Genomic DNA, 57,671 nt, shown 5'->3' with positions numbered 1-57,671 from the left:
ATTTCATTAACATCTAATGGTATTGCCATTTAGTCCATCAAGGCATTATAAGGCTCAATAGTGACGATTTCACCCGCTTCAACATTACCGCGATCCTGCTCCAGTACAATAAAACAATTTGATTGACTCATTGAACTAAAAACACCTGACCCCTGGCTGCCAGTTGACTGCACAACTAACTGCCCGTTTTCATTAACTGAATAGGTCGCACGTTGAAAATCGGTTCGACCGGGGCCTTTTTTAAGTTTTTCTGTTGCAATCGCGTTTAAACGCATTACAGGCTGAGGATTTAAACCGCTTAGGGTTGCCATCGCGGGTACTGCAAGCTGGTAAAGGGTCACCATAGCGGAAACCGGATTACCTGGCAAGCCGAAAAACACACTGTTTGACAGTTTTCCAAAAGCAAAGGGTTTACCGGGTTTAATGGCTAGTTTCCAAAATCCGATCGTGCCTAATTCAGATAAAATATCCTTGATAAAGTCCGCTTCACCCACTGACACACCACCACTGCTAATCACTACATCAGCCTGCTGATCAGCAGCTATGAATGCTTCGCGTATTTTATTTTTATCGTCTTTAACAATACCAAAATCAATCACCTCAACATTCATGCGGGATAACAGTGCAATAATGCTGTAACGGTTACTGTCATAAATATCGCCCGGTGAAAGTGTTTCACCCAAACTTTTAAGCTCATCACCCGATGAGATAACCGCGACTTTTAATTTTCTGAACACCTGAATATTCGCTAGACCCAACGAGGCAATTAAAGGGATATCACGTGGAGTTAATTTATGTCCTTTACCCAGCACCTTTTGACCAAGTTGAAGATCTTCTCCTGCTAAACGAACATTAGCGCCCGGTTTAGGGCATTGGGTAAAGCTAATTAGACCTTCTTTAGCCGTTGTCTGCTCCTGCATCACCACGGTATCTGCACAATCCGGCATCACCGCACCGGTCATTATCCGGATACACTCTCCACTTTGTAATTGCCCCTGATAAGGCGCACCGGCAAAGGACTTGCCCACTTGCTTCAGGGTGATAGGATTATCCGGAGAACAGTTAATTAAATCCGCACGATTAAGCGCATAACCGTCCATTGCCGAATTATTAAAGGGCGGTACATTTAAAGGGGATTTAATATCTTCGGCCAATGCATAACCCAGTGCCTGCGATAATGGCAGAGAAACCGCCTGGCAAACATTCTCTAATGCGCTCTGCATTTTATCCAAAGCTTGTTTCAGGGGCATTAACCCCGGTGTATCGCAACATCCCATTTATACTCTCCATTATACCTATACCGACTTATAATCTGCGGTGTATTGATTCAACTTGTAAATTAACTTGCCAGGCTTTTTATTTTTCAAACAAAAATACTTCAGAACTGGCCACTTTAATCCCTTTTAACTCTTTAAAACAGCAGTCTATTGCTGTTTTAATAAAATCCTGTAAATAAGCCATTGATTGTTGCTCTTCACGCACAGCGGCATACAAGGTATTCCACACGCCCTCTTTACCTAAGCGCCGTGCTACCACATAATCTTTTTGCAGATACTCAAATAAAGCCCAGTTGGGTAAACCTGCAACCCCTCTTCCGCTTGCCACTAACTGCAGGATCATTAAGGTCAGATCCGCATGGCGGATTCTGGCCGGTGATACTCCCTCCGGTATTAAAAACCGGTTAAAAATATCCAAACGCTCTTTCTCAACCGGGTAGGTAATTAAGGTTTCCTGGCTGAGATCTTCCGCGTCAATATAGACTTTATGCGCCAGACGATGATGACGGCTTAAAGCCAGCAGAGACTGATAGCTGAAAAGGGGGATATAAACAATACCCTCAATAGGTTGCGGATCTGAAGTTACAACCAGATCTAAATTTCCACGTTTTAATGCGGGTAAAGGCAGAAAACTAAAACCACTGGAAAAATCCAACTCAACTTCAGGCCAGCTATCACGAAATTTATCAATAGCGGGCATCAACCATTGAAAACAGGAGTGACACTCGATGGCCATGTGCAGACGTCCGGCATCTCCCGAACAAAAACGTGAAATATCTCTTTCTGCGTTGTCCATTTGCGGCAATACCTGCTCAGCCAGTTCCAATAAACGCAAACCTGAAACAGTGAAACGCAGCGGTCTGGATTTACGGATAAATAAAGAGCAGTTAAGCCGCCCTTCCAGCTCTTTTAGCTGATGAGATAATGCAGATTGAGTAAGGTGTAACTGCCGTGCGGCCTCGACCAGGCTCCCTGTCGAGTTCAATGTAGCCAGGGTTTTTAAGTGTTTGATTTCAATCACAGCGAAAGCCCATTTAAAAAAATTACGATTATTAGGGCCTGTTAATCTTTCGTAGCCTAACCTGTAGTCGCCGAAAAATCACTCAATCAAGACGCGAAAAGTGTGGTTTAGTTATTCTAAATGAACTTTGAGCAACACAGAGTGAGTGATTTTTCGACACTACCCGAAGGGCTGGGGCTATTTTTCAATCTGACTGCGTTGTCAAATGTTAACTATAGATGGCTATTAATTAAATTTTCCGCCTTGCCAGAGCAAAAAATAGCCTCCAGCAGGAACGGCAACGAAAAATAAACAGGCCCTAGAACAATACTTGAATAAAATTAATAATAACAGCAGGAATTACGTATTGGATCTTTTATTTACTTCACAGTTTCTTTAATATCAGGTACTTTTGTCAGTTAATAATTATTTGCCTTCATTTACTAAAATTTGCGCATTAAGAGGTGCCCATGTATACCATTGAAAAGTCCAATAAGTTAGATAATGTCTGTTATGACATTCGTGGGCCCGTCCTTAAACAAGCGCATAAACTGGAGGATGAAGGGAAACGTATTTTAAAACTTAATATTGGCAACCCGGCTCAATTTGGTTTTGATGCTCCCGAAGAAGTATTGATGGATGTGATTAAAAACCTCCCTCAAAGTCAGGGCTATTGTGATAGTAAAGGTCTTTTTTCAGCCCGCAAAGCAGTTATGCAGCACTATCAGGCAAAAGGTTTATTGTCTCTGGACACTGACGATATTTATATCGGTAATGGCGTTAGCGAATTAATCGTGATGGCCATGCAGGGATTGTTAAATAATGGTGATGAGCTACTGGTTCCTGCACCGGATTACCCGCTATGGACAGCTGCGGCAAATTTATCCGGCGGTAAAGCGGTACATTACATTTGCGATGAGCAATCTGACTGGTTCCCTGATATCGAAGATATTAAATCCAAAATCACTTCAAAAACCAAAGGTATTGTTATTATCAATCCGAATAACCCTACCGGTGCTGTTTACAGCAAAGAGTTATTAGAGCAGATTGTCGAGCTCGCCCGTGCGCATAATTTAATTGTCTTTTCTGACGAAATCTATTCAAAGATTATCTACGATGATGCCGTGCACATCCCACTGGCAACTCTGGCGGACGATATTTTAATTATTACCTTCGATGGACTTTCCAAATCCTATCGTGTCTGCGGGTTCCGTGTCGGTTGGATGATGATCAGCGGCGCCAAGAAAAAAGCACGTGATTATATTAGTGGCCTGGAAATTCTCGCAAGTATGCGTTTATGCGCCAATGTGCCTATGCAGCACGCAATTCAAACCGCTTTGGGCGGATATCAAAGTATTAACGAGCTGATTGTACCGGGTGGGCGTTTATACGATCAAACCCAAAGCGCGTGGCAGTTAATCAATGAAATTCCAGGGTTAAGTTGTACTAAACCTAAAGGCGCTTTATACCTTTTCCCCAAGCTGGATCAAAAGAAATTTAATATTAAAGATGATCAGCGTTTTGCACTGGACTTATTGACAGAAGAAAAGATATTAATCGTACAGGGAACCGGCTTTAACTGGCATTCGCCGGATCATTTCCGCATTGTCTGTCTGCCGCGCGTTGACGAACTGAAAACAGCAATCACCAAAATAGGCCGTTTTTTACAGAGCTATCGCCAGTAGTCCCACGACCACTGAAAATATCCGCAATGGAGACTTACTCTCTCCATTGTCATAATAAAACAGCACTTTCAATCGCCAGCCCTTCTGCCATCCCCCAAAAACAAAACTCAGCATCCGGATAAAGTTATCTGAAGAGCCTGCCGCCAGCGAGAGGCAAACAGGCTTCCATTTTCAATATCTGTTATTTTGTATGGAATTCATTACAGGCAAACAAGGTATTTTCGATCAGTGTCGCAACCGTCATCGGCCCCACGCCGCCGGGTACAGGAGAGATCCACGCTGCACGCTCTTTAGCTGCAGCAAACTCCACGTCACCCGTAATAGTGCCATCTTGCAGACGGTTAATACCAACATCTAAGACAATTGCACCTTTTTTAATCCACTCACCCGGAATAAAGTTTGCCTTACCTCGTGCTACGACTAGGATATCCGCCTGTTTAACATGGCTTTCTAAATCTGTAGTGAAACGATGGCAGGTCGTTGTTGTACAACCCGCTAATAATAATTCTAATGTCATAGGACGGCCTACAATATTAGATGCCCCAATGACAACGGCATGTTTACCGTGAAGCTTCTCGCCGGTATATTCCAACATACTGATCATGCCGCGGGGGGTGCAGGCACGCAGCAGGGGAATACGCTGAGCTAAGCGACCGACATTATAAGGGTGAAAACCATCAACGTCTTTATCCGTTCTGATACGTTCAATCACAGTCGTTTCATCAAGACCGTCAGGTAATGGAAACTGCACCAGAATCCCATCAATGGTCGGATCTTCATTAAGCTTATCAACCAGCGCTAATAATTCATCCTGCGTGGTTGTTTCAGGTAAATCAAAGGCTTTCGAGTGAATCCCCACCTGTTCACAAGTACGGCGCTTGCTGCCCACGTATATTTGTGAAGCAGGATCCCCCCCCACCAGAACCACGGCGAGGCCCGGAGCACGCAAACCTTGAGCGATTCGCGCAGCAACTCCCTCTGCGACTTTGTTTGTGATTGTGGCTGCAAGCGCTTTACCATCTATGATTTGTGCCGTCATGAAAATTCTCTACCTATAAAATGTAATATCGGTGTATTGTCGCAAAACAATGCCATGATGTCACATGAATCATGATCACTTTACCTAAGGAATTTTTATTTAATATAATCTCTTTGCTATTGTAACTCTTCTGGTTAAGATCCTCTTTCCCGTCGCCTTATTTATTATTAGACATTTATGCCAATATCAAATTCAACATTCAATTATAACAGCTTGTTACGTAAACTGATTTCAGACTCAAACGTACATTCAGGATTACGTGTATTGATTGCCATGAGCATGACATTTATTCCGGCCATTACGTTTAATCTCCTGCCTTTTTTTGATCAGGACAGTTTTCATGTTTCCATCACTCTTTGCCTTGGTGTGATGGCCTGCGGTATTGTTGAAACAGACGATAATAACCGTAACAGACGAAAATTTATTTTCACTATCGTTTTCTGCTTTATTATCGCAGCCTCCAGCGTGGAGTTGTTAATGCCTTACCCCGTCGCTTTTGCGATCGGTTTATTGCTGTCAAGTTTTGCTTTTATGATGCTCAGTGCGTTAGGCAACCATTATAATAGAATTGGATTTGGCAGTATCTTAATCGCAATTTATACCATGATAGGTTATCAGGAGGGTATCGACTGGTATGAACAGCCTATTCTATTAACTCTGGGGGCATTATGGTATGGCCTGTTTTCCCTGGTTTGGAATTATTATAGTCCCTACCGCTCATTGAGAGAGCAACTGGCGCAGTTATACTTCTCTCTGAGCCGTTATCAGGAACAAAAATCGGCTTTATTCAACGAAAAAGAAGGCACAAGCAAAGCGGGAATATTTGCTGTACGCCAGCAGCTTGCCATTCGCAACATTGCTATCACCGCACGTTTAGATCAATGTAAACGAATCATTCAATCACGTTTTCAATTCAACAAAAAACAACCAAAACTGGATCAGCTTAATTATTATTATTTTGTCGCTGAGCAGATTCACGAACGCATCAGCGCCAGCCAGTATTTGTACAGTCAATTAGAAAAATCTTTTAAAGAAAGTCAAATATTGGAAGGTTTCCACCAGCTGTTATTACAATTAAGTGAAGAGTATTATCAAATTGGCTCTGCAATCACTGATAAAAAACCTTATTTGCACAGTCGCCGCACAAAATGGACCATTAACGCCCTGGCAGATCAATTGTACCTGCTCAAACAAAAGCCTCAGTTTATTAATAATAAAAAAGCATTGCAGGGATTAGAGGGGATTTATGAAAACCTCAATGGCATTGATCTCTTACTGCTGAGTCTTATCCCGGCTGAACAAAACAATGAAAATCAACCACCCGTGGTTGCTATCGAAGCGCTAACGCCCCCCACTGAACCGGCTTACAAACTACTGCTTGCGGCAATTACCCCAACCAACCCGACTTTTAAACATGCTGCAAGGATCAGTATCGGTTTATTTGTCGCGTACATCTTCCAGCAAACCTTACAACTAACCCACGGATTCTGGATTTTACAGACCGTTTTTTTTGTTTGTCAGCCGAGTTTCAGCGAAACACGAAAACGCCTGGTATTACGTAGTTTAGGGACATTATTCGGCATTTTATTAGGTTACCCGATCATTATGTTTGTCGATGGCAATATTGCCCAAGTCATCTTTACGGTATTAACAGCTTGCCTATTTTTTACCTATCTACGCACAAACTACGGCTTAGCCGTGGTATTCCTTACCCTGTTCGTGATGTTCATATTCAATCTTCTAAACGGTACCGGGATGGAGATTCTGCCCTACCGCATAGGAGAGACCTTAATAGGCTGTTTATTAAGCGCACTGGTAATAACCTTTATATTCCCCGACTGGCAGTTCCTGCGTTTTCCGGCACTGGTCAACCAATTATTAATTTTAAGCGGCCGCTATTTTAAACAGGTAAGTGATCAGTACCAGTACGGCAGAAGTGAAAATCTGAATTATCGCATGACACGCTTTCAGACATTCCAGAGCGACGCGCTGTTAGCGACTGCATGGCAAAATATGTTGTTTGAGCCCCGTTCTAAACAACAGTTACATCAGGAAATTTACGCATTGGTCAATCGCTGTGATGCCTTAGTTTCTTATATTGCGGCGTTGGCCTCCCACCGCCATAAAATTGATGGTTTTGAAAATAATATTGAAGTGCAAAATTTAATCGAAAAAACCAGCCGGCAAATTTTTCTGGCATATCAGCCGCAGCTGGTTGATAAACAGGAGCTTATCAACGCCATGGAAGAGCTGGAAAATATGGAATACGATTTTAGCGGTGAAATCTTATTGATTGTGGAGCAGTTACGCTTAATTGCATCCACCGCCATAGATATCCAGCTGATTTTACAACAGATTAATATTAACCCTGCAAATCAGCACAAATAAGCTGTACTGCATATACCGGCAGCGGATATCCAGCTGATTTTACAGCAGATTAATGTTAACCCTGCAAATCAGCACTAAACATTATGCATAACGTTTAACAACGAGGATATACAACGGCTATGACAACAGGTAAACTCCGTTTTTTATCAGATTAGCTATCAAAGGATTAAAGTTTTGTTGTTCAACGGGCAAGAGTACCCAACAGACCCACAAGGTTATTTACTTGATTCAACCTTATGGACCCGGCAGTTAGCGGAATATATTGCGCAGTTAGAATCAGTGGAGATGACTGATGAGCACTGGCAGGTAGTTTTTTTTGTACGTGACTTTTATCTTGAGTACAACACCTCTCCGGCGATCCGCGCACTGGTTAAAGCAATGGAAAAAAAATACGGTAAAGAGAAAATCAGCAGCCGTTATTTATATCGCCTCTTTCCCAAAGGGCCAGCCAAACAAGCAACCAAAATTGCAGGATTACCCAAACCTGCCCGTTGCATTTAATATTGGATTTTTTTATTTAAAGTACCTTTAAAACCCTAAATAAGGATTTACCCATGCCAAAGGCAAGTGAAGTTAAAAAAAATACCGCAATCGAATATAACAACAGTGTTTATATTATTAGAGACATTGAACGCTCTGTTCCACAGGGACGCGCCGGTGGTAGTTTATACCGTATGCGCATGTACGATGTCGTTTCCGGCTCAAAGATTGATGAAACATTCAAAGATAGCGATATGCTTACATTAGCCGATTTAATCCGTCGCAATGTGATGTTTTCTTATCTTGATGGTGACGAGATGGTATTCATGGACAACGAAGATTTCACCTTGTTTAACCTGCATAAAGACAGTATCTCTGAAGAGATGTTATTTATTGATGAAAATACACAAGGTGTTCAAGTTGTTTTGGTAGACGGTGCGCCTGTTGCACTGGAGCTGCCTTCGAGTGTTGAACTTGAGATAATAGAAACTGCGCCGTCAATCAAAGGTGGCTCGGCAACTGCACGTACTAAACCTGCAACACTCTCTACCGGCTTAACGGTACAGGTACCGGAACATATCTCTACGGGCGATAGAATTAAAGTAAATACAGCTGAGCATAAATTTATGGGCCGTGCCGATAAATAATCTGCCGCCTCTACCTGCTTTTAAGCAGTAAACAAAAAGGGCGACTAGTGATAGTCGCCCTTTTTTATTGGCTAAATATATAATTTTTTATTCAGCAGGATAGCTAATCTCAGCTTTCGCCATTAACTGCATCAATAATGCCTGATAGGTAGATTCTGAAGATAGCCTTTCTAAGGTCTGTTCAATCTGCAGCTTATTTTCAGCCTTAGCATTTGCAGGATCAAGTTCATTGACGGCATTAAGAGCTATCAGTGCAAAATCACCTTGCGTATTTTCCACCCAGTCATAAGTCGGTTGCTGTGCAACGGGTTTTGCCAGTTTGAAAACTGACTGCATCACTCTATAATCAAGCTCATTGTTATCACGGGTAAAGATTAAGTCTTCGCTGAATGCCATACTTTTCTCAGCTAACAACGTATCAATCGACTCTTTCGCTTTTAACTTCGCCACTAGCGTTTTGACAAAATCTTGCGCATTTTTACGCGTTTTTTCTGCCTGAAGCTGCTCAGTTATCTCTTCAGAAACCTCTGAAAGGGGTCTTAGCGCCGCGGCCTGGTATTGATTTACGCGTACCACAATGGCTTTATTTTCCGACAGTTCAATCACATCGGAGTTCAGCCCATCGTCACGGAATGCCTGATCGAAGACAATTTTTAAAATCGCATTATCCGCAAGAGTCTCAGGTGCCTCTGCCGCTGAAAAAAGCGCCGTGTGCTGAACCTCACCACCAATAACATTTGCCGCTTCATCCAAATTATCCGGCATTTCAAATGCAACTTCACTCAATCGCTGCTGCAATTCGTAATAAAGCTCATTCATTTTTTCGTCTGTTAACGCGATCTTAACTTGCTGGCGTACCTCAGATAAAGGTAATGTTTTACTTTCCTGAATATCGATTAACTTGATAATGTGGTAGCCGAATTGTGATTTAACAACACCCGATAGCGGGGCCTCCCGGGTCAGTTCAAATGCGGTATCATCAAAAGCCGGATCCATCACCCCACGTTCAAACCAGTCCAATTCACCATTGTTTTGCGCTGAATAGGTATCTTCAGATTTTTCAGCAGCTAGTTGTTCAAAATCCGCACCATTTTCAAGTTCAGATAAAATAGCCAACGCTTTTTCTTTGGCTGCATTGCCATCACCCTGCAGTAGAATATGGGCCACTTTACGGCGTTCAATGCGCTGGTAATCTGACTGATGAATATCGTAATAGTTTTCTATCTCTTCTGCAGATACCGTCACCTGTTCATTTAGTGACTCTCCATCTAACAACACATAATCCACACTGACTTTTTCATCAGTTTGGAATAACGGGCTGTTGTTATCGTAATAGGTTGCTATTTCTTGCTCGTCGATTGGGTCATTATTGGCAAAATCACTTACTTTAACAGTCAGCACGTTAGCGACACGTTGTTGTGCCTGTAACTGATTGACCTGCTCGACCTCCATCGGCAAGCTAAATTCACTGCCGATAACCATGGTTAGCAATTGACGACGGGCTAAATCCTGTTTTAAGCTTTCACTGAATTGTGACGGTGTGTAACCCGCCCTTCTTAATAATGACAAGTATTGCTCGTTGTTGAACTTTCCATCAACTGCAAACTCAGGCATTTGACGAATTTCTTGTTTAACTTGTTCATCACCAATACGCAGCCCCATCTCGTTTATCGCCTGGGTGATTAAACGCTCTGAGATAACCGTTTGTCTTGCCTGCTGTCTAATCTGCTGGTTGAAGTTAGGTGTTGATGCAAGCAGGTCAAACTGCTCACCATACTGTTGCTGTAAACGAGAGCGTTCATTTTGATAAGCTTGTTCAACAGCATCTGTACTTATTTCCTCACCATTAACGATTACCGCAACAGGTGTACTATTACCACCTAAATAACTGCTGATACCTGCAAGGGCAAACGATAGGATGATAACAACTATAATTATTTTAGCTGTCGCACCTTGTGCGCCTTCGCGCATTTTATCTAACATAACTTTTCTTCTCTTAAAAACTTACACCAATTTTTATAATACCAACTTCATTGATAACATTCTGTCAATACGCACTGTATGACCAACTAAAGCGGTTCAAATTTTTACACTAAAAAGATATTTTTATAGCATCGATATAATAGCAAAAGAATTAATGAAGTGATCAAGTGCTGCACAGTAAAAATTAACACTAACAAGGCGGGAGCTGCAGGAGATAGTTATTCTCACTGCAAAACTCAGAACGCAGTTAGAGTTGATTTTAACAAGCTAAACTAATCACCTTTTTTGTTCTGTTGCTATAACTCCGTCTGTGCAAATATCTGCTGACATACAAAAAAGCGCATCATTTGATGCGCCTAATGTATAGTCGTTATATGCTTCTTAAACAGACGGACTATCGTCTTTAGCAAACAACTAATTAAGCGTTGATTGCATCTTTTAATGATTTACCTGCTTTAAATGCAGGTACTTTCGCTGCTGCAATTTGTATAGGCTCGTTAGTTTGCGGATTACGACCTGTACGTGCAGCACGCTCTTTAACTGAAAAAGCACCAAAACCGATAAGTGAAACGTTATCACCTTCAACTAATGCTTTTGTAACGCTTTCAATAAAAGCATCAAGTGCACGGCCAGCCGCTGCTTTAGAAATATCTGCACTTTCTGCAATATTATCGATCAGTTGTCCTTTATTCATTTTAAATCTCCATCTTTATTTTGTAATGTCTGCCATTAAATAGTCAATCAACGCCAGAGCCTGTTAATCTTTCGTGGTCAATTTTTGTTCAAGATAAAAATATTTTAATCGCAGTGCGAGGTGTGCAGCTTAGTCATTCTAAGTAAATATCTCGCAACAAAGAGTAAAACGCTTTTAGCAGCCCCTTCAGGCAGCGTTTGTAACTCCTTTCTACTGCGTTATCGGCTGCTAATGTAAAACAACTACACCGCACAGCCTCTGTCTTGTATAAAGAACCTACAAACTGCCGCAAAAACAATCTCGAAAGATAAACAAGCCCTAGGTTAAATCAATGTTTGTAAGGCTACGTTGCTATTTAATTCGGTGCAAGTAAATTTATAAAAAACTCTACCGAAGCCCCTATTTTCTGCGGTTTATCACCAATTTTGTCTATTTTTCTGGCGAAAACCCTTTCAGACTATCTTGTAATGCAATTTCCAGCACTTCATCAATCCAACGAACCGGTTTAATTTCCAGTTCCTGTTTAATATTATCAGGAATATCTTCCAGATCGCGAGTGTTTTCAAAAGGAATAATAACCGTTTTTATTCCTCCTCTGCGGGCCGCCAGTAACTTCTCTTTCAAACCGCCGATAGGCAACACTTCACCACGCAGTGTAATTTCGCCGGTCATAGCAACATCCGCACGTACCGGGATCCCGGTCAGACTGGAAATTAATCCTGTACACATAGCGGCACCTGCACTCGGGCCATCTTTAGGCGTAGCACCCTCCGGCACATGCACATGAATATCACGTTTTTCATAAAAATCAGCATTGATCCGCCACTCTTCCGCTCGTGAACGCACGACCGTCATCGCAGCCTGGATAGATTCCTTCATAACATCACCCAGCGATCCGGTATAGGTCAATTTACCTTTCCCGGGCATAGAAGTTGCCTCAATGGTTAATAGCTCTCCACCCACTTGAGTCCATGCAAGCCCGGTTACCTGACCGACTTGATTGGCTGAATCGGCTTTGCCGAAATCAAAGCGTCGCACGCCCAGATAATCTTTTAAATTTTCCAGGGTCACTTCCACTTTTTTGATTTTTTTGTCTAAAAGAATTTGTTTGACTACCTTACGACATATTTTTGAAATTTCCCGCTCTAATGAACGTACCCCGGCTTCGCGGGTATAATAACGCACAATACCGATGATCGCGCTGTCATCAATACTGATTTCGCTTTCTTTCAAACCGTTACGCTTGATTTGCTTGCTGGTGAGATGCTGCTGCGCGATATTGAGTTTTTCATCTTCGGTATAACCCGATAAACGAATCACTTCCATACGGTCCAGTAACGGCCCTGGAATGTTCATGGAATTTGACGTCGCGACAAACATTACATCAGACAAATCATAATCAACCTCTAAATAATGATCGTTAAAGGTATTGTTTTGTTCCGGATCTAAGACTTCCAGTAAAGCAGAAGCTGGATCACCACGCATATCCGAAGCCATCTTATCTATTTCATCCAATAGGAAAAGTGGATTTTTCACCCCTACTTTACTCATTTTTTGAATGATTTTCCCCGGCAATGAACCGATATAGGTACGACGATGTCCGCGAATCTCAGCCTCATCACGAACACCACCTAGTGCCATACGTATATATTTACGTCCGGTGGAACGGGCGATTGATTGGCCTAATGAGGTTTTACCAACACCTGGAGGACCTACTAAACATAAAATAGGGCCTTTTAATTTATTAATCCGCGATTGTACTGCCAGATACTCTAAAATACGCTCTTTTACTTTTTCCAAGCCATAATGATCCGCATCTAAAACCTCCTGCGCTTTAGCAAGATTCTTTTTAACCGGCGAACGTTTTTTCCAGGGCACATTCACTAGGCTTTCAATGTAGGTGCGGATAACACTGGCCTCTGATGACATGGGCGACATCATTTTTAACTTTTTAAGCTCTGACGTTGCTTTTTCAAAAGCTTCTTCAGACATGCCTGCCTGCTTAATTTTTTCCGCAAGCTGATCATGGTCATTAGGTCCGTCTTCTGATTCGCCCAACTCTTTCTGAATCGCTTTCATCTGTTCGTTAAGATAATACTCTCGTTGACTGCGCTCCATCTGCTTTTTGACGCGCGAACGGATGCGTTTTTCAACTTTTAGAATATCTTCTTCATTTTCCATCATCGCCATCAGATATTCTAAACGCTCAGTCACCGAGTTTAACTCTAGCGCGGCTTGTTTATCTTCTAGGTTTAAAGGCATATGTGCGGCAATGGTGTCTGCTAAACGTTCAGCGTCATCAATACCGTTAACCGACGCTAACACTTCCGGCGGAATTTTTTTATTTAGTTTGATATAGGACTCAAATTGGCCCAGTACACTGCGTAATAAGGCTTCTTCTTCTTCCTCTTCAATTGCTTCACTTTCAAGTAACTCAACCTCAGCAAAAAAATACTCGTTATTGTCGACATTGTTAACCAATTGTGCACGTTGTACGCCTTCAACCAGTACCTTAACCGTGCCATCGGGTAATTTTAATAATTGCAGAATATTTGCCACCGTACCGACAGTATACAAATCCTCTAATTTCGGCTCATCTAATGAAGCTTCAGTTTGTGCTACTAATAATACTTTTTTTCCCTGCTCCATGGCAGCTTCTAAACAGTTGATAGATTTTTTTCTACCAACAAAAAGTGGAATAACCATATGCGGGTATACCACTACATCACGTAGGGGTAATACCGGCAGGGTTAATTTTTGCTCTGATTCAGTTTTCATAATATCCCCAGAAAAATACTCATTTGTTTCTTTTAATATCGACAACAAATAAATTTAGAAAGCGTAATGAAATATACTGGGGCTTAGAGTTTTTTTTTCAAGGCAGGAAATGAAAAAAGAGAGCATAACGCTCTCTTTTTTAATAATAATTGGATTAATTGCTTATTTATCAGACGAAACTAATTGGGTTTCATCTTCCGAATAAATCATCAGCGGTTTTGCATCGCCGTTAATGACATTTTCATCAACCACAACTTTGCTGACATTTTCAACTGACGGTAAGTCATACATGGTATCCAATAAGACCGCCTCAACAATTGAACGCAGTCCACGCGCACCGGTTTTACGGGTCATCGCTTTTTTCGCCATCGCAATTAATGCTTTTTCTCTAAACTCAAGCTCGACATTTTCCAGCGCAAATAATGCAGCATACTGTTTAGTAATTGCATTTTTAGGTGCCGTTAATATTTCCACTAAAGCTTTTTCATCTAACTCAGTTAATGTGGCAACCACAGGTAAACGACCGATAAACTCAGGAATAAGGCCATATTTAGCTAAATCCTGAGGTTCCACTTTCTGGAAAGTTTCACTTAGCGATGCTTTTGCGTCTTTATCTCTTACCGTTGCACCAAAGCCAATACCCGTGCCTGTATGGATACGCTGTTCAATAATGCTGTCCAAACCGGAAAAAGCACCACCGCAGATAAACAATATTTTCGACGTATCAACCTGGATAAACTCCTGATTAGGATGTTTACGCCCACCTTGCGGGGGAATAGAAGCAACCGTGCCCTCAATCAGTTTCAATAAAGCCTGCTGTACACCTTCACCTGAAACATCGCGCGTAATAGACGGATTTTCTGATTTACGGGTGATCTTATCGATTTCATCAATGTAAATAATACCCCGCTCTGCTTTTTGCGGGTCGTAATCACATTTCTGCAACAGTTTTTGGATGATGTTTTCAACATCTTCACCCACATAACCCGCTTCAGTTAATGTAGTGGCATCGGCCATAGTAAATGGTACGTCTAATAAACGCGCCATTGTTTCTGCTAATAATGTTTTACCGCTGCCCGTTGGCCCGATCAGAAGAATATTACTTTTGCTTAATTCAACACCATCGGAAACATCACCATGTTTTAAACGCTTATAGTGATTATATACCGCGACTGAAAGGACTTTTTTGGCCATATCCTGACCAATAACATAATCGTCCAGATTAGCGCGAATTTCATGAGGTGTCGGTAATTTTTTATTGCTCTTTTCTGAATCAGTTGAACTGGTTATTTCTGCAATTTCTTCTTTAATAATATCATCGCAAAGGTCAACACATTCATTACAAATATACACAGAAGGACCAGCAATCAGTTTTTTTACTTCGTGCTGACTCTTGCCACAAAAAGAACAATAAAGTAGGCTGTTGCTATCATTTTTATTTGGCATATTTTTTCCTCTACTTATTTTCTTTGCGTTAACACAGAATCAACAATGCCGTAATCTACTGCTTCTTGTGCACGCATAAAATTATCTCGGTCTGTATCCTGTGCAATCACTTCAATATCTTTACCAGTATGGAAGGCTAATAATTCATTCATACGATGTTTAGTCGCAAGAATCTCTTTTGCATGAATTTCAAAATCAGAAGCCTGTCCCTGAAATCCGCCCAATGGCTGATGAATCATCACTTTTGCATTCGGTAAACAATGACGTTTACCCGCTGCACCACTTGCCAATAAGAAAGCCCCCATACTGGCAGCCATCCCCATACAAACAGTACTTACGTCAGGCTTAATAAACTGCATTGTATCATAAATTGCCATACCGGCACTGATTGAGCCACCCGGTGAATTAATATAAATGAAAATGTCTTTTTCCGGACTTTCTGACTCCAAGAATAACAGCTGCGCAGCGATAACATTCGCCATGTGATCTTCAACTGGGCCAGTTAAAAAAATAACACGCTCTTTCAATAAGCGGGAATAGATATCATAAGAACGCTCTCCTTTTGCTGTTTGTTCCACAACCATAGGAATAAGAGCGTTACTAATTGGATCTGTATTTACAGCAAATGGATTTGACATGTTCTACTTCTACCCTAATAAATTAAATAAATTGTTAATGCACTGAATGTAAAATGGCCCGAGTGAAATCACCCGAGCCATTGAGAACTAATACCCAACTGCTTCAAAAATAAGATTAACTTCTCTGCAGTATAAAGAGTATAACAATTGCTGAATAGATAGAAACCTATTAAGCAACTGCTTTGTTCATAACTTCATCGAACGATTTGTTCACTTCCGTTACTTTAGCTTTTTCAATGATAAAATCAACTGCTTGCTCTTCTAATGCAACATTTTCCATATTTTGCATCAATTCTTTGTTATTTTTGTAGTATGCAACAACTTCTGCCGGATTTTCATAGGCAGATGCAGCAGATTCAATTAGTGCAGCTACTTTATCCTGATCAACTTTAATTTCGTTAACTTTGATAACTTCACCCAATAACAGACCTACTTTAACACGTTTAACAGCTTGTTCGTTGAACAATTCAGCTGGTAACTCAGGTAGGTTTTTAGGATCCATTTGCTGGCCGTAACGCTCCATAGCCTGCTTACGTAACACATCAACTTCACCGTCAACTAATGCTTTAGGTACTTCGATTTCATTGTTTTCAACTAATGCGTTTAATACTTTGTCTTTCACATTATGCTTAAGTGTTTGAGTCAGTTCACGCACCATGTTTTGTTTTACATCATTTTTTAATGTTTCAAAGTCACCGTTTTCCACACCAAATTTTTGTACGAATTCAGGTGTGATTTCCGGTAGGATTTGCTCTTCAACTTTAGTCAGTTTAATTGCAAACTGTGCTGCTTTACCTTTAAGCTGTTCTGCATGGTATTCTTCAGGGAAGTTTACATCGATTGTGAATTCAGAACCTGCTGCGTGACCAACAATACCCGCTTCAAAACCAGGGATCATTCTGCCGCTGCCTAATACAATTTGAAATCCTTCAGCTTTACCGCCTTCAAAGACTTCGCCGTCGATAGAACCTTCAAAATCAAGCGTCACTTGATCAGCGTCTGCAGCTTCGCGCTCAACAGCATTCCAGTCAGCATGTTGTTTACGCAATGTGTCGATCATTTTATCCAGATCAGCTTCAGTCACATCAGCAGATTCTTTCTCAACTGATAATTCTTCTAATGCATTTAGCGTTACTTCCGGGTAAACCTCAAATGTTGCAGTGAAAGAAAAATCTTGACCTTTTTCACGCTCTAAAGGAGCAAGTGCTGGTCGGCCTGCCGGGTTCAGTTTCTCAGCCATAACTGCTTCAAAAAAGTTACGCTGCATTAATTCACCAGCAACTTCCTGGAAAATACTTGCGCCAAAACGTTTAGTAATAACAGAAGCAGGTACTTTACCCGGGCGGAAACCGTCAACACGTTGTGTTTTAGCTACTTGACGAACGCGGCTATCAAACTCTTTATCAAATGCTTCAGCAGCAACAGTAATTGTAAGTTTACGCTCTAGACCTTGTGTTGATTCAACAGAAACTTGCATTTTATTTCCTTTATCTTTTTTACGTTAATAAATTAAATTGCCAGTTAAACTCTTTGAAATTACGAGTTTAACATCTAAGGCATTATCTTTTTTTAAACAACAACATATTAAAATAACACCTCAGGAAATTCTTGAGTTTAATTTCAATGATGAAATTTAAGACGCGCCATTATAGACACTGTTTAGACTTTAGTCGAGTTTTACCAGGGATGAAAAACTGTAGCTATCTCGTAGGTTATAAGATTCTCAGCTACCCGTGCCATAAAAATAGATATATTACAGATAGTTCAACACATGCCAATTAAAAGACTCAGGTTAAATATCGTACAGCTCTCTTTGCTTTTTCTGTTTAACGGAAAGATAACGGTTTTCGTAACCTGACAATTAAGTCTAGAATGATATATAAGCAAGCTGCCTGATAATGCAAATCCCAACGTCTTCAGGCAGCTTGGCTATAAACCGGGGAGTTGATATGTCTGAACATGAAAAAATTAACTACTTAGAATTTCCGAGTAAAGATATCACTGCAACTAAAACTTTTTTCAGCGCAGTTTTTGATTGGAGATTTCACGATTACGGGGCGGAATATTGTGCCTTTTCAGGCGCTGGTTTAGCCGGGGGATTTTATCTTTCAAGTTTATCCTGCAGCATCGAAAACGGCAGTGTACTGGCGGTGCTTTACAGTAATAACATCAAACATACGCAGCAAAAAATTGAACAGGCCGGCGGAGTCATTAACAGGGACATTTTTGCCTTTCCCGGAGGGGTACGTTTCCACTTTAAAGATCCTAATGGCAATGAATACGCTGTCTGGTCAGAGCATGATTAATATTCCCAACCACTTGCAGGTGCTGGAATATTATCTGCTAGTTTGGCTATAAAGCGCAGTTGCTGCGCTTTATATGGTATAGTACTCATTTATCCCAATAGAAAGAATCCCTGAATACCCGAAAAAATAATTTGCGCACCAATTGCCGAAACAAATAACCCGGTAATTTTCGGTAGCACTTTCAAGCCTTGCTTACCGATAAAATCCTGCAGTCTGTTTGAAATTAACAATACACCAGCCAATGAAAAAACGGCGGCGAGGAGTGACAAAATCACTAAGGTTATCTCCACCATACCGGACATTTCTGCACCAATAACCATCAATATACCAATCATCCCCGGACCGACAGTACTGGGAATAGCGAGCGGCACAATAGCAAAATCACTATCATCTTTCATTTCGGTGTTAGGGATCTCCCTGCCGCCGCGGATCATATCTAAGGCACTTAAAAAAAGCACCGTTCCGGCACCAATTTTAAAGGCGTCTAAAGTAATTCCAAACAGGTTGAAAATATATTTACCAAATAATAAAAAGATTAAACTTGAAATGGCAACAGCAACCGATAACTTAAAAATAACGCTATTTTTTTCCGGCTTGCTGAGGTTTTTACTTAAACTAAGAAACACCGACATCACAAAAAAGGGCACCATCATAAAAAATATTTTTAAATAAAGGGTAAAAAACTGTTCCAACATTTTAAGCTCACTATCGTGCTAAAAAAAAACGTGATGCTAACATAATCCTCACTAAATTAACGTAAAAATAATACCAATTTTCGCCCGGCTAAAAATGTGATAATAGGCGATGTAAAAGAGCTATTATTGACACAATTGTACAGGATGCGCGTTTAACAGAGAGATTAAATCATTGGCATTTAATTCAATATCCAATCCCCTTTTACCGGCACTGACATAGATGCTTGGAAAATCCAATGCGCTGTTATCAATCAAAGTCCTTAAGCGTTTTTTCTGCCCTAAGGGGCTGACGCCGCCAAGCACATAGCCCGTTGAGCGTAATACCGCCTCTTTATCGGCCATTTGCGCCTTTTTAGCAGAGCAAACCTTCGCCACTTGCTTCATATTAAGTTTTTCTGTAACCGGTAAAATAGATACCACCAAACAGTTATTATCAAGATTTACCACCAGCGTTTTAAAAATCTGCTCGGCTTTGACGGCCATTTTTTGGGCGGCTTCCAGCCCATAGGAAACACAGTTTTTATCATGCTGATATTGATGAATTTTAAATTTTATTTTTTGTTTATTAAGCAGATCAATGGCAGGCGTCATCTTATTCCTTTATTTTTTTACTTTTTATTCAAGTGTGAGCGAAGGGGTTTGTAAACGTTCCACTAACCGGCTGGATCGCTTAGTTTTATGACGTATCGCAGAGGCCATTAATCCTAAATCAGCGAACAGGGTCAGCTGTTTTTTTGCCCTTGTCACCGCGGTATAGATTAGCTCTCGGGTCACCACCGCAACATTACTTTCAGGTAATGCCAGTACAGTATGGGTAAATTCAGAACCCTGGCTTTTATGCACTGTCATGGCAAAAACAGTTTCATGTTCTGGTAAACGGCTTGGCTGGAAATCGGCAATAGTCGCATCGGGCATCTGAAAATACACCCGTAACTGCCCTGACTCATTCATTAAACACAAACCGATATCGCCATTAAATAAGCCCAGATGATAATTGTTTTGGGTGATCATCACCGGGCGCCCGACATACCACTGCGTATAAGTACTTTGCGGCTCAGTATGAGTCTGTGTCAAGGTTAACCAGCCCGCTTTTTGCAGCACACTCTCGCACAACCTGTTTAAACTGTTTACCCCCCACTCCCCGTTGCGCAGCGCAGACAAAATTTTAAACTGATTAAACTGTTTTAGTAGCTGCCTGGCAAGATCACGATTGTTTTCGCTAATCACGGTTAAATTCTGCAGATAAGGACGGTACCCTTCGAGCACCAGCGCAGTTAACTCCTTTCGACCTAAACTGCTATTCGGATAAAACTGCAGATCCTCATAATCATGGCATAACGCCTGTAATTGCCTGCTGTCTGATCGTCCGCTATTAATCGCCTTGGCTAAATAACCAATACCTGAGTATTGATCAAAACGGTAACTTTTTCGTAATAAGCATAAATTATCAGCCATGCTTGGGAGTCTGCCAGATGCTTGTAATAACGAACTGAATCCTGTTAATTCCGCCAGTTGTTGCGCTTTTTCTGTGCTGTATCCCGACTCAATAAAATGGCAAATATCCCCTAACACGGCTCCGGCTTCGACCGATGCAAGCTGGTCTTTATCACCTAATAAGATCAACCGCGCGTGATCCGGCAACGCCATCATCAGTTTTGCCATCAGCGGCAGATCCACCATGGAAGCTTCATCCACCAGCAGCAGATCCAGATTGAGTTTATTATCCTGATTAAAGCGAAAGTGGTTACTGTTCGCTTTTACCCCGAGCAGACGGTGAATAGTGCTTGCTACATTGGGTATTTTTTCTCTGACACTTGCTTCAACCTCTAATTCCGTTAATGCATGGGTAATCGACTCAGTTAATCGCGCAGCCGCCTTACCCGTGGGCGCCACCATCCTGATGATTAATTCTGGTTGAAATTTCAATAGCAGCGCCAGCAGTTTGGTAACAGTGGTAGTTTTACCTGTACCCGGCCCACCCGAGATAACGCAGCGTGCGCTGGTAATCGCTAATGCGGCACTGACCTTTTGCCAGTTACAACGTTTATGCTCGGGAATTAAGCGCTCCAGGTGCTGTAAATCCGACGCATTTTGGGCTGTTAGAAACAACGCGTTAACCGCCTGCCAGTCAACTTTCTGCGCAGGGAGATAATCAAGAAATTTTTCACATAACAGTGTTAAAGACTGATTTTTATCGGCACACCAGGCCTGCCATAAATAATCATAATTAACCGCGAATAGAGTATCTAATTCCGCTTTGATATTTTTCTCTAAATGCACCGCTGGCTGACCTAATAATTTATCTGCAATAAGCTGTTCAAAATGAGCATAACGTGCCAGATACAGGGCATTAAACTGCAAACACAGCGGCGCATCGTCATTCACGCAGAGTGACTGACTCAATAGTGCATGTGTCTCAGGGCTATTCTGCAGTAAACACTCAATATCATGCTGTCGGCAAAATTCCTGCAGGTTTATCTCACTGTGCAGACACTTTTCATTTAAACGCCCGGCAATCTCTTCAACAGGTAAACAGATATGGCCGAGACCAAGATATTCACTGCAAAATGCAGCGCTTAACTGGGTTAACTTGTCCGCGCCCAACTCCGCCATAAAGCTTGCAAAATGATAATCAATTGCCCGTAACAGACCAGCCTCTTTCCATTGCTTAAGTTGTATTAACATATTGACTCCAATGCTGATTTGGCCGGGTTATTTTGCCCTGAAAAAAGCTTATCCAGTGCCTCGATCAGGCTAAAACTGGGTTTAGTAAAATACACACCCGAAGCCTGATCTCCCTGCATACCACGCAGGAAAAGATAAAAAACACCACCGATATGGGTGTCATAATCGTAATCAGCTAAACGGGATTTGAGTAAACGATGCAGTGCCAGGGTATAAAGCTGATATTGAAAATCATAGCGGTGTTCGATCAATGCCTCTTCCATTTTACTTTGTCTGTAATCGTCTAAACTGTCACCAAGATGGTTAGATTTATAATCGAGCAGATAATATTTACCATTTTTTTCAAAAGTTAAATCAATAAATCCCTTTAGAAAACCCTGTACCGTCCGGAACTGCAACAACCCAGCCCGCGCTGATAACGGATCGTATTTTTGCAGCAGTTTATTTACCTCCGCTGCCTGTAGTGGTTGCATCGGAATAAAAAACTGCATTTCAACTTTTTTCTGCTGCGCTGCTAGCTCCGCTAGCCTAATCGGCTGTTCAGCAATTAAATTCTGAGTCAGGATCTGCTCAATCCACTTCGCCAACACCGGTGCCCATAATTCCGGCTGTTGATAATGATCTGCTGTCAATTGCTCAACTAAAAATTCATTTAATGTTTCGCCCTGTGCATTTTCAAAATCGATCTGTTCAAATAAGCTATGTAAAAAGGTACCGTGTTTCGCCCCCCGCGGAAAACTAAAAGGGGTTTTCTCAGGCAGGGTTATCGCCGCTACGGGTGGAGCTTCTACCTGTTCACTTAGGTGATTTTCCTGTGCCTCTACTGCGATTGTGCTAACCGGGCTGTGAAAACGCGACAGTGAAGAATAACTGCTGATCCACCAGTTTCTTTCAATCTCTTTTTCAAGGACTAAGGGAGCATGTAAGCTGTGCTCTGCACGTTTTACCCGATAAGTTGTATCATCCTCAGCAGGCCGCGGACGGACAGTGATATTGTTACTCTTCCGGGCCATTTTTTGCAGATATTTGTCTAACAGCCCGGTATCGCCGGCTAAGAGATCTTTGCTTCCCTGTAAACAGATATAGCCTAAGGCACTTTTAGCAAGCGGACTGTTTTTCTCTCTGCCTTTTTTGTAATTAGCAATCCCCAGATAACAGCGATAGACACTGCGCGTTAGCCCTACATATAATAAGCGCAAATCTTCAGCTAATTGCTCTTTTTCAGTGAGCACAAAATGACTGCGGTTATTTTGCAGATCAAAAATAAGCTCATGGTTTTTGTCCGGATCATGATATAAACAGGCGCGCGGTTTTTGATATAATGCGCTGAACGGCATAAATACAATATCATATTCCAATCCTTTTGATTTATGCAGGGTGCTTACCTGAATCAGATCTCTTTCGCTTTCCAGGCGTTGTTTCTGCTCGCTTTCTTCACTGTTGCTTTGTGTTACCTGCTCACCAAACCAACGCAGCAGAGCAAACTCACCATCGTGATCAACACTGTTTTTCTGCAGCAACTCAGCCAGATGCAATAGATCCGTGAGTAACCGCTCACCCTGGGTATTGTTGAGTAAATGTGTTGTTATTCCCTGTTGATGGAACAATTTATGTAACATTGGCAGAATACCGAGGTTGCGCCACAGCTGACGATACTCAATAAATTGTCCAATTTTCTCCTCCCACAGGCGCGTATCCGATAAAACCAGATTCACCTGGTAAGGTGTCTGACAGAACAGTTTACAGGCAATAGCTGCGCGTAATAAACGTTCATTTTCAGGCTGTAAACAAGCCTGCAGAATACGTAATAAATCCTGTGCAAGTGGGGTTGTATAAACACTTTCTTTGAGTGATAAATAAACACTGTTAATATTTTCATTAAACAGAGCTTTGCGGATCAGCTGCGCTTCTTTTCCGGTACGCACTAATACAGCGATATGATTTGCCCGAATCGCTGTTTTCTTGCCGTTTTCATCTTCCAGATAAGCCTTATCCTGCTGTGCTAATAACAATATTTTTTTAATTTCACTGACACAGGCATGAGTTATTGCGTCTTTAAAACCCTGAATATTTTCGCCGCCAACGGCATGAATAAACTGCAATGCGCTTTGTGCTGCATCCTCATTATTGAGCACCACTAATTTTTTGCGTTTAATCTTCGGGGCATTAACTGCAATAAAGGGAATATCTTCATTATAAATAAAAGGCGCAGGACAGAACTCAAAAAAGGTATTACAGGCATCGATCATCTCCGGAGTAGAACGGTAGTTATTATCTAAACTGTAATGGGCGCTTACATTCTGACGCGCTTTCATATAGGTAAAAATATCCGCGCCGCGAAAGCTGTAGATGGCCTGCTTGGGATCACCAATCATAAATAAGCCGAGACTTTTATCAATATCAGAGGACGCTGAATCGGGCACATCTGCCGCCTGATAAATGCCCTGAAAAATACGGTATTGGACCGGATCGGTATCCTGGAACTCATCTATCAGAGCAACCGGATAGGCATTTCTGATCTGCACGGCTAAAGCGTTGTCTTTGGCGTTCTGCAGTGCACTGTCCAAACGCGTCAGCAGATCATCAAACCCCAGCAGCATCTGCCTGTTTTTATTTGCCTGCAGATGTCCGCGTACCCACATGGCAGCCTTCTGCAGGATAGTATTTTCCAGGGAGAGATCCAGCGCTAAAAGCTGATCAATTTCCTCAAAGACCGGGTGGCTGGGCGCTGTACCTTTAGGGGTTTTTTCAATTAAAGCCTGCTGCGAAAATTTAACCAGATTTTTAGGTAAACTTAGACTGTAGCCGGATTGAAACGCCCATTGCGACACCTCTTCCAACCAGTTGGGCAGATGTTTCTTACTGTAACTGCGTTTAGAGACATCGGAATAGCTAATAATATCGGCATAGTCCGGCAGATCATTAATCCAGTTCGTTTTCAGCTGTTCAATAGCCAATAAACTATGTTCATATTTAGCTTTAAAGTCAAAATCAGTTATCACCGGCAAAAAATGTACATCACTGCGTGATAACAGAGGACTTAGGCTTCTCTTCAGCTGCTCCGGGCTTTCCCAATAACTGAAAATCAGCTCGGTCAGAGGAGTAGACAGATCATAGAAAAAAGTACGCCAGAAATCATTACAGGCAAGCTGTAACAATTCCGTATCATCTTCTAATAAACTTTGCTGAAATAAGCTGCCCGACTCAAAGGCGTTCTGCATCAACATGCGCTGGCAAAAACCATGGATAGTATAAATCGCCGCCTCGTCCATCTGCAGCTCGGCAAAACGTAACAAACGAATCGCAATCTGGTGATCCTGAGTATTCTCCATCAAACTTTGGTTAAAAGGATCATCACTCTTCCCCTGCATAAAATCCAAACGCACGTTTTGAATACGTTCTCGGATACGCGTGCGCAGCTCCGCTGTTGCCGCCTCGGTAAAGGTCACCACTAAAATTTGCTCCACGGTCAGCGGTTTTTGATGCGCATCATTCTCACCATGGCCCAGTAACAAGCGAATAAATAAGCTGGCAATGGTATAGGTTTTACCGGTTCCGGCTGAAGCTTCAATTAAACGCTGCCCGTAAAGAGGAAAAGTTAAGGCATTGAGTGACTGCACTTTTGTCTCTGTTGTACTGCTAGTCATTTTTTTAAATTCATCCATTATTCAGCACCATCCCATTTCTCATATTCGATTGAGCTTATATTGGTTAAAATCGGCATAAATATTTTCAGTGCCAGAGGTTGAAACTCATCCCAATGGTCCTCCAGATTGTCATAACAGCGGTTAATATAAGGATCCGAACCCTCGGAATAACCGCGCTCGCTGCAAAAACTTGCTAACGCCGCCTGTTGTGCTTCGGCAATCGTGGCAAACTGCAAATCTTCCAAAACAAAACAATCCGGCTGCAGTATATGCACCAGATTGCACCAGGCAAAAGCACTCTGTATAAAAAACGGTAAGGGGCGCTGTAAACCCTGCTCATATAAAACCAGCAGTTCATTTATTTTTTTATAAGCGTAATCAGCCGAAACCTCTTCAAAATAGATACCGCTCTCCTGTCCAAACAAACTGGAATTAAGGTTTTCAGCAGAAGCAATGCAGTAACAAAGATGCTCCAGCCAAAGCACCAGAATATCTTTACCTTTAATCCCTCCGGTTTTCACCCGCACTAAGCCGTTTTCACAATGATCGCTTAATTCTCCGATTAAACGTTTTTCGGCAAACTGGATATCTATCAGAATCGTTTCCATCTCACCAACAAAAAAACTGGCCGTCAAATCCGCTAAGTCTTCCATTTGGCCGAGATCTTTATTAAAAATCAATGCCGCAAACTCGCCAAAAGGTAATTCACCCGCCGCCCTTCTTTGAGTAAACAATGCATCCAGTGATTTACCTTGCAAGGCGTAATCAAACTGCTCTCTTTTAAGATAATACCTTTGCAGATTATCCAATGAGAAAGGCTCATCATTATCCTGCTCACTATTATCCAACTCAAAGTAGACATCTAAACGCTGATTAAAAAAAGCCTTGCAGGGATGTTTTAAAAATTGTTTGAGTTGCTCCAAAAGCACTTCCGTTAAGGGCTGGTCCAGTGCAAGCAGGTCACTTTCACTCTCCTGAGGCGCATTTTTTTGTTCCGACAATGCCAACCACCAATCCGGATTGTAGGTTTTTAATTCACCCTGATAATAACTCTCACTAAAGCTCTGCATAGGATAATGAAAGGTCAGATAGGCATTTAATGCCTTTTCAGCAACACGGCTTTTATCCTGTTGATTCTCTTTTAAGACAAAACTTTGCTGACAATAATTAACTAATTCCGAGACCAGCACGCTTGGCATTTTTGCACTGTTATCATTAATATCCCGGCCAATATAGCTGATATAAAATTTATCCTGTGCTGACAGCAGCGCCTCTAAAAAGAGATAACGATCCTCTTCACGGCGGGATCGGTCACCTCTTTTACGGTGCCCAACCATCAAATCAAACCCCATCGGAACAATATTACGCGGATACTGACCATCGTTCATCCCTAATAAACAGACAACTTTAAAGGGAATAGAGCGCATCGGCATAAGCGTACAGAAATTAACCTGACCGGCTAAAAAACGCTGGTTATTGGTTTGTCCTGATAAATGGTGCTGCAAATGTTCAATTAAGACAAACAATGATATTGGCTGAACAAAGTGAGCCTGTTGTGTATGCTCCAATAAATTATCCAGTTCATTGCGGATAAGGGTTAATACCGTGGTGTTATCATCATCTTCAAGATAAAAGTCTTCCAATAATTGGTAGACAAAAGCATGCCATTGCTGCGCACTGTATGACTGCTGCAGTCCTTCCTGCAGTTGAATTAGTGCATCAATAAAGTCGATAAACCGGCCTAACAGATCTCCCTGTAGCCCCTGCACTTCATCGTAGGGAGAAATACCTTCAAACAAACCGTCACTCATGGCATAACCAAGCAGCATACGCCGGATACCAAATAACCAGCTGTTCTGTGACAGTCTTGGCAGATCCCACTGCAGGGCACTTTGTTCATCCAGTCCCCAGCGAATGCCACTTTCGTTGATCCATTTCTGCAGCAGTACAAACTCATCCTGATCCAGTTTGAAACGCTGTAAGATAGCCGGTACTTCCAGCAATGCCAGAATATCTTCGCGGGTATAGCGGCTCTGGTTTAAATTAAGCAGCTGCAGGAAACTGATCAGGATAGGATTTTCCTGCTGCGCACTGACATCAGAAATACTGAACGGGATATAACGCTGCTGCTCTACACTGGCAAAAACAGCCTGCACATAGGGGGCATATTGATCAATATTAGGCACCATCACAATAATATCTTTAGGTGTCAGGTTATTATCCCCGGCAAACATCGCTAATAAATTATCATGCAGGACTTCCACTTCGCGCATCACACTGTGACATAAATGCAGGCTGAGCGAACGGTCATCACCGGACAGGCAAATGCGTTTACCGGCATCCAGCGTTAATGCTTGACTACTGTCCTGCAGTTCTAAAATATCCGCTTGAATATGATGCAGTAAACTATCCCGGGTTATATCGACAAAAGCGTCGATTTCCTGCTGCTCCAGTGCATACAGCTGAAAGAGAAAATCACGCCCCATTTTTCCCATAGAAGCTAACAGCGGATTTCCCACCTCACTATCGGGATCTTCACTTTTTGCCCACTGCAGATGAGCATCATCTTTTTGCCAGCTGCTATCGGGCAACTGTTTCAAATGTCCCTCACTGACCGTCAGTTTCTGGCGGCTTTGGGCAAAACGTCTGGCTAATAATTTAGGGTCAACAATATCAGCCCAATAATAACGGCAGGGATTGGTTAACAAAAAGTGCACGTCACAATGTTCTGCCAGCCCCAGTAACGCCTGTAAATAAGATTCCGGTAATGCTGAAATACCGAAGACAAAAATACGTTCAGGAAGATGTTCCAGCTTTTGTTGCGTTTGTAATACCCCTAAAAAATCTTTATACAGACCGGCTCGGTGATAAGCTTTTCCCCGTGCTTTATATGTTTCTGCGATGCTTAAAGTCAATTTTTTCCAAAGTTTTGCCTGCCAGCGCTGATCTTCCAGCCATTCTGGTGTGGATCTATTGCCTGCACTGCCCCACTGATTAAGCTGCAACTCTGAGGCATTTTCCCAGGCTTCAATCCATTCCGGACGGTAAACTAAATATTGGTCAAAAATATCGGCAATTTTTTGACTTAATTGAAATCGCTTGCGGAGGTGCAGATCATCTTCAAGGTAATGCAATAAAGCAGCAAAATCAGGATCATCTAAACATTCGGGCAGGAGCTGCATAATTTGCCAGGTCATCGACATTTTATTGAAAGGACTTTTCTCGGGTACCTCTTTTAACAGATGTTTGAATTGCTGCCAGATAAAACTTGCCGGCAGGGGAAAATCAATATTTGCACTGATACCTGTTGCCTGCGCGATCTCTAACTGCAGCCACTGTGCCATGCCCGGGCTCTGCACCAGAATTGTTTCACTTTTAAAAGGGTCATCAAATTTTTCACCCTGCAATAAAGCAACCAACAGGTCTTTTAACAGCGCCAGTTGATTTGAATGATATACCTGAAACACAAGCGTCTTCCTTTTTAATTTTATCTGATTTTCAATAGTATACCGTTAGACAGGCGATTTATTCACTGCTCATCTCACAAAATATGCCAAGTAAATGGTCTTGCGGAAAGTCGAAACGACAAACCGATAGCCTGTCTTTTGGCCAGCGCAGCTTACTCCGCGAATAGAGTCAATAATCTTAACCTGAAACACGCATTAACGGGTGTTCGACGCTTATGGCGACATGCCGATGACCAACAACTGACATGAATAAATGTGACGAGTAGCAGATATGCAGAGCTAAACAACTTTAAACTTTTTAAAAAACGGTTTCTTAGAATAAAAAAGCCTAAAAAACAGCGTTTTTTTCTTTACTAAAAACGGAAAAAACTGCGATGATTCCTAAGTCAAGAGCAGGCATCATTGCCATGCCTTGTTTAGATTGATCTATCTTTATCGCACAGTGATAAATTTTACTAGTAGGTTTGTTTGGAGTGTTTACAATGAGAAGCAGCAATCGTTCTCAGAAATCTAATGAATTTGATAATGAGTGGCAAGATCAGGATGACCTGATCCATGCGCGTAAAAGTCACCAGAATCATCGTGGTCGTGACAAAGGACAGATGCGCCACAGCAGTGAGTATGTTAAGGGACATAAAAAATCCCATGACTTCTTGAGCGAGGATTTCGACTACGAATAAACCGCTATAAAAAAGAGCCAATTTCCTGTTAACGTAACAGGGGAAAAAAAGCGATGTAAACGCTATAAATAACATCCGGGTTGAAGATACAAAACTTCTCCCGGTTGCTAATGGAGCGGAAAATGTCGTAACCAGATAAGGGTACAAGCATTACATCTAAGGAACTAATGTACTGTTTATCTGCGCATTAATTATCGATGCTCAGTGATCATTTATTTGGTGCATCCTGCAACTTTCCCAAGTTAAGTGTAATGCAAATAAATTACGCCCTTTAGGTGGCACTCCACCTGCATCAAAAAAGAGCAATTTTAGAAATAACAGCCGGACAGGCATGCCTCCCCGGAAGATTGAAAAAAACCATAGTGCAGCAGAAAATACCACCTGATCTCTGCACATCAGAAAGGTGATTTTTTTCAGCGGAACACCGATAATCCAGCGATATCATTATCCGCATCTATATTTTGGCTAGTCTCCTCAACGCGTAAAATAACACGTAATTCAGACTCAATATCCAGCCTTGCACGTCTGATTTCGCTGTCAGCTTTATTAAACAGGCTTTGCAGCTCCTCATTAATACCGTTTGATAGGGTTTGGTTTGCGTATAACAAAGCTCTCATTAAGTCTAATGTGGTAGCAATTGATGCGTGGGATTTAGACACTTTTTTAGCGACGCCTCTGGAAAAATAAAGTTTATTTCTTTCAAAAAAAGTGACAAACGAGGTAAACCTGAGCACCGCTAAATCATAAGCTTCCTGCTGCGATGCTGTATTTTCAGCACCCGGCACCGGACGCACAGCAGCATGAATCGCCCCATCAAAATCAACCAGGTATTTGTACCCCTGATCCAATACCGCGACACGTTTTTCAATCAGATGGGCATGGCCAAGCTGAGCGGACTGTCGTTCAAACTTTAAATCATTCTCTAAAGCTTGTTGTTGCTGAGCATGTTCGGTGTTAAGTTTTTCAATATAGTCTGCATTTTTTGCCTGTTGTCGGCGTAATTTTCCGCTATTAAATATTCTTGCAAACCAAATAGAAAATAAAAATATCAATACCCCCAACGCAATTAATTCAATCATGGTCATTTCAAAGGTTTTATTCATTGCTTAACATCCCTATCTAAGAAAGTATTACAATACTATAGCAAACCATGGCAGGATACAGTAATCAGCACCTGCCTTATTACAATTAATTTGTAGGGAGCATTCCCTGCCTTATAAACGATTTAATGCACTGTTTCGTAATGCAATTTTTTCTGCATCAGAGAGAAAAGCCAGATCCACCCCATTAATTTGCGCCTGACGAATTTGTGTCTGGTTTAAACCGGCATTTACTGCCGCCACTTCGTATTCGTAGGGTAACTCAATCCCCTCAACGGCAGGATCGTCACTGTTTAAACATGCCAGTACACCATGCTCCAAAAAGGTCTTGATAGGATGAGTCGCCAGAGAAGAAACGGTGCTTGTTTGTATATTTGAAGTCAGGCAGGATTCAATACCTATCTGATGCTTAAGCAGATAATCCATCAGCTTAGGATCTTCCACCGCTTTGACACCATGACCGATACGCGTTGCGCCAAGTTCATGAATAGCCTGCCAAATACTATTCGCACCAGCAGCCTCTCCGGCATGCACTGTGACCTGCAGATCGGCAGCGCGAACAGCTTTAAAATGGCTGATAAAACGCTCTCCGGGTTGCCCCAACTCATCACCTGCCAGGTCAATGGCAACTAATTTATCTTTTTGCGTTAATAAAGCCTCAAGCTCCTGTTGGCACTTCTGCGGACCGAAAGTGCGGCTCATAATGCCGATCAGGTTGGCCTTAACTGCAAAATCGCGGCAACCGGACTGCACCCCATCCACAACGGCTTCCACCACTCCCTCTATCGGTAAATTGTGTTTCATTGCCATGTAATAGGGAGAAAAACGCAGCTCAGCATAATCAATTTTTGCAGCCATCGCATCCTGAACATTTTCATAGGCAACCCGGCGACAGGCATCAAGATCGCCCAACACAGCCACTCCCCAATCCAGTTTAGACAAAAAAGCCAGCAGACTTGGCTCACTTTCGACAATCTGTACGTGCGGACGTAACCCAACAAGATCGTAAGCAGGTAGCGGCAAAGCAAATTTTTGACCTAATTCTAAAATGGTTTCAATGCGGATATTGCCATCCAGGTGGCGGTGGAGATCGGTGAGCGGGAGGTTGGTGGTAATCATTATGTATTCCTCTAAACAAGCCTATTTTCTTACGAATGCATTATAGAGAGTGGCAATTTATCTGTCTGTAAGCAATGACTGAAATAACTGAGAATAATCTAGCAGGCAAGATGCGTTCACATAATCTGGTGGTTATTCTGCAGTAAAAAAACCTGGGGGAATGCGATGCAATCGTTGATTCTGCTCAGCAGCCAATAACGGTCTATATTAAGTACATATTCGGGTCTTATATGGACTCCCACAATATGTCAAAAAGAAATTATCAAGCTATACGGGTGAGCATGTTGAAATCAATTTCGTTGACAACCATTAAAAACGGCAATATTCCCATCAACATGGTGTTGTTGGTCATCCTGCTTTCTCTGTATTACGCTGTTGTTTTAAATTACCCGATCGCTGAAAAAATATATATATTATCTGGCCATCAGAGTATCTTTTATTATCTTTCAACTGCCACTTTGACGTTCGCATTTATCATTATATTTTCATTATTTGCCCTGCCTTATCTATTTAAAGCAATCCAGATCCCGCTTCTTTTAACTTCCGCATTAACTTTTTATGCCAGCCTTAAATATAATATTATGTTTGATTACACTATGGTCGAAAATATTTTTGAGACAAATTCAGGTGAGGCTTTATCCTACATAAACGCGCAGTCAATTTTATACTTTATTTTTTTAGGTGTGTTGCCTGCTGCTTTTCTTTTTAAAACAAAAATAATTTACGCAAACAGTATTTATAGAGAGCTCGTTAACAGAATTTTATTGCTCAGTGCAGCCCTTGGCGGGATATTGCTAATAGCAGCCTTTTATTATAAAGATTATGCATCTATCGGACGAAACAACAGCTATCTTAACAAAATGCTTAATCCGGCACATGCATACAATTCATATAAGTATCTGCACAAACGTTATTTCACCGAGAAATTGGAATACAAAATAATTGGCGAAGATGCAAACCTTAAGAGAGCAAAAAATGACAAACCGACTTTAATGATTCTAGTGCTCGGGGAAACGGCACGTTCACAAAATATTGCCTACAACGGCTACAGCCGCAATACCACCCCCTACACTCAGGGCATGGAGCTTATCTCATTTATCAATGTCTCCTCTTGCGGGACAGCTACCGCGCAATCACTGCCATGCATGTTTTCAAATATGAATCGCTCTGATTACAATAAAAACCGTGCCGATAATCAGGATAATGTTCTGGATATTCTTTCTCATGCAGGCGTAAACCTACTCTGGATTGAGAATGACGGAGGAGACAAAGGCGTAGCTAAAAATATTTCAACAATACAAATTAATCCGTCGGGTAATTCTGATTTCTGCAATGGCACAACTTGTTATGATGAGGCGCTGCTCGAGGGAATAGATGACAAGATCAAAAATAATCAAGGTAACCTTCTGATTACACTTCACATTATCGGCAGTCATGGGCCCACTTACTGGCAGCGTTACCCGGAAAGTCAAGCTGTATTTACCCCCGCCTGCAATCGTAGTGACATTGAAAAATGCACGGATCAGGAGATTATAAACGTTTATGATAACACCCTGATTTATACTGATTATGTCATTGCTCTGACGATTAAAAAGTTAACTCAATATAAAGATCAGTATAATGTTGCCTTGATGTATATCTCTGACCATGGTGAATCGCTCGGTGAAAACGGCTTATATCTGCATGGCACCCCCTACGCGATTGCGCCCAAACAACAGACACAGGTTCCCTGGTTCATGTGGTTTGAAAATGATTACGCTGATGCAAAAGGATTCAATAAACAATGCCTGATTGATAAAGCCGGCAGCGCAGAGTTATCCCATGATAATTTATTCCATACCCTGCTTGGTTTCTATGGTGTGGACACCAGCGCAAAAGATAATCAGCTGGATCTTATTGACAGCTGCAAACTTGGCAGCAATGGACTTGCAAAAACGGATAGCAGTTCACCGCAAATTTAAACGATGAAGGGTAGTTAGAACAAACAGAGCCAGCATGGTGTAGCACAATCACACCACGCTAACTCTGTTATTTATAAATAATCTTTATTTAACTGCACAACAATTATCCCCATGTTACTTCAAAATGCTTTGCATCTAAAAATAACATGGGTATATACAAGCAGAACAGCTAGGCTCTGAATTGTTGTTAAAGTAATTTAACTTTGCTGGGACGAAGATAAATCATCCAGTGCATCAGGCCAACGACAACACCGCCACCGATAATATTACCGATAGTTACCGGTATTAAGTTATTAATAACAAAACTGATAATGGTTAAATCGGCAAAATCAGTCGGTGTATGACCAATTGCCTGCCAAAACTCCAGTGGCGCAAAATGTTGAATAATAATACCTGTTGGTATCATGAACATATTGGCAATACTGTGCTCGAAACCAGAGGCGACAAACATCGCCACAGGCAGCAGCACGGCAAACATTTTATCGGTAATGGTACGCGCCCCAAAAGCCATCCAAATTGCCAGACATACCATAATGTTGCATAACATCCCCAGGGCAATAGCCTGGGTGAAAGTATGATGTAATTTATGCTGAGCAGTAAGCAGGGCATTCAGTCCCCACTGTCCGTTATTGGACATATATAAGCCGGCAATAAAAATAAGGAGTACAGTGAAAGTTGCGCCAACAAAGTTGCCGAAATAAACGACGCTCCAGTTTTTTAACATCCTCCCGGTGGTAATCCGCCGGCTTGCTTTAGCAATCAAAGTCAAGGTACTGCTGGTGAATAACTCGCCCCCCACCACCACCACCAGCAACAGCCCCATGCTGAACGCCAGACCACCGATTAATTTTTTGATTCCCCAGGCAACGCCATCCAGACCGGTCGTCACCGTAATATAAAAAACAAAAGCGAGACTGATAAACATCCCCGCAGTAATGGCAAGATAAAATGCAGATAGAAACGCCTTGGTTGCTTTACTAAAAGCAATATCATCGGCTTTTTCCGTTATTTGATGAGGTAACAGCTCATCAATTTTATTTTCTGCTAGCATTGACGCATATCCTTTAAATTAAGTGATGGTGGGGGCTAATCAATGGATTATGTAGTAAATAGGGTACAAGTCAACATTCAAAAAAATGTTTTGATTTTATTAAACTTTTATATAGATAAGTGCCATACGAGACTTATTTTTTTACTCAACCACCATCGACACTACATAAAAATATCAAAATGATAGCGTCCTAAAAGTTTTAAAGAACTAAATTAGTGTAAACTCTAACAGGCTGTGATTCATTTTTACGTTACCATCTCCGCAGCAGGTCAAGATATTTTTCCGGCCTGTTTTGGGTAAATGGCTTGGGAGTTTCGATGAAAAAAGCTAGCAGACTAATTTTATTGGCAGCTGTTATTTTTTTTAGCTGTTCGGGGCTTACTCAGACAGTTAGCAGTGTAACTGTTGATACCCTTAATGAGCGCATTGAAGCAGCAACAAAATCTCAGGAATACGACGCGGAAACACAAGCCGCATTAATTCAGCTGTATCGCGACAGCATCGCCAACCAGCACCTTATTCAACAATACACAACGGCCACGGAGAAATATCAGGAAACATTATTGAGTGCGCCTCAAGAGATAAATTCCCTGAAAAAAATACAGGAGGAACGTTTAGCAAAAGATCCTTTAGCGGCATTAAAAATCAATCAATACACCAATCTGGCGAACTTAGAAAAGCTGATTTCTGATGAGGAGATAAATCGCGCTGAATCAGAAGCAAAACTGAGTTCGATCAACACTCGCATAGAAGCAAGCACTTCAAGACCCAGTCAGGCAAGAGAGAGAATTAACAGTGTCCGCCAGGAGATGGCGCAACTCAGTGAAAAACAGATGGACCCACAAGCGAATAAGAGCCCTTTATTTACTGAGGCTTACAACTGGTATTGGGAGTCCAAATTTAAAGCCCTGCAAACGGAACTGACCATGCTGGATCAGGAGCTGGTGAGCAACAGTTTGTTATTAAATCTTCTGCGTGAACAGCAGCAAAATGAAACAACAAAACTGAAAAGAACAGAAATGCGCATCGCATTTTTACGTGAACATGTTTTTAATAAACGCGCTGAAACCGTAAAAAAAATATCTGAATCTGCTAATGCCGTGCTGAACAGCGCCCTTGCAGAAGATAAGTATCTTAGCGAACTGGCAAAGCAGAATTTGACCCTTATTGATCTGTTGCAACTGCAGCTTAATGAACTGCAGAGCTTATTAGACAAAGACAATACAGAGCGTCAGTTAACCCTGCAGGTGTCGGGGGCCTTCACCAATGCACGGCAAAAATTGCAACTGGAGAGTGATTCTTCATTTATAGCGTTGTCAGTGCGTGCGCAAAGAGAAACACTGCCGGATAGTAAAAAATACATAGCATCGCGTAAAAAGCTACTTGCTGATATTGACAAAGTCAGTCTGCGTTTATTCAATCACGAAGAGATGCTAAATACAAATGAGCAGGCATTGGCTAAAACACTGGCCACAGATACCCATAAAAGTGTTGAATATGCGGACACCCTGTCCGAATTATTAGAAAACCGGCAAACTATGCTGGAAAGAGCAATCACCAATGATGAGGTACAGCGGCGCGGGTTATATGATTTAGCGGCCAGATATCTGCAATTAATTACTACAACACAAGATTATGATGATTATTTAACCAAGCACCTGCTTTGGCTAAAAAGCAGTCCCGCTTTTAATTTTATTATCTTCACCCAACTACCCTCTGAGCTTAAACAATATCTGACTCATTTGAAAAATGAATTAATAAATATGAAGAACCTCAGCGCACAGGATATATTCTTTCTTTTTATTCCCCTGCTGCTGGCACTGATTTTATTATTTATACGCCGTGATCTGTTCACCGCATTGCGACTTTGTGCAACAAAGGTCGGCCAGATTAAAGAAGATAGTATCCTGCATACTGTCAACGCGTTAATTTACACTACTTTATTGGCGCTGCCTTGGGGACTCACCCTGTTCACACTCAGTTGGGCATTCAAACTACCGGCAACCGCGACCAATATTTCTGTCGAAATTGCTAACGCAGGTATTTATACTGCTATCTCACTTTTCGCTGTACAGTTTTTAAAAATGCTCTGTATCAGTCAAGGCGTTGCAGAAATACATTTTGAACGGACAGTAAAAGGCTTGCTAAAGTATGCCCGAAAATTGAATTTGTTTATTTATTTTGCCATTCCCTGTTATTTTATTACGCTCAGTGCGATCAACTTATTCCCTGCAACATTGGGGGGATCCCTGGCAATATTAAGCCATTTCGCCATCATGTCGATAATGGTGATCATCATAGTCAGCATTTTACATCCCAGACGCGGTTTGCTGTATCGGGCACATACGACACACTCAGAAGTCGCATTTCAAACCCGAAAAATGATATTTTTCTTAACCATGTGCTTACCCGCCGCGATAGTGATTATGTTTTTGGCGGGGTACACCTATACTGCGGGTGTCATAAGTGATCGCCTGTATTTTTCTATTTTCTTCGCTGCGCTTGTGTGGATATTTCGTTCGTTTTTAAAACGCTGGTTACTAATTACCAGCAGAAGACTGACCTATGATAATTTAGTGATTGCACGAAAAGCTGAAATGGAACGCACCAAATCAGCAGGGAGTGAAATACATGATTTAAGCCACGAGGAGTTATTAGAGCATGAAATTGATTTAAAGACATTGGATGGCGACACGCGAAGGCTGATCAATGCCGCGGCGTTAGTGTTAACTGTATTGGGATTAATCGGTATTTGGGGACAGATGCTACCGGCCTTAAGCTTCCTAGAAGATATCGAACTATGGAATAAAAGCTTAACGGTTGACGGTAAAGAGGTGTTGATTGCCGTCACACTTGATGAGGTGCTAATCGCCCTTTTGGTCAGTATGGCAGGTTATATCCTCTCCCGGAATTTGCCTTCTCTGCTGGATATTATCTTACTTAAACGCGGCAAAATAAGCCCGGGATCGCGTTATGCGATTGTCACGTTAACGCGTTACAGCATCGTAATCATAACGCTTATTATCGCCATGACCTTACTGGGCATAAGTTCAGCACGTGTGGGCTGGGTGTTTGCGGCATTAAGTGTCGGCATCGGGTTCGGGTTACAAGAAGTAGTCGCTAACTTCATATGCGGCCTAATATTATTATTTGAACGCCCAATCAGAGTGGGCGATGTGATTACCATAGGAGGCTCAGAAAATTTATCAGGTACAGTGGTACGTATTCGTATTCGTGCCACTACCCTCAGAGACTTTGATGAAAAAGAACTGCTCATTCCCAATAAGGAATTAATTACCGGACGTGTGCTTAACTGGACACTCACTGATGAGACGGTGCGGATAATAATAAACGTTGGTATTGCCTACGGCAGCGATGTGGAATTAGCCATGAAAATTATCGAAGAGGTGGCTAAGGATAATGAGCGTACTATTGATGAACCCGCAACTTATGTCAGTTTTGAACAATTTGCCGATAGTTATTTATCACTTAATTTAAGGACTTATGTCGCTAAACAACGGGATCGTTTACGTACCATTACCGAGATACATAAAGAGATTGATAAACGTTTCAGAGCTGCGGGAGTGGTTATTGCGTTTCCACAACGGGACGTGCATATTATTTCCCATGAGGTGGTCAAACCAGCGCAGCAACCTTAACGGAGCAGATTCGGCCGGCCGTTTAAACGACCCGCCGTTTATGTGTTAACTCGTGCAGCTCAGTCTATTAAACGGATACCATTATCTTCAATATTAATCAGCTTCTTACGGTACAACTGACCAATTGCTTTTTTGAAATTCCCTTTGCTCATTTTTAAAATTTTGGCAATCTGCTCCGGTGAACTTTTATCTGAAAGCTGCAGGTACCCCTGATGCAGTTTCATGGTCTGGACAATCCGCTCTGCTAACGCATCTATTTTGCCATAACCCACTTGGGTCAGAGTCAAATCAATTTTTCCGTCTTCACGAACCTGTTTGATATAACCTTTGCATTTTTTACCAATGCCCATATCACCAAATACTTCACTCGGGAATAAAACCCCCCAATGTTTATTATTAATAATCGCTTTAAAGCCAAGGTCGGTTCTTTCTGCGATCAGCAAATCAACTTTATCGCCTACTTTATAAGAGGCTTCCTCTATATCTAAAAAACGATCCAATTTGGAAGATGCCACTAAGCGTTCACTGATATTGTCCTGATAAATATAAACGACATAACCGTAACCCTGCTTCATCGGGATTTTTTGCTGGTTAAAAGGCACCAACAGATCTTTCGGCAGGCCCCAGTCTAAAAATGCGCCCGCTTTATTAGTATCAATAACTTTCAGTGAGGCAAATTGCCCCGCTTCCGCTTTTGGTTTTTGCGTGGTGGCAATTAAACGATCATCGGAATCAAAATACAAAAATACCGACACTTTCTGCCCGACCTGCATATCGTTAGTAACATAACGGCGGGGTAATAAAATTTCGCCCTCTTCGTAGCCGTCAAGATACATGCCGAAATCAACCTGCTTGATAATAGTGAGCTCATTATAAGCACCGATTTTAATCATAACTTTCTCTTTATTATTTATTTGCCCGGCAGTCAATTACCACACGGCCATTTTAACTGTTTATAAAAAGCTGACAGCGTTCTGCTGGCAGCTTTCTTCCTGTTGCTGTTAAGCAGGTCTGTAACCATCTAAACGCCAGTCAGGCGCCTTCTAAGTTTATTCAGTGACAGGTTTATTTATCACTGCTATGGTCAGGCGTGAAATACACACCAGCTGCTGCCTGGCATTTTTTATCTCAATCGACCAGATTTGTGTTGTATAACCGATGTGCAGCGCGGTTGCCGTACCCGTTACCAGTCCGGATTTAACACTGCGGATATGGTTGGCATTAACCTCTAAACCAACGCAGATCTTATCGGCAGGCACAGCCAAATTCGCGGCGACGCTGCCTAAGGTTTCCGCTAAAACAACCGATGCACCGCCGTGCAGCAGCCCGAAAGGCTGCACCGTGCGATGATCCACGGGCATTGTACCGCTGAAATAATTATCCCCCACTTCGGTAAATACAATCCCCAGATGAGCGGTTAACGTATTTTCACTGGTGGCATTTAAGCGCGTCAAATCCGTGTTTTTTTTCCAAATCGACATTTGTCCAACCACTCTTCGCTTATAAAATTTCCAACAGCGCCTGAACGGGATGCTTCAGTGTTTGTCCTTCAATACGCTTGACTTGACTGCGGCATGAATACCCCGTCGCCAAACAATACGCCCGTTCGCGTTTGGCAATTTCAGCTTCCCAGCTCAGGCTATAAATCGCCTTCGAGTCAGCAAGTTTAGTCGCATCATGGCCGTAGGTGCCCGCCATACCACAGCACCCCACGGGCACATTGGTTAATTGCGCGCCAAAATGGTTAAATATTTTCGCCCAGTCGCCACTGGAAGTCGGCTCGGCAGTCACCTCGGTACAATGACCGAATAAGAAGTACTCTTTACCGCCTGCAGCCTTTTTATCGCCCGCCAAACGCGGCAATAACCATTCCTGAAAAAGATGTACATTAAAGTCACCGCGTTTTTCACCCAGCGCATGTTTATATTCATCACGGTAGCACAAGACCATGGCCGGATCCGTCCCGACCATAGGAATATTAAGGGCTGCCATCTGATTCAAAAAGTCAGCCGCATTTTTAGCAGTTTTCGCAAATTTATCCAGGAACCCCTTAATATGCTGCGGTTTACCATTGGCCTTAAAGGGCAGGATTACCGGTTTATAGCCTAACTTCTTGATGGTTAGCACTACATCTCTTACTACATCGGCATCATAATAGGTGGTAAAAGGATCCTGCACTATCAGCACATACTGCTGACGCTCAGCTTCGCTTAATGCCTGCAGCCTGCTTAAATCAAACTCAAGTACATCTTTATTGTTCAGTGAAGAAACCAGCGTCGGACTGGAAAGCAGCGGAATATCCACCATGCCGACAAATTTTTCTGTTAATGTGGCGGTCAGCTTCATACCCATAAAGAAGTTAAAAAATGCCGGCAATTTCCCCATTAATGGTGCGTACTGCTCAACATAGGCGACAAAATAATCTTTCAGCGGACGTAAATAACGGCCGTGGTAAAGGTGCATAAAGCGCGCCCGGAAAGTCGGCACATCAACCTGAATCGGACACTGACTGGTACAGGCTTTACAGGCCAAGCAGCCCTGCATCGCTTCCATCACCTCATGGGAAAAATCGTATTCCCCTTTACGTTTAGCAAGCGTATTGGTAAATTTTCTGAATAGAGAGGCATTTTTACCCGCATACAGATCATTTTCCAGCTGTAATACATCAATCTCATTATTTGCCAGCTGGCGTAACCACTCGCGCATTAAACCCGCACGGCCTTTAGGCGAATGGCGGCGATCTTTAGTCACTTTAACCGACGGACACATCGGTGATTTAGTATCGTAGTTAAAGCATAGGCCGTTACCGTTACAGTCGATACTCTCTTTAAAACTTTCACGCACCGCAATCGGTATTTGCCGATCGAAGGTGCCGCGTTTAACCGCATCCACGCTGACCAACAGCTCTTGTGAACTTAGCGGCGTACAGATTTTCCCCGGATTTACCCGGTTGTGCGGATCAAATACCGCTTTAATTTTACGTAATTCAGTGAATAACTCTTCACCAAAAAATTCAGGGCCATATTCACTGCGGAAACCTTTACCGTGTTCCCCCCACATCAGTCCTTTATATTTTGATGTTAATGCCACCACTTTATCGGAAATGGTACGCATCATTTTTTCCTGCTCAGGATCGCACATATCCAATGCCGGACGGACATGCAGCACACCGGCATCAACATGGCCAAACATACCGTAATGCAGTTTATGATCATCTAATAACTGACGGAATTCATTGATGTAAGGGGCCAGATTTTCCGGTGGTACGCAGGTATCTTCAACGAAAGCGACAGGTTTTGCGCTGCCGGCAGTATTACCCAGCAAACCTACGGCTTTCTTACGCATACCATAAATTTTATTAATATCAGCCAGATTTTCGCAAATTTGATAAGCGATCAGCCCCGCTTCTTTATTGGCAATCAATGTATCTAATTTTGCGACCAAATCAGCGACTTTTTTATCTTGGATTTGCTTATCTTCCTCAACAAATTCAACGATATTTAAGCCATCAACAATTTGACCCGGTACATCGGTAATCAACTCACTGACGCTATGCCAAACAATATCCTGTTTTGCTAAGTTTAAAACTTTCGAATCGATTGTTTCCACCGATAGCGCATTAGCCTGAACCAGAAAAGGCGCGTTTTGCAGTGCCGATTGAAAACTATCGTACTTAACATTAAGCAGGGTGCGATAAGTTGGGATTTTCTGCACATCTAATTTGGCTTCGGTAATAAATGCCAACGACCCTTCTGCACCACATAGAATACGCGTTAAATCCACTGCACCGGTTTGCGGATCATATACATGCTTCAAATCATAACCGGTTAAAAAGCGGTTCAGCTTGGGAAACCCCTGCTCAATCTGCTGCTGTTTCCCCGCGCAGGTTTCAACCACCTGACGGTAAATAGCCCCGATACTGTCCTGACGCGCACTTTGCTCCGCTAAGGCTTCACCTTCAACAGGCGCACTCTCTAAGACCTGCCCGTCAACTAATACAGAAGTTAATGCCAGAACATGGTCACTGGTTTTGCCGTATACAAGGGATCCCTGACCGGAAGCATCGCAGCTGATCATGCCGCCGATAGTGGCGCGGTTACTGGTTGATAAATCAGGTGAAAAAAACAGACCGTAAGGGCGTAAAAAGTCATTCAATTGATCTTTCACCACCCCTGTTTGTACCCGCACCCAGCCCTCTTTTTCATTCAGTTCGACAATCTGGTTCATATAGCGGGACAGATCCAGCACCAGATCATTACTTAAAGACTGGCCGTTGGTGCCTGTACCGCCACCGCGGGGAGAAAAACGGATGTTAGCGAATTCATCACCTTGGGCAAGTTTACAAATCTCAACAATATCCTGGGTTGAGCGGGGAAAGAGAACCGCCTGCGGCAAACATTGATAAACACTGTTATCTGTTGCCACAGCAAGACGACTGGCGTAACTTTTTTCTATTTCACCTGAATAGTTTGTTGCGCTTAACGCAGTTAAAAATGCGAAGTAATCTTGTTTTATATTCTCTTGATAAGATAAGTTTGGGATCATATCTGCAGTGCCCTTGTTCATTATTCGTTAATGTTGCTCATTTCTGCATCTTCAAGCAGTTTGACTATCTACCTGGCTGCATAAATATCTAATCAACTTTGCTGGTTAAAATTAATAAAACAACGGCGTTATCATCAATTTTTACTTTCCAGTTTTTGCCGATTTAATTAAGCGAAAAGCTATTAATAAAATTGCTGACGATAGTAGCACAAATTGCAAATGCAGGTAGAGGAGAAATTGTTTACGCTGAATTTAAGACTGAGATGAAATAACCTCAGTCTTTCAGTGCGGTTGTTACGGGAGAAAATCAGATAGCAACAGGGGCGGAGATGTACCCCTGATAACCTTCAATCTTCAGTGTATTAAACTGATGCAGATGTTGCTCATCTTCAATACCGGTGATCACAACTTTAATTTCTAACCCCTGTGCGATATTCACCAATGCCCGGCAAAGCTCCAGATTTTGCAGATTGCCTTGTGCCTCTTCGCGTTGGTAACCGGACAAAGAAATATCCAATTTCACATAATCCGGTTTTAATAACTGCAGGTATTCCAGGGTCCCTACCTGCTGACCGTAATGATCTATACCAAATTGAGCGCCGCCATTTTTTATAATAGTGGTGAGTTTAATCGCCTCATCCAGACAACTGGTGACGCCCGCTTCCGGCAATTCAAACTGGATCAGATGCGGATCTGCAATATCAGTTAAAAACGTGCTTAACCAGGTATGAAACTGACTATTCAGTATACTGTCCCGAGTCAGATTCACCGCCACGGGGTCTTTATTCAGAGCTAAAATTTTATCGGCAATAATAGCTTCTAATATGCACCTATCAAGCTGATGCCCCAAAGCTAGACGCTCTACGTAGGGCATAAACTCAGCCGCACGTGTGTTTTTGTCAGCGATTTGTAAACGGCAATAGATCTCACGCTGCATAACACGAGCACTACCCAGAATATGTACAGGCTGCCATTGGAAGGTAAACTGATTGTTGGCAATCGCTTCTTCCAGGCGAGCACGCCATTCCTCCTGAGTAAACTCCTGCTCCTGATCTGTCTGAAACCATTTGCTGATTTGATTTTCTAACAACGCTTTCTGCAGGGCATGATCTGCCTGAGATAATAATTCAACACGGGTGATATTAGCGGTTCTTGCACTTATACCGATAGCATAATCACGGTTGGGAACACAGCCTGCATTCAATATTTCCTGATTGATCAAACGTATTAACAACTGTAAATAATGGCAAATTTCTTGATGAGTTGCATCCGTTACCAGAAATGCAAATTCAGTATTTGATATACGGGCAATAAAACTTTGCGGCAAACTTTCCTGTAGTTTATCAGCCAGAATTTTTATGCTCTGATCTCGCACCTGATAACCAAATTTTCTATGGATTTCATCAAGCCAGTCAAATTTAGCTAATAAGAGCGCGCCAATCCCCGGATCATTTAACCAGCTATTTAATTGCCCGGTTAAATGTGTCCTGTTGGGCAGTTGTGAAACAGGATCAAATAATTTTTCATTTTTTAATAAATTGACCTGATTATCCAGAGAGTTAAACACTAAATTTAACTGTCCTGACATGGCATTGACTGCCTCTACTACTTTTTTAAGTTCTGTTGTTTTAGGTAAGATCAAATTTTTACTGAAGTTGCGCTGGGCAATGTTATGGGCATGAGCGGCTACTGCGTCTAAAGGTTTCAGTATTGCTTTTAATCGCAACCGGAATAGCAGTGTTGAAATAAAAAAAATAGCCACCAAAACCAGCACCATTTTGTGCATAATCCGCCATAATTCACGATAAGCAATCGCCGGGTTTGATTCTATTTTCAGCGTCGCCAACTGTAACCATCCCGAGGTAATAACGGTTTCCCGTATTTGCCCTTTAAATAGCCCCAAATTAACGAACCACAGCGGCACCCCCTCTATGCTGTGCGGGTTTTGCCATACCTGCTGTTTTTGGTCGGCAAGCCATGTCAGGCTGACATTCTGATAAAATCCTCCCTCAAAAATAACATTTATTAATGTTTCGACCGTCGCCACGTCGCCGGTTTCAAGATGAGGTTTGAGCATCAAACTTAAAGAGGTACTGGTATTGTTAAGATCCGACTCCATTTGATTACTCATGAATGCCGTTGTTTCACTAAACTGAAAATAAAATAAACTGGACAGTACAAGCAAAAACAGTCCCAGCAATAATGAGTTTATCTGGTTAAACAGGGTCATTTAATAGTTACTCCATTCTCAACTTGGGTTGTTTCATCTTTGAAACGCTCAAACGTTGATTTAAATTTGTCCATTTTTGAAGAGATTCCGAATTACCAACCAGCACACCCCGTCCTTTTTCTTTATTAAGCCAAAGTTGTGTACCGTTAAAGCTATAAACAGGATAAAGATCTTGACGCAGATTGGCAGGTTTTATTTCAGCATCTAAATTATCCAGCACTAAAGGCACTGAGGCTGGTGTTTCATAATAGGAAAGCACCATATGATATTGATTAAGTTTCAATGACTTAACCATAGTAATACGCATTTTTCCAGGATCGATACCAAGGGCTAATAATGTAAAATATTTAGCGATTGCAAAGTCTTCACAGTCCCCGCCATTGACACCGATAAACTCAACCGGAGTTGCCCAATAATTACTTTCTCCCCAAAGCCTCTGGTCATCAACGAAGTAGAGCATATTAAAAAATTTATTAACCTCGTTTAATTTTTCCTTTTCGTCTAATCGAACGCTTGAGTGCAATATATTAAACCAGGCTTTACCCCGCTTGGCCGCACGCTCTCCATAATTCAAAGCAAGTGCTCTGATAATTTTTTGCTCATCCAATAACAACGAGAACGGCCTACAAAGCACACCGACACTAATCAGTAGCAGTAAGCCGCCGCATAAATGCGATGATGCTCTACGCAGAGCACTTAGCATCTACAGCCCATATTATTGAGCAGAATCATCAACGCTGTAAATTGTCCATTTCATCCCTTTGTTAATGATTTTAGTGCTGCTTAGCAGCGCGACAATACGGCGATTGCGCGCATGAATCTCTTCCTTATCACCTTCTGCCAGCAGATGCTTAAAGCCATAACCTATTGCGGTGATACGTGTTTTATCTACTGCAAAACGGCTAATAAGAATATCTTTAACCGCTTCTGCACGCTGCAGTGACAAACGGTTATTATATGCCGCACTGCCCTGTTTACTGGTATGTCCCTCAATAGTAAGTTGAGTCTCAGGATATTTTTTCATCATATTTGCTAAAATTGCAATCTCGGAAAAAAACTCTGCAGCCACTTCAGAAGAAGCATTTTCAAAGTTAATCTTTAATTCTTTTTGTAAAACTTGCGTTGTCGTAACACCACAGCCGGTATTATTTATTTGTTCACCAACAACGGTATTCGGGCAATTATCACGCGCTTCAATTACCCCATCACTTTCAAGGTCACTTAAGTCATACTTCTGCAGCGTTGGCTGTTCGGTCATATCGATAACCTGTGTGCTACAGGCTGAAACAAAAAACACTAAAAAAAGAGCAGGAAATTTTTTCATTGAGGTACTCCTCCTTCAAATTGTCGTTCACCCTGCCAGCTGGATGGACGTGTTACACGTAATGCATCAAGCAATACACCCATTGAATTTAAAACACGGTATTGTGCGATTATTTCGTCAAATTCCGCCTCTACATAATCTTTGCGTGCTTGATACAGCTCATTTTCCGTATCCAGCAGATCCAGCAGCGTACGCTGGCCAATTTTAAACTGCTGCTTATAATCAGACTGGGTGTCCTTGGCAGACTCCACATGCATTCTTATATATTTTTTCTGCAGATTTAACTGCTCAAAAGCATGCCAGGAAAGGATAAAACTTTCCCTTACTTCACGGTGGGCATCACGGTTAAGCTCCTTCGCTTCACTCATCTTATAGGCAGTCTCTTTCGCGTATGCCTGATCTTTACCGCCGGAATAAAGGTTGTAGGAAAATCGCACCATGGCCAGCACTTCGTTATTCTCTCCACCGACACCGCTCGAGCGGCCATCAGCACCATCGATATCATTGTAATAATTTGCCTCTACTTCCAGGGTAACCTTGGGATAATAGGCGGATTTAGCCGAATCGTGTTGCGCCAGCGCAGAGTGAATATCATTTTCAGCAGACCTAATCACCGGATGGTTGGCAATCGCGGCTTTAATACCCGCTTCTTCGTCTGCCGGTAACAAAGACGCATCGGGAACCGGAGTCACTAAGTTATCCGGCTGCTGATCAACAACCCGATAAAACATCGCCTTACTGTCTAAATAATTATTTTTTGCGGCAATAAGATTAGAATGCGCATTAGCAAGACGGCCATTTATTTGTGATAAGTCAGCAGAGCTGCTTAAACCTGCATCGGCGCGCTGTTTAATCTGATTATAAATTTCCTGATGAGTAGCAAGGTTTTTTTCTGAAAGTTCGACTAACTGCTCCGCTTTAATTAACTCCACGTAAACTTTACTGATCTGCAGTGCCAAATTTTCCGCACTACTGTGCAGGCGCCACTGCTCAGCACTGGTGGCATAACTGGTACGCTTCACTTCACTACTGGTATGAAAACCGGTGAACAGGTTTTGCTGTAAACTCAGCCCCAGCTCACTGCGGTCGAGACTTTTTGTGGTATCACCATCACCTGCGCTTCTGGTGCTTGGGCTGTCGGTATATTCATAACCGTAGCCCCCAGTGGCATCCAGCGTTGGCCAGTAACCGGCTTGTGCCTGATCAACCTGTTTTTCTTTCACTTTAAAATGCGTATAAGCAATGCGCAGTTCTGGGTGTGTATCTAACGTATGGGCAACCGCCTGCTCCAATGACTGGCTGTTAACCTGCGTAGAAAAAATAACCGCTGAGCATAAAACAGCCGCTATCCCTTTGTGACCTGATTTGAAAGTGTAGGACGTCATCTTAACTCCATTTATTTTGTTTTTATCTTGCTGAGTAATAAAAGTTTAATACTCTCGCAGTGCCATCTCTTTTGCCCTTAAAATGGGGTTTAGAATATATTCAAGTACCGTTCTTTTACTGATCATAACATCGACTGTGGTCATCATACCCGGAATAATCGGCATCTCTTCCTGGTTTCTGTTGCGCATCATCGATTCTGTTGTTCTCACCCGGATAATATAAAAGCTATTGCCCTCCTCATCCTGCGTAGTATCTGCGCTGATATGCTCGACCACCCCTTCCAACCCGCCGTAACGGGTAAAATCATAGGCGGTTACTTTGACTCTCGCCGGCAGACCGACATGAATAAAAGCGATATCCTTGGGGATAATCTTGGCCTCAACCAGCAGCTTATCTTCCGTGGGCACAATTTCTAATAACGCCTGCCCGGGTTTGACCACGCCACCTAAGGTATTGATATGCAGCGTCTTAATAGTACCTACCACAGGCGAAGTAATTAATGCTTTGGAGACTTTATCCTGCACACCAACCTGTGCCTCGGTTATTTTAGAGAAGTCAGATTGTAACTTGTTAAGTTCTGCACGAGCTTCCGCCCGATATTGCAGTACCACCTCACGACGCTTTAATATTGACTCCTGATAAGATGACGCCAATTTAGGTTTTACCAGACGCAGCGCATTTAATTCACCGCTGATATCATTTACCGAGCGCTGCAGTTGTATTAACTCAACTTCCGGAACGATATTTTTCAGGGCTAAGGGACGGGTTAACTTGAGCTCCCGGTTAACCAGTGTCAGGCTGGTTTCCAGAGTGGTTATTTTGGAATTAATCTCCATCATCTCCTGCTGCCGCTGCTCAATCTGCAGTGCATAAATAGCAACCTGATTTTCAAGATTAGTTAACCGCCCTTCATATTCATCCTGCTGACGTAACACTAAACTCATTGCACTTTCTTTAAGATCATCAGGAAACTGTAGGGTTTGTCTGTTGAATTTAATCTGCAGTTGCCAGTCCGGCACATCGGCCACTAAAATACTGCTAAGCTCTGCCCGCAGACGAATAATATCGGCCCGCAAGGCATCAACCTCCTGGTTCTGCTGCGCCATATCCGAGCGGAAACGGGTATCGTCGATACGCGCTAATGATTGCCCTTTTTTAACCAGCATCCCCTCTTTTACATAAAGTTCCTGTAAAATCCCGCCATCAAGGCTCTGAATAACCTGTACCTGGGTTGACGGAATAACCTTACCTTCGCCTCTGGTGACACGATCCAGCTCGGCAAAATAGGCCCACACAAAAAAACAGATAAACAGTGCCGCTAATGACCAAATGGTTAAACGATGAATGCTCGGCGTCTGGGTTAAAATAGCGCCGTAAACATCATCCGCCATCTCTAAATCCTGCTTGCTGATTTTCATGATTTAGTCCCTTTAAAAGCGCTCGCTAATGTGCCATTTTTTAATTGCTCCAAAATGACTTTTTTAGGACCATCTGCAACCAAACGCCCTTTATCCAGCACAATAATACGGTCAACCAGCTGCAGTAGGTGCATTTTATGGGTGATCAACAACATCGTGCGGTTTTGCACGGTTTGGGTCATAGACTGAATAAATAATTTTTCCGCACGCGCATCTAGACTGGCGGTGGGCTCATCGAGCAGCAAAATCTGCGGATCATTTAAAATAGCGCGCGCAAAGGCGACCGCCTGACGTTGACCGCGTGATAAAGATTTACCGCCCTCGCCCACCTGCTGATCAAGCCCTTGTGACTCAAGGTCGGTAAACATACTCACCCCGGACAGTTGTACCGCGCGCATCAGTTGGTATTCCGTCACCTGTCGGGTACCAAATAAAATATTGTCTTTAATGGAACCATGGAACAGGACAATATCCTGCGCCAAATACCCAAAATTACGTCGCAAATCACCGGGATGAATTTGCCCCTGGTGTAATCCATCGTAGCGGATACTGCCCTGGGTCGGTTGAAACAGTCCCAGCAGCACTTTTGCCAGGGTACTTTTCCCCGAGCCATTGCGCCCGATAATAGCGATTTTTTCACCGGGTTTAATACTCAGCGACAGCGGATATAAAGCCGGTTTTTCAACATTCGGATAGTTAAAAGCAACATGCTCCATCACAATATTACCGGCCAGTTTAGCGCGGCTGGCAAGGTGCCCTTTATTTTCAAATTCAGCTTCCTGCTCCATAATGCCGTCAAGCTGCCTCAGGGAAGTGACCGTCTGGTTATAACGGGTCATCAATGCGGCAATTTTTGCCATCGGCCCGATAGCGCGGCTGGACAGCATCACCGCCGCGATAATTGCCCCCATCGAAATCAGCCCTTCGGAAACCCGGTATACGCCAAGTATGATCACCGCAATCACCGTCATCTGCACAATAAAACCGGAAACATTCGCCACGGAATTGGTGATCACCTTGGTTTTTAACTGCCAGTTCGAAGTATGGCCTAGCATCTGCTGCCAGGCGTTCTGTACAATACCTTCCGCACCATTGGCTTTAATAGATTCAATTGCGGATAAACTCTCCACCAAATGACCATGGCGCAGGCCTGAAAACTTATTACTCTCTTCAATGGCACGGCGTAATTTAGGCTGCACCAGCAGGCTGTATCCAAGGATTAAAACCGTGGCAATAATGCAGAACAGCGCCAAATCGCCGGCAACAATCCAGATAATAAACACAAACAGAAAAGAAAAAGGCAGATCCACTAACGCGGTAATGGTCGCCGAGGATAAAAACTCGCGCACATTGTCAAACTCGCCAAGCTGCCTTGCCATCCCGCCAACACTGGCCGCCCTTTTCTCTAGCGGAATGCCGATGATTTTTGCAAAGAGTTTTGAAGACACCTGAATATCAACTTTTTTACCCGCCATATCAATCAGATAACTGCGCAGCTGTTTTAAAATCAGATCAAAGATATAAGCGACAGAACCGCCGATGGCGAGTACCCACAGGGTTTCAAACGCTAAATTGGGCACCACCTTGTCATAAACGTTCATTACAAATAAGGGCGATATTAATGCAAAAATATTAACCAATATCGAAGCGATAATAACATCACGATAAATAGGAATGGACTCGCGAATGGTGTCCCATAACCAATGCTTTTTGGTATCTGCCACATGCACATCAAAATCACGGTCGCCACTGTATTGCTGTTTAATTAAAAACAGATAGCCCACATACACAGACTCCAATGCTTCAATGGTCATCGTCTCTTCACCGCCCGTTTCCGGCAAGGTGACCACAACTTTGTTTGCCTGAATATCTATCTCCTGCAGTACGCAGGCTTTTTGATCTTTGAGCAGTAAAATACAAGGCAATAACATCGCAGGGATATTATCCAGGCTCTTGCGGTTTAATTTTGCACTTAAACCGGCACGGGCGGCCGCCTGCGGCAGCAGTTCCGGCGACAGGTTTACCCCGGTTAAAGGCAAACCGGCAGATAATGCCTCTGCAGAGCAGGGATTGCCGAACGATTCACTGAGCAGCACCAGACAGTCCAGCAGCGGATCTTCTGTACTACGCTGCGTCGCGTTAATTGTCCATTGCTTTGGCTGTGCGGAAGTTTGTTGCATTAAATAAATTACTCTTACAAAAATTTAGGTTCAGAATGCCTGTTTTAACTTAAATAGCAAAGCGAAAATCCCTGCCCGGCATAACATCAGTTGAAAATAACTGTTAAAGCGCAGTTCTGCGCACCAAGAGCAACGCAAATAGTTGCTCTTGGTGCAACAATATCCACTGATATTAATTTTCATGCTTATGTAGATAACTCAGGTTAAGTGTAAACACTTATTTTTTAGCTATTCTTTGCCTAAAAGCTAATATTTTACTGTTTTGGGCCGCGGACTTTAGTCCGCATAAGAAAAAAGAACAATATGCAGACTAAAGTCCGCGCCCCAGATGATTCAGGTAAAAGGTAATAATTACTACAAATATGCTATTACCTGAGCCAACTGCAGAGACATTTTAATTTTTATTCAGGGATATCGAGGATCTCCACAGACTGGTTGATTTCACTGCTATCACTGATTATTAACGCCCCGCTATTATCCGGCTCAAACAGCGCGTTGATAACAGTGACATCATCACTGCCTAAATTCACACCATCAAGAACAATAGTCTGACTAGGCGTGCCTGCGTCAGATGCATCACCATCTGCAAAAATATCGATAGTGGTATTTGTGCCATCAGAAGTAAAATTTAAGAAATCATTAAGGTTATCTCCAAGTTCCACATTCAACAGGTCACTCAGGTCAAGTGTATCCTCAGTAGCATTAAAGTTGCTGATATGGTCACTTACCGTATTATCAGCAGATTGCCAGATAAAGGTATCAGCGCCGTCTCCACCGGTAAATGTATCTTCTCCAGCCCCGGCGGTGAGTACGAGGCTATCGGTGCTGACCTCAACACCCTCTTCAACCTTGAGAGTAACACTGACATCATCCGCATGGGTATAGACATTAAAAGTAACACTGTCTTCAGTCACCGTTGAATTAGAAGTCCAGTTATTACCCGAACCATCCCATGCCAACTCAACTTTATCTGCTGCGTCACCCATAATTTTCAATTCATTGTCACTGTCGGTTAAACCGACCACATCCGCCAGAGTCATTCCCGAGAGGGTATGCGCCGTATTGCCATCGTCATCATCCAAATTGAGATTAATAACCTCAAAATTCTTAACCCGGTCATCATCGAGCACCGCAAAATTTATCATCTCGTTAGCTTCAAGCAACAAAGTATCATAGCCATCACCAGCATCAATTCGCGCAGCACTGCTGTCGTAAATGAACAGATCATCGCCGTCGAGGGTTATAGTCACCAGGCCACTGTCCGTATCACCATCCACATCGGTCACGTTATAAGACAGCACCATATCAAAGTCAACTTCACTGGTAATTGAAGAAATAGACTCAACACCCAGCTTAAATGAGCTGGAGCTGCCACCTTCAAAAACCAGTTTACTGATAGGCAACCCGGAGGACGCTGTAATGGTGTACAGATTGTCTGCACTTAGGTCAGAATTAACAATATTCAGCACATCAACCGTACCCTCAATATCCGTGATGGTAATGGTCAACTCATCCGGGTTACTGCGGCTGGTGTTACTGTCAAAATTGAACAAACTGATAGTCATCTTAGACACTGAATTAGCACTGGAAGTCCCGCTGCCGTCTTCATAGACGGCTCCCGACGCCGCAAAGTCCATGGTCAGTTTATCACCCGCATTCATATTGTTGCTGTCGACACCAATATAATAATTATTGGTATTTACCGTGTTATCGGAAGTGCCGTCCAGAGTATTTTCGCTGGTCAACACGGCGTCCAGGGCGACACTGCCACCGGCATCGTTAAATGTCAGTACGAGACTATCGCCATTACCGCCACCGGGCAGGACAATACCGCCATCAACAGTTTCTTCCACGCTGATCAAATCTGCATTTTGGCTATAGCTCACCGAGGTCTGGCCGTTTGTTTCATCAAGAACAATAGTGACGGTAAAGACCGTGGTTGTTCCGTTATCAATGGAGCCAATAACAGTACCTGCTGCGTCATCAAAAGTCAGTTCAACTGTCTGCCCGTTAACAACCATGTTAGGGAAAACTGTTTTATCTTCATTCCAGGAGAAGGTGTTTGGCGCATCTATTGAGAAATAAGTGGGAATACTATTGGTTAGTGTTCCAGAATCGAAACCCGATTCATTAGAGATCAATATTTCACTATTGCCAATGGTCGGCGCATCATCCGTGGAGACAGGAATAACTGTAGAAGCCGTATCTGTATCTGTCGCCGCTGTTGAAGTCGCGATAATATTGCCGTCACTCATCTCTGCGGATGTTACGGCCGCGGTGAGTGTAAATGCCTCACCCGGCGTCGCAGTGGTCAATACCAGTCCGCTAAGATTAGCTTCTGTCACCAACCATTCGTAGGTACTACCGTTAACCACCTTAGTTACTTCGCTGCCATCTTCCAGTGTCAACACGGCATCGGCAGGCACATCGCTACTGCTGATCAAAATATCCTGCAGGGATTCACTGCCATCAGTATCAGTTAGCGCAACATCGATGTCGATATTGTAGTTATAATATTGAACAGGCGTTTCTACGACAGATACATTATCCAGCAACATACCAAAACCATCCCCCTGGCCTGTATCGTTGTTTTCTTTACCTGCAAAAGAGATCACATCACTACCACCACCAACTGCCGTAAACGTAATCGAACCGACATAGGTACCAGTGTTGGCTCCAGTATCCGTTTCTGTGTAGGTAGACTCTACAGTACCGTTAACTTCCACTTCCATCGTTGCGGTAGCCCCACTATCCGCAAGCCCATACTCAAAGGTTAATGTATATTCTTCGCCCGCTACCAAGTCTAAGGTTTGATCCAAAGTGAAGCTTTTCTTCTTGTCTCCTGATAAGTGTGCAGCATCATCAATTAATTCAATATCAATATTTCCAGTCGAAGCCGTGATCGTCCAGCCATCCAGTGCTGCATCAACAGCACTTCCCCCATTTCCTGATGCAGAAGTATAGTTAGAGAAATCACCATTAGTGATTTTTTCTGACGCATCCTCGCTCACATCGCCATTAGTCGCCTCACCAATAGTGATAGATATCGTCGGTGCGTCAGCAACGGCGCTGACATTTACAGTTGCAATGCCGGTTACCGTCTGACCAACAACGTTGGTTTTACTGTAGGCAAAAGAATCTGTACCAGAAAAGTTAGCATTCGGGGTATAACTGATCACACCGCCAGAATCGCTGAGTGTGCCATTCTCCGGCTGACCAAGAATCTTATAGGTGTAGGTCGTATCATCGCTTAGGACAGCACTCGCAGCCTGGTCTTCGTTTATGGTTATTTCTACGCCCTCAACGATATAGCTGCTACCATCAACCTCTTCACCGTTATTGGCGATACCGCTGTCAGTGGTGGTGGCTATCAGGATAATTTTCTCGTCAGACTCGCTGTTGCCATCACTGTCAGTGCGCACATACACATCAAAACCCTGCGAATAATCATCATCACCTGGAATGGTGATTGTACTGCTGGCAGAGCTAATCCAGGTAATACCGCCATCGATACTGTACTCAAAGTCAGTGCCCAGAATTGCCGCCCCTTTGAATGAGATAGTCACTTCCGTATCGGTGTTTTTCACATCACTGAGACTGATTTCAAAAATACCGGTATTACCCTCACTGATATAACTCGGCGCTTCCACCTGCAATGATGGTTTATCATTGATCGACGTTTCACCGGTAGCACTGATGTTGGCCATATCGTTTTCAGAGTAGCCATTAATACTAGCCGTTAGCGTCAGAGACTCAGCTTCATCAGAAACAATATCGGTTTCGGTTTTAACTTTTACCTCAGCTTTGGTTAAACCTTGGGTGATAGTAATTTGATTGCCCGTAACATCCGTCCAATCACTATAGCTGCCATCACTATTCTGCATCCGGTACTGCAGCGGCGTTTCATAATCATCCACGGCAGTGGCGTCTCCACCAGTACTCAAATCCAATACTGTATCAACTGTGCGAGCAGCACTTAGCTGAATAACAAAAGCCACACTCGATCCTTCGTCTACTGGCGATGGATCAGACACAGAAAGCACATTATTCACGCTATAGGTAATAGTGGCTTGCGCACTGCTGCTGGTGCCATCAGAAACCGTAAAACCAAATACTGAATAGATGTCTGTTGCAGTTTCTTCACTTGCGCTGGTAGTCGTTCCTGTAATATTAGTTTCATCGGTAGCAGGTAAGAACACCAAATAACCGTTTTCAATATCCGTAGCGGAAATCACCTGCTCCAGTATCACTGTATTCCAGTCAGTGCCGTCAAAATGTTTCAACTCACCGTCAGTGGGAAGAGAGGTCACAGTAATAGACGCAAGCTCATCACTTCCATCCACATCACTGAAACTAAAGTCAGCGGTACTTAATTCGTGCGTGCTGTTGGTTGATATATTGATAATATTATTAGCAACGTCAACGGTTGGAACATCATCTACCCCGTTGATTGTGATGCTAATGGTTTGGCTATCTTTACCATCAGCAGTAGTCACCGTATAGGTTTCAACTATCGTTTCATCCGCATCGAGGAACTGTACCAGAGCATTGTCCACTTCATAAGACCAATTTCCGGCCGCATCAGTAACCAAGGCGCCCAATTGAGTCCCTGCTGTATTAGTGCTGCTGGTAAATGTTGCTGTAGGATTAAAGAGTCCGTGATTAATGGTTAAGCTGCCTTCAAGTTCCAGCTGAATATCAACTTCGTCATTACCAACATCGCTATCAGTATCTTCAGTAAGAATACCGCTGGTATCGCCACCTGTAATATCCTGATCTACAGTCTCATCGGCCCTGGTGACTGAATCAGCGTCTGATGCTGAGGTGTTTCCTGCTTGATCTGTAATGCTGGCCGATACATTGAGCGTTACACCCTCTGCTGGCGTTGCCACTGATGTCACATATTGTGTCGCTGTGATCATTGCCGCAGTCAGGATAACCGCCGTCGTTGTGCCGTCGATAGTGACATTCAGCGTATCATCTGCAACCGCTGTTGCCGGTAAATCGATGGTGATATCTGTGTTGCCAGAGATCTCAGCATTGACAAGCGCGCCGTCATTGTTGGTATCTTCTGTAATGGTGACCGTCGGTGCGCCCGGCGCCGTCTCATCGGCTCTTGTCACTGAATCAGCATCTGATGCTGACGTGTTTCCTGCTTGATCTGTAATGGTGGCCGATACATTGAGCGTTACACCCTCTGCTGGCGTTGCTACTGATGTCACATATTCTGTCGCTGTGATCATTGCCGGAGTCAGGATCACTGGCGTCGTTGTGCTGTCGATAGTGACATTCAGCGTATCACCTGCAACCGCTGTTGCCGGTAAAGCGATGGTGATATCTGTGTTACCAGAGATCTCAGCATTGACAAGCTCGCCGTCATTATTGCCATCTTCACTGATCACAACCGTCGGTGCGCCCGTCGCCGTTTCATCGGCTCTTGTCACTGAATCAGCGTCTGATGCTGAGGTGTTTCCAGCTTGATCTGTAATGCTGGCCGATACATTGAGCGTTACACCCTCTGCTGGCGTTGCTACTGATATCACATATTGTGTCGCAGTGATCATGGCCGCAGTCAGGGTCACCGGCGTCGTTGTGCCATCGATAGTGACATTCAGAGTATCACCTGCAACCGCTGTTGCCGGTAAATCGATGGTGATGTCTGTGTTGCCAGAGATCTCAGCATTGACAAGCTCGCCGTCATTATTGCTATCTTCTGTAATGGTAACCGTCGGTGAGCCCGGCGCCGTTTCATCCAAACGGGTAACACTGTCACTGCCGCTCAACGAGGTATTATTCGCCTGGTCGGTCAGGGTTGCTGACACATTCAGGGCCTCACCTTCCGCCGGGGTGGTCACGCTGGTTGTGTATTCGCCCGCCGCGATCATCGCCGCCGTCAGGGTGACGTTGCTGGTCACGCCATCAATGGTGACGTTCAATACATCGTTCTCAACCGCACCACTTGGCAGGCCGATGGTGATATCCGTGTCCCCGCTGATTTCGCTGTTGCTCAGCTCGCCGTCATTATTGCCATCTTCACTGATCACAACCGTCGGTGCGCCCGGCGCCGTCTCATCGGCTCTTGTCACTGAATCAGCATCTGATGCTGACGTGTTTCCTGCTTGATCTGTAATGCTGGCCGATACATTGAGCGTTACACCCTCTG

Annotated in this window: 35 protein-coding genes; 8 read left to right on the top strand and 27 right to left on the bottom strand. The window is 42.9% G+C overall.

Features of this window, described 5'->3' with window-relative positions; all coding sequences use genetic code 11:
- Window positions 1–29: 29 nt before the first annotated feature.
- Together moeA and ABZA00_RS00650 are read right to left on the bottom strand one after the other, a co-directional pair.
- The gene (moeA, locus tag ABZA00_RS00655) at window positions 30–1,277 is read right to left on the bottom strand and encodes a molybdopterin molybdotransferase MoeA (protein ID WP_372880210.1); all 1,248 of its coding nucleotides are present in this window, start codon (window positions 1,275–1,277) and stop codon (window positions 30–32) included.
- A 79-nt stretch (window positions 1,278–1,356) separates the two neighbouring features.
- Entirely contained in the window at window positions 1,357–2,298 is a 942-nt protein-coding gene (locus tag ABZA00_RS00650) for a LysR family transcriptional regulator (RefSeq protein ID WP_372880209.1), read from the bottom strand.
- 449 nt (window positions 2,299–2,747) lie between these two features.
- On the opposite strand from ABZA00_RS00650, the gene ABZA00_RS00645 reads away from it, so the two are divergent.
- Complete coding sequence (locus ABZA00_RS00645; RefSeq protein WP_372880208.1) at window positions 2,748–3,962, top strand: pyridoxal phosphate-dependent aminotransferase; 1,215 nt, start codon at window positions 2,748–2,750, stop codon at window positions 3,960–3,962.
- 181 nt (window positions 3,963–4,143) lie between these two features.
- Here the strand turns inward: ABZA00_RS00645 and folD are convergent, their stop codons facing one another.
- On the bottom strand, window positions 4,144–5,001 hold the full coding sequence (folD, locus tag ABZA00_RS00640; protein ID WP_372880207.1) for a bifunctional methylenetetrahydrofolate dehydrogenase/methenyltetrahydrofolate cyclohydrolase FolD: 858 nt from the start codon (window positions 4,999–5,001) through the stop codon (window positions 4,144–4,146).
- 177 nt (window positions 5,002–5,178) lie between these two features.
- On the opposite strand from folD, the gene yccS reads away from it, so the two are divergent.
- The 3 genes from yccS to yeiP all read left to right on the top strand — a co-directional run bounded on the left by yccS (window position 5,179) and on the right by yeiP (window position 8,516).
- Complete coding sequence (gene yccS / locus ABZA00_RS00635; protein WP_372880206.1) at window positions 5,179–7,389, top strand: YccS family putative transporter; 2,211 nt, start codon at window positions 5,179–5,181, stop codon at window positions 7,387–7,389.
- Window positions 7,390–7,563: 174 nt separating this feature from the next.
- Window positions 7,564–7,890, top strand: a complete 327-nt coding sequence (locus ABZA00_RS00630; protein WP_372880205.1) for a TusE/DsrC/DsvC family sulfur relay protein — start codon at window positions 7,564–7,566, stop codon at window positions 7,888–7,890.
- A 53-nt stretch (window positions 7,891–7,943) separates the two neighbouring features.
- Complete coding sequence (gene yeiP, locus ABZA00_RS00625; protein ID WP_372880204.1) at window positions 7,944–8,516, top strand: elongation factor P-like protein YeiP; 573 nt, start codon at window positions 7,944–7,946, stop codon at window positions 8,514–8,516.
- 87 nt (window positions 8,517–8,603) lie between these two features.
- Here the strand turns inward: yeiP and ABZA00_RS00620 are convergent, their stop codons facing one another.
- The 6 genes from ABZA00_RS00620 to tig all read right to left on the bottom strand — a co-directional run bounded on the left by ABZA00_RS00620 (window position 8,604) and on the right by tig (window position 17,532).
- Window positions 8,604–10,499 (bottom strand): SurA N-terminal domain-containing protein, encoded by a 1,896-nt coding sequence (locus ABZA00_RS00620; RefSeq protein ID WP_372880203.1) that lies wholly within the window; start codon window positions 10,497–10,499, stop codon window positions 8,604–8,606.
- Window positions 10,500–10,917: 418 nt separating this feature from the next.
- Window positions 10,918–11,193 (bottom strand): HU family DNA-binding protein, encoded by a 276-nt coding sequence (locus tag ABZA00_RS00615; RefSeq protein WP_372880202.1) that lies wholly within the window; start codon window positions 11,191–11,193, stop codon window positions 10,918–10,920.
- A 429-nt stretch (window positions 11,194–11,622) separates the two neighbouring features.
- Window positions 11,623–13,971, bottom strand: coding sequence for an endopeptidase La (lon, locus tag ABZA00_RS00610; protein ID WP_372880201.1), 2,349 nt, complete (start codon window positions 13,969–13,971; stop codon window positions 11,623–11,625).
- Between the two features lie 162 nt (window positions 13,972–14,133).
- Window positions 14,134–15,417, bottom strand: coding sequence for an ATP-dependent protease ATP-binding subunit ClpX (gene clpX, locus ABZA00_RS00605; RefSeq protein WP_372880200.1), 1,284 nt, complete (start codon window positions 15,415–15,417; stop codon window positions 14,134–14,136).
- 14 nt (window positions 15,418–15,431) lie between these two features.
- Window positions 15,432–16,055 carry an ATP-dependent Clp endopeptidase proteolytic subunit ClpP gene (clpP, locus tag ABZA00_RS00600; protein WP_372880199.1) on the bottom strand — a complete coding sequence of 208 codons (624 nt, stop codon included), beginning with the start codon at window positions 16,053–16,055 and terminating at the stop codon, window positions 15,432–15,434.
- A gap of 169 nt (window positions 16,056–16,224) precedes the next feature.
- Window positions 16,225–17,532 (bottom strand): trigger factor, encoded by a 1,308-nt coding sequence (gene tig, locus ABZA00_RS00595; protein WP_372880198.1) that lies wholly within the window; start codon window positions 17,530–17,532, stop codon window positions 16,225–16,227.
- Window positions 17,533–18,004: 472 nt separating this feature from the next.
- Here tig and ABZA00_RS00590 point away from each other — a divergent pair, with 472 nt between their 5' ends.
- Entirely contained in the window at window positions 18,005–18,361 is a 357-nt protein-coding gene (locus ABZA00_RS00590) for a VOC family protein (RefSeq protein ID WP_372880197.1), read from the top strand.
- A gap of 89 nt (window positions 18,362–18,450) precedes the next feature.
- Here ABZA00_RS00590 and ABZA00_RS00585 read toward each other — a convergent pair whose 3' ends face one another.
- The 5 genes from ABZA00_RS00585 to recC form a co-directional block, all read right to left on the bottom strand.
- Window positions 18,451–19,056: a MarC family protein gene (locus tag ABZA00_RS00585; RefSeq protein WP_372880196.1), complete on the bottom strand. Its 606-nt coding sequence runs from the start codon at window positions 19,054–19,056 to the stop codon at window positions 18,451–18,453.
- A gap of 123 nt (window positions 19,057–19,179) precedes the next feature.
- The gene (gene ybaK / locus ABZA00_RS00580; RefSeq protein WP_372880195.1) at window positions 19,180–19,647 is read right to left on the bottom strand and encodes a Cys-tRNA(Pro) deacylase; all 468 of its coding nucleotides are present in this window, start codon (window positions 19,645–19,647) and stop codon (window positions 19,180–19,182) included.
- Between the two features lie 24 nt (window positions 19,648–19,671).
- Window positions 19,672–21,741 (bottom strand): exodeoxyribonuclease V subunit alpha, encoded by a 2,070-nt coding sequence (gene recD, locus ABZA00_RS00575; RefSeq protein ID WP_372880194.1) that lies wholly within the window; start codon window positions 21,739–21,741, stop codon window positions 19,672–19,674.
- Window positions 21,735–25,406 carry an exodeoxyribonuclease V subunit beta gene (gene recB / locus ABZA00_RS00570; protein WP_372880193.1) on the bottom strand — a complete coding sequence of 1,224 codons (3,672 nt, stop codon included), beginning with the start codon at window positions 25,404–25,406 and terminating at the stop codon, window positions 21,735–21,737. The genes recD and recB overlap by 7 nt, the downstream gene beginning before the upstream one ends.
- On the bottom strand, window positions 25,406–28,855 hold the full coding sequence (gene recC, locus ABZA00_RS00565; RefSeq protein ID WP_372880192.1) for an exodeoxyribonuclease V subunit gamma: 3,450 nt from the start codon (window positions 28,853–28,855) through the stop codon (window positions 25,406–25,408). Before recC ends, recB begins: the two co-directional genes overlap by 1 nt.
- A gap of 482 nt (window positions 28,856–29,337) precedes the next feature.
- On the opposite strand from recC, the gene ABZA00_RS00560 reads away from it, so the two are divergent.
- Window positions 29,338–29,535, top strand: coding sequence for a hypothetical protein (locus ABZA00_RS00560; RefSeq protein ID WP_372880191.1), 198 nt, complete (start codon window positions 29,338–29,340; stop codon window positions 29,533–29,535).
- A gap of 413 nt (window positions 29,536–29,948) precedes the next feature.
- Here the strand turns inward: ABZA00_RS00560 and ABZA00_RS00555 are convergent, their stop codons facing one another.
- The gene (locus ABZA00_RS00555) at window positions 29,949–30,638 is read right to left on the bottom strand and encodes a hypothetical protein (protein ID WP_372880190.1); all 690 of its coding nucleotides are present in this window, start codon (window positions 30,636–30,638) and stop codon (window positions 29,949–29,951) included.
- Window positions 30,639–30,749: 111 nt separating this feature from the next.
- Window positions 30,750–31,754, bottom strand: coding sequence for an adenosine deaminase (add, locus tag ABZA00_RS00550; RefSeq protein WP_372880189.1), 1,005 nt, complete (start codon window positions 31,752–31,754; stop codon window positions 30,750–30,752).
- A 281-nt stretch (window positions 31,755–32,035) separates the two neighbouring features.
- On the opposite strand from add, the gene ABZA00_RS00545 reads away from it, so the two are divergent.
- Window positions 32,036–33,715 carry a phosphoethanolamine transferase gene (locus ABZA00_RS00545; protein WP_372880188.1) on the top strand — a complete coding sequence of 560 codons (1,680 nt, stop codon included), beginning with the start codon at window positions 32,036–32,038 and terminating at the stop codon, window positions 33,713–33,715.
- A 187-nt stretch (window positions 33,716–33,902) separates the two neighbouring features.
- Here the strand turns inward: ABZA00_RS00545 and focA are convergent, their stop codons facing one another.
- A complete protein-coding gene (gene focA / locus ABZA00_RS00540) occupies window positions 33,903–34,766 on the bottom strand; it encodes a formate transporter FocA (protein ID WP_372880187.1) in 864 nt (287 codons plus the stop codon).
- 317 nt (window positions 34,767–35,083) lie between these two features.
- Here focA and ABZA00_RS00535 point away from each other — a divergent pair, with 317 nt between their 5' ends.
- The gene (locus ABZA00_RS00535) at window positions 35,084–38,425 is read left to right on the top strand and encodes a mechanosensitive ion channel domain-containing protein (RefSeq protein WP_372880186.1); all 3,342 of its coding nucleotides are present in this window, start codon (window positions 35,084–35,086) and stop codon (window positions 38,423–38,425) included.
- A gap of 59 nt (window positions 38,426–38,484) precedes the next feature.
- On the opposite strand, the gene ABZA00_RS00530 is transcribed toward ABZA00_RS00535, so the two are convergent.
- From ABZA00_RS00530 to ABZA00_RS00485, 10 genes are all read right to left on the bottom strand, one after another.
- Window positions 38,485–39,318, bottom strand: a complete 834-nt coding sequence (locus ABZA00_RS00530) for a S1 RNA-binding domain-containing protein (RefSeq protein WP_372880185.1) — start codon at window positions 39,316–39,318, stop codon at window positions 38,485–38,487.
- 156 nt (window positions 39,319–39,474) lie between these two features.
- A complete protein-coding gene (locus tag ABZA00_RS00525; RefSeq protein ID WP_372880184.1) occupies window positions 39,475–39,906 on the bottom strand; it encodes a hotdog fold thioesterase in 432 nt (143 codons plus the stop codon).
- A gap of 19 nt (window positions 39,907–39,925) precedes the next feature.
- Window positions 39,926–42,970 (bottom strand): FAD-binding and (Fe-S)-binding domain-containing protein, encoded by a 3,045-nt coding sequence (locus ABZA00_RS00520; RefSeq protein ID WP_372880183.1) that lies wholly within the window; start codon window positions 42,968–42,970, stop codon window positions 39,926–39,928.
- 307 nt (window positions 42,971–43,277) lie between these two features.
- A complete protein-coding gene (locus tag ABZA00_RS00515; protein ID WP_372880182.1) occupies window positions 43,278–45,200 on the bottom strand; it encodes an EAL domain-containing protein in 1,923 nt (640 codons plus the stop codon).
- Between the two features lie 7 nt (window positions 45,201–45,207).
- Window positions 45,208–45,903, bottom strand: a complete 696-nt coding sequence (locus ABZA00_RS00510; RefSeq protein WP_372880181.1) for a transglutaminase-like cysteine peptidase — start codon at window positions 45,901–45,903, stop codon at window positions 45,208–45,210.
- Between the two features lie 12 nt (window positions 45,904–45,915).
- Window positions 45,916–46,524 carry an OmpA family protein gene (locus ABZA00_RS00505; RefSeq protein WP_372880180.1) on the bottom strand — a complete coding sequence of 203 codons (609 nt, stop codon included), beginning with the start codon at window positions 46,522–46,524 and terminating at the stop codon, window positions 45,916–45,918.
- Window positions 46,521–47,909, bottom strand: coding sequence for a TolC family outer membrane protein (locus ABZA00_RS00500; RefSeq protein ID WP_372880179.1), 1,389 nt, complete (start codon window positions 47,907–47,909; stop codon window positions 46,521–46,523). The genes ABZA00_RS00505 and ABZA00_RS00500 overlap by 4 nt, the downstream gene beginning before the upstream one ends.
- A gap of 45 nt (window positions 47,910–47,954) precedes the next feature.
- Window positions 47,955–49,328, bottom strand: a complete 1,374-nt coding sequence (locus ABZA00_RS00495; protein WP_372880178.1) for an HlyD family type I secretion periplasmic adaptor subunit — start codon at window positions 49,326–49,328, stop codon at window positions 47,955–47,957.
- Window positions 49,325–51,508 (bottom strand): type I secretion system permease/ATPase, encoded by a 2,184-nt coding sequence (locus ABZA00_RS00490; RefSeq protein ID WP_372880177.1) that lies wholly within the window; start codon window positions 51,506–51,508, stop codon window positions 49,325–49,327. Before ABZA00_RS00490 ends, ABZA00_RS00495 begins: the two co-directional genes overlap by 4 nt.
- Window positions 51,509–51,909: 401 nt before the next feature.
- Complete coding sequence (locus tag ABZA00_RS00485) at window positions 51,910–57,594, bottom strand: type I secretion C-terminal target domain-containing protein (protein ID WP_372880176.1); 5,685 nt, start codon at window positions 57,592–57,594, stop codon at window positions 51,910–51,912.
- Window positions 57,595–57,671 lie beyond the last annotated feature (77 nt).

Origin of the sequence: Psychromonas sp., assembly GCF_041586535.1 — a bacterium.
GTDB lineage: Bacteria > Pseudomonadota > Gammaproteobacteria > Enterobacterales > Psychromonadaceae > Psychromonas.
Note: the sequence above shows the minus strand (reverse complement) of the source record. Positions and strands in the feature narration are given on the sequence as shown.

Coding starts and splice junctions, on each gene's coding strand:
- moeA (WP_372880210.1), bottom strand. CDS start 1,277: ATGGGATGTTGCGATACACCGGGGTTAATGCCCCTGAAACAAGCTTTG.
- ABZA00_RS00645 (WP_372880208.1), top strand. CDS start 2,748: ATGTATACCATTGAAAAGTCCAATAAGTTAGATAATGTCTGTTATGAC.
- folD (WP_372880207.1), bottom strand. CDS start 5,001: ATGACGGCACAAATCATAGATGGTAAAGCGCTTGCAGCCACAATCACA.
- yccS (WP_372880206.1), top strand. CDS start 5,179: ATGCCAATATCAAATTCAACATTCAATTATAACAGCTTGTTACGTAAA.
- yeiP (WP_372880204.1), top strand. CDS start 7,944: ATGCCAAAGGCAAGTGAAGTTAAAAAAAATACCGCAATCGAATATAAC.
- ABZA00_RS00620 (WP_372880203.1), bottom strand. CDS start 10,499: ATGTTAGATAAAATGCGCGAAGGCGCACAAGGTGCGACAGCTAAAATA.
- ABZA00_RS00615 (WP_372880202.1), bottom strand. CDS start 11,193: ATGAATAAAGGACAACTGATCGATAATATTGCAGAAAGTGCAGATATT.
- lon (WP_372880201.1), bottom strand. CDS start 13,971: ATGAAAACTGAATCAGAGCAAAAATTAACCCTGCCGGTATTACCCCTA.
- clpX (WP_372880200.1), bottom strand. CDS start 15,417: ATGCCAAATAAAAATGATAGCAACAGCCTACTTTATTGTTCTTTTTGT.
- clpP (WP_372880199.1), bottom strand. CDS start 16,055: ATGTCAAATCCATTTGCTGTAAATACAGATCCAATTAGTAACGCTCTT.
- tig (WP_372880198.1), bottom strand. CDS start 17,532: ATGCAAGTTTCTGTTGAATCAACACAAGGTCTAGAGCGTAAACTTACA.
- ABZA00_RS00590 (WP_372880197.1), top strand. CDS start 18,005: ATGTCTGAACATGAAAAAATTAACTACTTAGAATTTCCGAGTAAAGAT.
- ABZA00_RS00585 (WP_372880196.1), bottom strand. CDS start 19,056: ATGTTGGAACAGTTTTTTACCCTTTATTTAAAAATATTTTTTATGATG.
- ybaK (WP_372880195.1), bottom strand. CDS start 19,647: ATGACGCCTGCCATTGATCTGCTTAATAAACAAAAAATAAAATTTAAA.
- recD (WP_372880194.1), bottom strand. CDS start 21,741: ATGTTAATACAACTTAAGCAATGGAAAGAGGCTGGTCTGTTACGGGCA.
- recB (WP_372880193.1), bottom strand. CDS start 25,406: ATGGATGAATTTAAAAAAATGACTAGCAGTACAACAGAGACAAAAGTG.
- ABZA00_RS00560 (WP_372880191.1), top strand. CDS start 29,338: ATGAGAAGCAGCAATCGTTCTCAGAAATCTAATGAATTTGATAATGAG.
- ABZA00_RS00555 (WP_372880190.1), bottom strand. CDS start 30,638: ATGAATAAAACCTTTGAAATGACCATGATTGAATTAATTGCGTTGGGG.
- add (WP_372880189.1), bottom strand. CDS start 31,754: ATGATTACCACCAACCTCCCGCTCACCGATCTCCACCGCCACCTGGAT.
- ABZA00_RS00545 (WP_372880188.1), top strand. CDS start 32,036: ATGTTGAAATCAATTTCGTTGACAACCATTAAAAACGGCAATATTCCC.
- focA (WP_372880187.1), bottom strand. CDS start 34,766: ATGCTAGCAGAAAATAAAATTGATGAGCTGTTACCTCATCAAATAACG.
- ABZA00_RS00535 (WP_372880186.1), top strand. CDS start 35,084: ATGAAAAAAGCTAGCAGACTAATTTTATTGGCAGCTGTTATTTTTTTT.
- ABZA00_RS00530 (WP_372880185.1), bottom strand. CDS start 39,318: ATGATTAAAATCGGTGCTTATAATGAGCTCACTATTATCAAGCAGGTT.
- ABZA00_RS00525 (WP_372880184.1), bottom strand. CDS start 39,906: ATGTCGATTTGGAAAAAAAACACGGATTTGACGCGCTTAAATGCCACC.
- ABZA00_RS00520 (WP_372880183.1), bottom strand. CDS start 42,970: ATGATCCCAAACTTATCTTATCAAGAGAATATAAAACAAGATTACTTC.
- ABZA00_RS00515 (WP_372880182.1), bottom strand. CDS start 45,200: ATGACCCTGTTTAACCAGATAAACTCATTATTGCTGGGACTGTTTTTG.
- ABZA00_RS00510 (WP_372880181.1), bottom strand. CDS start 45,903: ATGCTAAGTGCTCTGCGTAGAGCATCATCGCATTTATGCGGCGGCTTA.
- ABZA00_RS00505 (WP_372880180.1), bottom strand. CDS start 46,524: ATGAAAAAATTTCCTGCTCTTTTTTTAGTGTTTTTTGTTTCAGCCTGT.
- ABZA00_RS00500 (WP_372880179.1), bottom strand. CDS start 47,909: ATGACGTCCTACACTTTCAAATCAGGTCACAAAGGGATAGCGGCTGTT.
- ABZA00_RS00495 (WP_372880178.1), bottom strand. CDS start 49,328: ATGAAAATCAGCAAGCAGGATTTAGAGATGGCGGATGATGTTTACGGC.
- ABZA00_RS00490 (WP_372880177.1), bottom strand. CDS start 51,508: ATGCAACAAACTTCCGCACAGCCAAAGCAATGGACAATTAACGCGACG.